Raw genomic sequence first — 57,671 nt, forward strand, 5'->3', positions numbered from 1 at the left:
TCATGAAAATAATCAAACGAAGGCACACCACCGACCATCACACCTTCAAACCCAAGGCGCAGGATCGGCAAAATCGAAATAATAAATACCGGCACCACCAACCAAATCAGCAACCGGTCCGAAGACCGGTTGCCATTTGGTTTGGCGATTATGCCAGGCAGAACGCCGCGAAGGCGACCTGTAGCCTGCATTATTCAGCCCCGAACATGTCTGCGAATTTCTGTTTGTTGGCTTCGGCCTGTTCCAGCGCGATGGCCGGATTGAAGTCCATCAACTTGATCTCGCTGCGTACCGGGAAACCGGCCGGAAGCGCCATGTCGTTGCGCGCCGGGATGTAGCCCATATCAAGCACCAGTTCCTGACCTTTTTCGGACAGAAGGAAATCAACGAACTTGTGCGCGGCATCAACGTTCTTGGCGTCTTTCATGATCGCGACCGGCTCGGTCACATAGGTCACACCCTCAGACGGGAAGACGAAATCAACCGGCGATCCATCGGCCTTGCCACGGATGGCAAGGAAGTCGACAACCACACCATAGGGCTTTTCGCCCGACGCAACGGCCTTGAAGGTGCCGCCGTTGCCACCCTTGGCGCGTGCTTCGTTGGCGGCCAGGGCCTGATAGTAATCCCAGCCAAGATCCTTGTTCTCGGTCAGGGTGGACAGGTGAATAAGGGCCGCACCGGAATAAAGCGGGCTTGGCATTGCAATCTGGTTTTTCACAGCCGGATCAGCAAGGTCTTTCCACGATGTCGGGGCTTTGACGGCGGTGTTGTAAACGATGCCGCTGGTGATCAGCTTGGTCGAATAGTAATAGCCTTCGCCGTCATAAAGACCGTCTTCATAGGCACTTGCCTCGCCCGATTTATAGGCCTGAAGCTGACCTTCCTGCTTGAGACCTTCAAGCGTTACGGTATCGGCAATCAGAAGAACATCCGGGCGCGGGTCGCCAGCAGCGATTTCCGCACGCAGTTTCGCCAGCAGTTTGGTGGTGCCGTCACGGACCCACTCAACTTCAATATCCGGATTGGCAGCCATAAAGGCATCAACAGTGGCCTGGGCATCCTTGTTCGGCTGACTGGTATAAAGAACCAGCTTTTCAGCAGCCTGCCCCACAACCGGCAGCATCATCGCGGCAGAGGCAACCGCAGCAAGAAGAACGTTACGCATGATCGGCATCCCTTAGATCGAAAAGAAGGTTTCGTTCGAAAATGTTTCGATCCGGAAGCTATCGGGATTTCGATTTCAGTTGTGTGACAACACCAAGAATTAAATGTTTCAACAGGAAAACCGGGCTATGCAGCGGCGTTTCGGCCTGTCTATACTCGGATCACAAGCGAAATAACAACTTTCGAACGAAAGAAAAGCCGTGACTAAAACGTCTGATGCAGTGCCCCTTGACCGCCGACGCGACCGCATCGTCGCCCTTGTGAAATCGACCGGCTTCATGGCAGTCGAGGAACTGGCACGCCGGTTTAACGTCTCGGTCCAGACCATCCGCACCGATCTGCGCGATCTGCATGAACAGGGGCGCGTATTTCGCCGTCATGGCCTTGCGGGCCCGGCCCCCGATCCGGATAACTCGGCCTATGAAAAGCGCGAAGTCTGGAACCGCACCGGCAAGATGGCAATTGCCGCCAAGGTGGCTGATCTGATCCCCGAAGGCTGCACGATTGCGATTGGCACTGGCACCACCGCCGAACTCGCCGCCCAGCATCTGGCATCGCATCGCAACTTAACGGTTCTCACAAACAATCTGCATGTGGTGATGGCGCTGCAAAATGCGCCGAATGTCACACTGCGCCTTGCCGGTGGCACCGTGCGCACGCGTGACTTGGATATCATTGGGGCGGACAGTGCGGACTTTTTCGGCAGCATGCGCGCCGATTACGGGATTGTCAGTGTTGGCGGGATGAGTGACGAAGGGGATTTGCTGGACTTCAACATGGATGAAGTCCGCGCCCGTCGCGCACTGGTATCATGCTGCGATCATGCGATCCTGATGATTGACGAGAAGAAAGTTGGCCGCAAGGCGCTCTGCCGTGACGGCCATGCCAGCGATTTTCAGACTGTGTTGCTCAACACAGCCCCAAGCGACGCGCTGCAACGCGCACTGGTCAAGGCGCGCAGTCAGATTGTTGTGGTGTCTTAATCAGCAAACAAGCGTTGCTTCCTCGCTGATGGTCAGATCACCTTCGACATGCAGGGTGTGGTTGGGCGCGACCGCCTTCCAGCTATCGCTTTCGGTATCAAGCGGCTCGGAGACGACAATCACGTGATCATCGCGTTTGCGCCAGTAAAGTGATGGCGGTTTGTCGTCGCTGGCATGACGGATGGCGCAGACGCTTTTGCCGTTTGACAGGCAGGCGGTGAAGCGGAACGGAGACGTCGCACCGCGCACCTTCATTTCATTTTCAACCACCTCGATCGTGCGGCGAATGGCGCGGTGCGGGTCATCACGCAAGCCGAGTGTCAGCATCAGGCAAAAGATCAGTTCACTATCGGTTGAGCCCTGTCGGCCTTCGTAAAACTCATCCTCAATCATCATTTCCAGGGATCGGCGCACCAGCGGGTAATCGCCAATCTGGCCGTTATGCATGAAAAGATACTGTCCGTTGGAAAACGGGTGGCAGTTGGTGCGGCTGGTGTGGGTGCCGGTGGATGCGCGGACATGGGCAAAGAACAGGCCGGACCGGATATGATGGGCAAGCGACCGCAGGTTCGGGTCATTCCAGGCCGGCAGGATTTCGCGATAAAGCCCCGGTGTCGGGCGTTCGTCATACCAGCCAAGGCCAAAGCCATCGCCATTGGTCGGTGTTTTGGCCTGTTCGGCATGCAGGCTTTGTTCGACCAGTGAATGGCGCGGCTCAAAGACCAGCTTTTCCAGATAAACCGGATCCCCGATATAGCTCAGCCAACGACACATGATTTGCCCCCGCACATGAAATTTGATCGCGCACATCTAAGCCGGATAATCACAGCATGGTCAATGTGATATTGTGTGTCTCTGTCCTGATTGCAGGGCATGGCTGAAAGTCCGGCACTTGTTGGCAAAAAGAACAACAAACCTCTTGCCAAGGCGGGTGATTGTCCGTATTTTCCGCGCCACAAAATGAATCGTGCTGGCGTAGCTCAGCTGGTAGAGCGGCGCATTCGTAATGCGTAGGTCGTAGGTTCAAATCCTATCGCCAGCACCATTTTGTAAAACAAAGACCCGCCAAGACGCAGCCTGCTGCATCTTTGGCGGGTTTTGTGTTTGCTGGGCTTGTTTGTGACTGTGCAATGTGGGATTGCAGTGCAATCTTTTCACATTCCCCCCACCCGATGCGTCTGTTTGCAAGGAACCGTTATAACTTCTTGCAGATCAGGGGCGGCATGATGGCGGCCCTTTTGAGTGTTGCAAGACACCATTGGGGAGTGCAGGCATGACCGATAGTGACGCGCCCAAACCAGCCAAGGCTTCGACCAAATCCAGCGACAATTCCGATAACGGGCAACCGTCTTCCGAGGCCGGTGCGGCAGACGCCGAAAACAATCTGCGCGAACCAACCGAAGCCCCGGACGCGATCAGCTCCGAACAGGCCGCCGTTGATATGATGGCAGCGCTTTGCCGTGACTTTGGCCTGCCGGGCTTTGAGCAAGCTGCATCAGGCAGTCAGGCTCAGCCATCACAGCAGTCACAGCCAATGGAAACCGCATTCCAGATCATTCAACGTTATCTGCTTGATGGCGGGACGTCTTCGCCAACCCCAATAACCGCAAGCGCGCCGACGGATGGCTATACCAGCCCGCTTGAAAACATGGACCCTTGGTACAGTACTGATAGTGGTTCGGCTGCCACCAATACCCCGGGCAACACCACGGACGCGCAATGGGGTGTGACCACGATCCATGCGGACGGCAGCACAACCGACATGACCGGCCCCGTCATCCGCGATGACATGTTCCGCACCGCCATGCCGACCCTTCAGGGCAAGGCAGACACCACCGCCGATACGCCCGACTGGGCGATCAGCATGGAACAGGGCTATCCACTGTCACCGACCAAGACCAGTGCGCAAACAGCGATTTCTGCGAAAATGCTGGCACCGGATGTGCCAAAATCCTTGTGCAAATGGTCCTTGCATGTCGGTGCATCAACAGATGCGCAGTCCGAACTTTCGGTTACGGCACCGAATGCGGCCCCGTCACAATTGCGCGCGCTTCTGTTTGATGCAATCGATGCCGATGGCGCCGCCCCCCAGATGTCCGAAGTGCCGATTTATGGCGGCGCACCGCATGCCATCCACCTCGAACAGACGGTTGGCGCGATGGGGAGTGAAGCAACCCCGGATGTGGCGTTGATCCGCCTGATCTTTGCTGATCGTGCGCCGGTGCCGATCCATCTGGAATATGTCGGTACCCTGCCAAGCCCCATCGTTGCGGGCAATGTGATGGTTGGCCCGAATTCCAGCATCCCGTTCTGGGTACAGATCACCCCGCCCAGCGAAGGCGACAAGGGGGCCGGACTTGTTGTTTTGGTGCGCTATGAGGCCGAGACCAGCTTTGATGTCACCGCCCAGCTGATGACCCAGGCCAGAACCAGCACCCCAACCGCGATCCTGAGCTGCAATGCCCAGCATGATCAGTCGGCCTGCCGGGCTGCCAGCATGATCTCTGATAGCAGAGGACGGCTTGAAACCGGGTTGACCGGCCTGCCAACCGATCCGGATGCCGCCGATCTTGAAAAATACGGCTTCATTCCACCGGCCTTTATGCTTGATGCAGCCCCAAGCGCACCAACACCAGCAGCGGCGTCGACAACAGCAACTGCGAAAGCTGCACCCACACCCACGCCGGCGAAATCCGGCGCAGCGGCAAAAACATCCGATCCGAGCGATGATGGTGACACCGACAACAGCGACAACAGCAAAACCAGCAGCAGCAGCAATGCCAAATCGTCATCGGGCTCAAGCAAAGGCAAGACCGGCAATAGTGACAACAGTGACAACTCTGGCAGCACTGGCAGCAGCAAAGGAGGCACCTGATGTCTGGGCAGGCGCAAAACGATGTAAGCACGGCAAGTGATCGCAAGGACGCGGTCCGGAAGGCGTTCAATCAGGAATATCTGGCAACCCAGCAGGCCATGGCGCAAGCCGCCGAACGGGCCCGTGCCCAGGTTCTTGATCAAAAACAGACCATTTCCAATCATGCCGAAAACGTGAAATCCGGCGCACAGGTCCCGCAGCCCGCAATCGGCAGCCAGCAAACAGGGCAAGCCACCCCACATCCTCAGGCGGCACAACAAGGGGCACCGCATATGGCATCGGATCCAAACATGCAGAACGGCCAGCAGGTCATGTTCGATATCGCAAATGAAATCCGCAACATCATCGCACGCGAGATTGACTTGCGCATGCAGGCCTTGTCCGAGAAGGTGGAAACCGCCCTTGCCGAAGCCTTCCCGCCAAGGGATCCGAAAAAGGAACAAGCCCCCCAATCTTCAGGTCCCGCGCCCCAGCAAAAGACATCCGGCAAAAAGACCTAGCTTGATGTCTGCAACCGGGCATCGCCCGGAACAGGAACGGCAATAACAAGCGCATCAAAGCGCGACGATCTGTCCCCAACCTATCCTCAGCCCGCATCGCGACGGCTGCGCCGTTGCGCACGAAAACACAACTATAGGATGTATAGAAACTTTTATTCACAATTCTTTTGCGGCTACGTCATAATGATTACCGCAAAACTTAATCAGCCTATGGTTGCATTCAATCAACCGGAGGGGTCCATAGTGCAGAACGAAAAGAACAGTCCGCAGGATGAGGCAACCCTGACAGAAGCCGAGATCAGCTTTGCCAAAAGTCTTGAACAAAGCCTGTCGCTGGCGTTGGGTGATGATGACAAGGTGACGTCAATCTGGTCCCGGTTAAAACCCGAGCAACGGGCCCGCATTGCCGAGGATTATCTGGCAAAGCTTGCCGCGGCCGACGACCCCGGCGATCAAGAAGCCGATCAAAAGGCCGGTCACGACAGATTGACGCCCCCGGCAAGTAGCGCCCTTGATGCACGCGCCATCATGCAATCGATGGCACCCGCTACAAAACCGGCAGACACCCGCCCCGCCGCAACCGCAAACCCCGGCACGGCAACAAACCAGGCCCAGCCACGATACAGCCCGCCGCCCGGTTACCCGGCAGACTTCAACCCGCTGGCAGGCTTCCCGGGTCTTGAACCATCGCGGAGCGGCCCGAGCCCCGAAGACATTATTGCCGGTGCGCTTGGCACGCCTGGCGCCACACCGACCGACCCGCTTGATATCTTGCGTGGTCTTGTGCCGGGGGCAGAAAGCCCGACATTGCGCCAACCGGTGCCACATGTGCCGGTCCCGCAAACACCGACGGCACCGGGGACACCAAATACCCCCGATGACGGGCAATATTCCCCCTCGCATTCCACGCCGCAAACCCATCCGCAAATGGATGCAGATTTGGGCCCGGCGGCACCGAATTTCTGGCCGCTGTGGATTGATCAGCAAGACACGCTTTTGAAGCAATGCCTGAAACTGATGTCGGGCAATATGGATGATGCGCAAGATGCGCTGTCCGAGGCCATGGTCAAGGCATCGACCAAATTCGAAGAATCCATGGATGAAATCCGCAACCATCGCGCCTGGCTGTCGCGCATTGTCCATAACGCCTGCATTGATTTGCACCGGCAAAACCGGCGCAAGGCGGAATATCGCGAAGAAACCCATGGGGCTGCCGACACACCGGCCTCCCCGATGACAGCCCCGATCACACCAAGCCCCGAGGAATCATATCTCGCCGGTGAAAAACTTGATCAGCTGGAAGCGGCCCTTCTTGAGATGCAGGAAAAACTGCGCAAGCCGCTTTTGATGCGCTGTGTTCAGGACCGCACCTATGACGAGATTGCAGCGGCCCTGGGCTTAAGCAACTGCGCGGTGCGCAAACGTGTTCAGCTGGCCCGCGAACACCTTAGGGCTTCGGGCATTCAATAAGAATACGTGCGTAAAAAAACGACCAACTCGCAAAAAAGACGCGTCACAACGATACACCACCAGCGTCGATAGACTGAAAACGGGACGGCGAAACCCCGACAGAAACACAACAGCAAGCAGCACACCGCAAAGCGTAACGAAGGAGACTTTACAATGGCGATTCCGACCCCGGTAAATGGTCAGATCACTGATGCAGTCACCCAGGCTAACGTGAAAGTTCTGGGCGACGCCCCGGCAATGGCAATGGGCTCAATCTTCCAGTCCCTCGCACATTCCACCGGCATTCTTTATGAAAACGCCGTCAGCGCACAGCAGCAGATCGGCATCACCTCGCAGGCCGCAACCAACCAGGGCGTCATCCAGATCTATTCGGTCGATACGATGGCAGACTCTGTTGCGACCTCCAAAATTGCCAAAAGCGACGTTCCCGACAACATGCTGTCGCTTCTTACCGCTCTTCAGGCAACCAAGGGCTGATTCTCAAAACATCTTTGGCCCCAAAGCCAGTTTCAAATCGGGCGGTCGCAGTCATCAGCGATCGCCCGATTTCATTTGATCAGGGCTTTGCAAAACAATCGGTTCTTTTGCAAAGCCCTGCGTCACAAGACGCCAAGCCCCCCGTCATCTGTCTGACCGCAACACACGCAAAGTGGCTGGTTTGGAACATCTCTTCCTTCCAGCATTTCCCTAGGCAAACAGGAGATAAACAGTGGCTGATAACACTCCGCTAAATGGTCAGATCACAGATGCCGTGACCCAGGCGAACGTGAAAGTTCTGGGCGACGCCCCGGCAATGGCGATGGGTTCGATCTTCCAGTCCCTCGCACATTCGACGGGCATCCTGTATCAGAACGCCGTCAGCGCCCAGCAGCAGAACGGCATCACCTCGCAGGCCGCGACCAACCAGGGCATCCTGCAGATCTATTCGGTCGACACGATGGCGGGGGCTGTCGGGACCGCCAAGATCGCCAAAAGCGATGTGCCCGACAACATGCTGACGCTTCTGACGACGCTTCAGGCAACCAGAAACTGATTTTGGTCAGGGTTCCGGCCCGTCCAGCCAATATCACACCGGGCGGTCGTATTGATCTGCGACCGCCCGTTTTCATTGTGGCGACGGTTCTGCAAGCAATCCAAGTTTTTGCCAGCCCATCGTCACAAGACACCAAGTCCCCCGTCATCTGTCTGACCGCAGGACATGCGGAAAGGGTCGGTTCGGGGCCTTACGTTCCTTCCGGCACTTCTTTAGGTAACCAGGAGATACACAATGGCTGATAACACTCCGGTCAATGGTATGATTACCGACGCCGTCACCCAAGCCAATGTCGAGGTCATGGGTGATGCGCCGGCAATGGCCATGGGCTCGCTTTACCAGTCGCTGGCGCATTCTCATGGCATTCTCTATGAGAACGCTGTCAGCAGCCAGCATCAGGTGGGCATTTCCTCTCAGGCGGCCACCAATCAGGGCGTCATCCAGGTCTACTCTGTCAACACCATGGCGGGGGCCGTTGCGACCTCGAAACTCGCCGCAAGCGACGTTCCCGACAATATGCTTTCGCTGTTGTCGGCTCTTAAGGCCACGACCGGTACGGCCGTGTCCTAAACATCCCCACTGGTTTCGCCGCCAACCCCGCCCGGCATGCATGCGCTTGCCGGGCTTTTTCTTTCACAAATGCCCGCGCTCGGCGTCAAACCGATACGTAGCACTTCCGCCAGCCCATTCCTCCAGACAAGGAGACGGACATGCCATCGGCACCACCTGAGCAAGACGGCAAGAAATCCCAGCACCACCCCGCCAGTCACCATGAAGATGATCATCAGTGCTCGGTTTCAGATCAGATCACTGACAGCGTTGCCCAGACCAATGTTGCTACGATGGGGGCCGGTCCGGGCTTCGCCGCGTTGCAATCCATGATGGGTCAGGCGCAATCGCAGAACATCCTGATGGCGAACATGGTCTCGGCCCAAAAGCAAAATGCCATGATCGGCATGACGACCATGACCCAGAGCATTCTGCAAATGATGAAACGTCGTAGTTAATAAGGATCACCCCAATGAGCAATCCGAGCGAAGTCGACGAACAAATTACAGACAGCGTCACCCAAACCAACACATCGGTCATTGCCAATGGCCCGGCGATGGGTGCGATGCAGACCTATCTGTCGCAGGCCCAGGCACAGGGGATCCTGTTTGCCAACATGGTCAATGAACAGCAGCAACAGGCGGTTGCCAGCCTTGCAACCACCATGGAATGCGCAAAGGCCACCCTGTCGGTCCAGGACCACAAGCCAAATTTTTTTACGACACAACAGACTGGGACGAAGGGGAAATAGCATCTTACGACGGCCTCGATGCGACAGGGGATTCGGATACCGTGTCCCTCGAAGACGCAGATTCACAAGAATCCGGCGATCAGAAAGGTGAAGGTCAAGATAACACCGAAACCAGTTCGTGGCTTGGCCAGGCCGACCCAATGTTTATGGGGGATGGATCGGACTACAAGGAAAAGTTTGACTACGCCGCCAGCGCCCAGGGCGAACAGACAAAGGACGTAACATGAGTGATATCGTAAACCCGCAAGTTACCGATGCTGTCACCCAGACCAACGTCAAAATTCTGGGTGAAAGTCCGGCACAGGCAGTTTCCATGGCCATGCAGTCGCATTCACATGCCACCGGCCTTGCCATGGAAAACGCAACCCTGACACAAGGCAACATGCAACAGGTTGCCAATACAGCAACGTCAAAGCTTGTTGCCCTGATCACCGCCCAGGCGGGCTAGGCGCAACAGACTCTAATTGATCACAATCACGTCCGTGCGACGTCTAGAGATGTGCGGTCAGACCGATCGCTTTTTCGGAGGATAACATGGCAATTCCAACCCCGGTGAATGGTCAGATTACAGACTCTGTGACCCAGAGTGCGGTCAGTGTTCTTGGTTCCGCGCCTGCGAATGCGATGGGTGCGATTTACCAAAGTGCGGCCCATTCAACATCGATCCTGTTCCAGAACGCGGTTCAGGCACAGCAACAGGCATCGATGTGTTCGCAAGCAGCCACCAATCAGGGCGTGATGCAGCTTTATTCCGTCAACACCATGGCGGGTGCGCAGGCAACAGCCAAACTCGGCCGGTCCGACAACAGCGATGCGCTTTTGACACTACTCGTAATTTTGGCAGCAACCCGCCGCTAGGCACATGATCCGTCTGGTCCTGCCCGGACCAAATACGGTCAAAACATGAGGGCGTGAAATGGCAGACAACACCCCTGTAAACTCACAAATCACCGATGCAGTGACCCAGAACAACGTCAAGGTTCTGGGCGAAGCACCGGCACATGCCATGGGGCTTGTGTATCAGACGATGGCACATTCCATCAGTCTGTCGATGCAAAACGCCATGCAGACCCAAGGCGGCCTGCAGCAGATCGGCAACGCCGTCACATCAAGCGCCTGCCGTATGATCCTGGAAAGTACTGGCGGTGGCATGGGCGGTGGCAAAAGCGGCGAATAACGCGCCCGCAGATTTTATGGCTCCTGGCCCGTCCCGACAGAGATAATCAAACCGGTCTTTTGACCCGTTGCATATGAGGTTTTCGATGGCAGACGACGACGCAAAACAGAACGAAGATCCGAAAGCTGGAAACAAAGATCAGGGCAATGAGCCGGACAAAGCCGCGTCCCCCGCCGACAAGGATGGTGACGGCGACAAAAATGCCGCAGACACCAAGGACGCGAAAGACGGTGGTGCTGCGAGCGGCGACGCAAACGGCGATAAAAAGGCCGATGACAAGGATGATGCAAACAAACCGGCATCCCCGTCTGATCCCGCAGCTCCGGACAATCCGCCGGGCACCCCGCCGCTCAGCACGGCATTGAACCCGCAGATCGTGCAGGCTGTCGGCACGACCAACCATGCGGTTCTGAACGGTGCGATCCCCGGTGCCAATGGTGTCGCCTATCAAAAGGTTGCCCAGGCAGCCGCCTATGCGGTGCAGGATTCCACGGATTATCTGCGCAATATCATGTCGATGGCATCCGCCACCACCGGTGTGGCCATGCAACAGATGCTGGCAACCAAGGAAGTCGACCCTTATTCCAAGATCATCAAGGCTGCGACCGATGCCGTCAGTGACGCCCAGACAACCTTTTCCAAGGTCGGCACGTCAGCCAGTTCGGTGGTGAAGGATTTTGACAGCCTCGCCTAAATAGGCTCAGGCGCTGCGCATCAGCTCGATACGGTGGCAGGTCTCCGAGAAATCCGGGGCAAACAGTTTAAGACTGACACCCGTCCCCTGAAGCTCGTACGCGCCCATTTCCTCTGTCGGGCAGGAAATGAACCGTGCCACGGTCGAACTGACCAGCACACGCCGACCAAGTTGCTTGGTAAGCTGTTCGATGCGGGCTGCTTCGTTTGCCGCCTGCCCGACCACGGTAAAATCAACACGTTCCGAGACACCGACATTGCCGTAAATCACTTCCCCGACATGCATGCCAAGGCCGTAATCGAATGGCAGTTTTCCGACTTCTTCGCGCCGCGCATTTAGCGCATCGATGTTCAACTGGGCCTCGGCCGCGGCATAAAGCGCTGCGTAACAGGCGGTTTCAAGATTGGTTTCGTCTTCATCAATCGGGAAAATCGCAAGCGTCGCATCCCCGATATAACGCAATACCTGCCCACCGTGCTTAAGCACGGCACCGGCTGTTGCGCCAAAGAAATCATTCATTTCGCCTAGGAACGCATCATCACCAACATGGGTCGCAACCGAGGTCGAGTTGCGCATATCCGAAAACCAGATCACTGCGCGGGTTTTGGTGCTGTCGCCCAACTTGATCTGACCATTGCGGACACGTTGCCCGGCATCAGTACCAAGATAGGTTTCCAGAATGGTGCGGGTTTCTTCATGGTTGATGCGCATTTTGCACGACACGGCAAAGCGGCGCTGAATACCAGACAGGATCGCCAAATCCTCGTCCGAGAAACCACTGGGACGCCGCGTCAGATAGGTCATGAAGATGCGGTTGCTATTGAGCGTGCTGTCGCTATCGGTCACGAACGGGGTCATCAGGGCGTAATAGTCCGTCCCCCGTTGGCGGCGGAAAGTTTCAAGGATCGGGAAATCGACAACCGCACTAGGGCCAATAAGATGACGGCGCATGAAGCTGACATCGCTATCAAGCATCCATTTCATCGGACTTTCGGCCCAATCGCGATCCTTTTCGTCATCGCCCATATGGGTGGTACGCACAACCTGGCCGTTTTCCTTGGTCCAGATATAGGAAACACCTTCATACAGCGGATGCAGGGTCTTGAACGCGACCATGACACGATCAATCGGAATTCCCGATGCGACCAGACGGCTGGCCATGCCTGACAGAAGTTCGCTGATGTCGGTATCATCAAGCGCACATTCCATCAGCCAGTCGTTAACAGAGCGCACAAAGCCACGCGCGGCTTGCGCGTTATTGGTTCCGGGAAGCGGGGTTACCACGCCGGATGAAGACTGGTTGTTGGTCATGGGCACGCTCCGTCCGTTCGTCTGCTTGATTGTCGCACTGCCGTTGGTTCAAATCCAGACCCTAAATAGAACAGCAATGCAATTTAGCAATTATTGATTTGGAAACAGTGAAATTCCAGCCCACAAATGACTATTGGTCACTTAAAACGCAAGGGCTATCTGTCAAAAAACTGTCGCACTTTTCCGGCACCGGAATTACGCAGTCTCAAAACGACTGAATTCAACGTTATTGCGGCTGTGCCGGTGGCAGGTAAATACGCGCCAAAAGCCCGCCTTTCTGGGATTCTTCAAGGTATATTTCGCCACCATGCGCCCGGACGGCGGTGCGTGCGATTGCCATCCCAAGACCAATACCGCCAGTATCACGATTGCGTGACGCTTCAATCCTGAAGAATGGCTCAAACACCTGTTCGCGTTGTTCGACCGGTATCCCCGGCCCGTCATCGGCAATTTCGATCCACAGGCCGCCATCATCGGCATCGCGCACCGCGACCTCGACCGTATCGCCGAAGTTAAGGGCATTGGACACCAGATTGCCAAAGGCGCGCTTGATCGAAAGCGGCCGGCACGGATAAACCCGGGTATCGACCTCGCCAATATATCTGATTGGGCGTCCGGTTTCTGCCAGATCCTCGACCGCGGATTCAACAAGGGCAGTCAGATCGATCTTGCGGGTTTCCTCATTCGCGGTTTCTTCGCGGGCAAAGGTCATTGCCGCTTCGACCATCTGTTCCATTTCATCAAGGGTTTCGATGATGCGCGCACGGTTTTCCGGATCATCGACAAATTCGGCGCGCAGGCGCAGCGACGTAATTGGCGTACGCAGATCATGCGAAATGGCGGCCAGCATCCTTGTGCGATCCTCGACAAAGCGTTTGAGGCGGGCAGTCATCCGGTTAAAGGCCCTTGTGGCGCGTCTGATTTCAATCGGACCGGTTTCAGGCACCGGTTCGGGATAATCCCCGCGCCCGACACGATCGGCTGCCTTTGTCAAAACGTCCCACGACCGGGAAATTCGGCGCGCCAGGAAAAAGGCAATCACGGCAATGACAAGCCCGGATGCCAGAACACGCAAAAGATTGTCGAACACAAACCACGGCGGCGAGACGACCCCGCCAATCATGGCTTCCAGCCAGACATCGGGCGCTGTGCCGGTTGGCTCCCCGTCCGGACCAAGGATCCTGATCGGCACAACAAGGCGCATCACCGGCGAGGTATCGCAATCAAACCGGTCAAGGTAGCGCAACGACCAAGGGGCTCGGCGATCATCATCACGGTCATCATCGCGATCATGATGATCATCGTCGTGGCCGGATCGCTCCATACGGTCACGTTCCAGAAACGCATCCTTTTCACGCCGGAGTGTTTTACGTTCCGTCCAGCATTCATCCTCGGACAGGATTTCAACCCGCGCCGGAACCCCGGTTTCAAGGTCCAGTGCCTCGTTCAAACGCTGGCTCAGCGTGTCCGAGGTAAATCCGTCACCGGAAACCACATCACTTTCCGGCACCAGCCGCAGGCGGTTTTGCGGTGATTGCGCCACGCGCAACACATCGGCCCAGTTATCACGCGGGGTTGTTGTCAGAATGCGCGAAATTGCCGCCACCCGTGACAGGGCATAACCGCGCCGCTCAGACGCCACCGCATCCCGGCGTTCTTCGGCCAGCATGACACCAAGGACGATGTGGGTCAGGATGATTGCGCCCAACAGCAGACAGACAAGCTGCGCGGTCAGACTTTGCGGCCAAAGGCGTTTGATCAGGCGGCGCTTGGTCATTTTTCGGTCACCTCGCAGGTGAACATGTATCCCCCGCCCCAGACGGTCTTGATCAGGGTCGGGTTCTTGGCATCATGTTCAATTTTCTTGCGCAGGCGGCTGACCTGATTATCGATGCTGCGATCAAACGGCACGGCTTCGCGCCCACGGGTTAGATCAAGCAACTGATCGCGGTTAAGCACCATGTTGGGATGTTCGACAAAGGCACAAAGCAGGCCATATTCCCCGGCACTGAGTGGCACGACCACATCATTGGCATCGCGCAATTCATGGCGGGTACGATCCAGCACCCAACGGTCAAAATGCACCTGCCCGCCCGGAAGCGGCCCCTTGCGCCCGACCGGAAGACTTTGCGCACGCCGCATCACGGCCTTGATCCGGGCCAGCAATTCGCGCGGATTAAACGGCTTGGCCAGATAATCATCCGCGCCCATCTCAAGACCGATGATGCGATCGGTTTCCTCGCCAAGGGCTGTCAGCATCACGACTGGCACATCATAGTTTTCACGCAGCCAGCGACACAAACTCAGCCCGTCTTCGCCCGGCATCATCAGATCGAGCACGATCAGGTCGGGTGCGATGTTATCCGCCATCAGCTTGCGCAACTCGCGCCCGTCAGATGCCAGTGTCACACGATATTCATGTTGACGCAGATACCGCCCCAAAAGGTCACGGATATCACGATGGTCATCGACAACAAGAATGTGGGGCTGGTCGCTCATATGCGGTCCTGAAATCAAAATCGTCTGTGAAGCCTAACCTAACGCGTCGTCAGTTCCGGCAGAAACGGCAATTTGTATCAGATTGTCGCAAAACGGCCTTTTGGCAAAGCTTGCGACCATTTTGCCCGTTCGCCGGGATCATTTCGCGACAATCATAGGCGATAACGGGCTTCAACACATTGATCCCCCACAAACCTGATGAGGTCCCCGATGAAACGCAAAACCACCCTTAAACTTGCCGCGGCCCTGATTGCCACCACCATGATCGCAACCCCGTTTGCGGCGACTTATGCATCGCCTGGCGAACGCGAACATAAAGGCGAATATATGCGCGGTGAACACGGTGAATACGGCGAACATGGCAAGTACGGCAAAGGCGGCATGTTCCATGGCGAAGGCCGCGCACGCGCCGTACCCTTGACCATTGATGAAGCCCGCACGCTGGTTGATGCGATGCTTTTGAAAATGGGTGAACCCAACCTTAAGACCGGTGATGCCAAGGCCTCCGAACAGGCTGGCAAGATTGATGTTGTCTTGCTGAATGTCAGTGGTGATGTGGTCGAGGTTCTGAAATTTGATGAAAAAACCGGCCGCATGGATCGCGGCTCCCGTCATGACCTGCGCAAACTGATCGGCAAACCGAACAAAGACAAGGCCGCACGTTTTGATCGCAAATTCACCGCCGATCAGATGACGCTTCTGGCCAATGCGATGGTGATCCGGTTTGGCAATGGTGAGCTTAAACTGGGTGACATCACCGAAACCCCGCGCGGTACCTATACCGCCACCGTCACCAACCAGGCCGGTGACATCGTCCGCGAAATGGAACTCAGCAGCGTGACCGGTCGCCCGATCAGCTGATCGGTCCGTCAAAACCCAACCTTCCCCGGTCCGGGGACTTCCCCCATCCCAACCGATACCCCGGACCCGCCTGCGCCCCCAAGGCTCCACTTGGGGGCGTTTTGCGTTTTGGCGTTTAACTTCATCGGCTTGTCACGCAATTGGGTTTGACGGCTTTGCGTAATCCAAGCATTGTTACGCGCTTCTGCAACGCGCCCCATGAAAGAAGCACCATGACGACCAACGCCCCAAAACCCGCCCCCAGAACAGCCACCCTTGATGATATCCCCGCATTAACAGCCCTTTGGCAGGAAACCGGGATTTATCGCCCGTATAATCCGCCAGAATGGGATGTGCGCTTCGCGCTTGAAAGCAGCGAAGCCACCCTTTTTATTTGGGAAGATAACAGCGATAACATTATCGGCTCCATCATGGCGGGTCATGATGGGCACCGTGGCTGGGTCTATTATATGGCCGTAACACCAAGTTTGCAGAAATCAGGGCTGGGTCGCCGCCTGATGGAGGTCGGGGAAAACTGGCTGCGCGATCAGGGTGTCTGGCGCATGCAATTGATGGTGCGCGCGGATAACCATGCGACACAGGATTTCTATCACCATCTTGGCTATCGCGCGTGCGACGTCACCGTGATGCAAAAGGACATCAATACCCCGCCTGCCGACCGTTAAGGCACCAGAACATTACATGGCATCGGCGATGGTCGATGCCGCGTTTTGTTCCGAGGGGGCTGGTTCCTGCTGATTTTTAATCGCGATGGTCGCATGGGCAATCCGGCGTGCGCGCTCATACAGGCGGTTGATGCGTTCGACCATCGCGACCTCAATCCTGTAACGGCGAATATCAAGATCGCGCGGGCCGATTTCATCGCTGACCTTGCGCAGGGTCGTATCAAGCTTGGTGGTGAACTCCGCCTTGCGATGAAGCACACGATTGGCGGCCTCCAGATCCTCGGCCGAAAAGGCGGTCATCGCCTGTTTCAGGCAATCTTCGGCAATCTCGTAAAGCTCTGCCATTTTCTGGCGGTTTTCGTCTGACGGCATGTGGCGAATATCAAGCCACTCGCCGACCAGCTTGACCATTTCCTCGCTGATCAGATCGCCAACAGCTTCAAGATGGTTGCTGACCGCAAGCTCGTTCTGCATGCGGTTGAGGTCAGCTGCCAGCAGTTCCGCACGCGGCAGTTTCGCCGCAAACAGCGCAATCGCGTCTTGCAGGCTATCGACCCCGTCATCCAATTCGCCAAGCTTTTTAAGCTTCGGGCGTGTCGGGTTGCGCAGGTTTTCACGCCCACGGCGCACGACATCAATCACCACATCGCCCATATGCATGACTTCATTACGCAACAAACTAAGGGCTGCTGCCGGGGCTATGGTCAGTTCGTGGATGACGTATTTCGGCTCCGGGCTGAGGCGCGGTTCGGTATCGATTTCGGCCGGGACCAGCTTTTCAATCAGGCGTGCTATTGCGGGGACAAAGCCGATCATCAGGATGACGTTGGCGACGTTGAAAATGGTGTGCGCGTTGGCAATTTCACGTGCAATATCGACGGTTTCGGCGGTGCGCCCGGTGGTGATGAACTCCACAAGCGTCACCAGATGATCAATAAATGGCAGCCAGATCAAAACCCCGACCACATTAAACAGGATATGGCCAAGGGCGGTTCGGAACGCATCGCGGTTCTTGCCAATCGTCACCAACAGGGCCGTAACACAGGTACCGATATTGGCCCCGAAAATAAGCGCGATCCCGCTATCAAGCGGCACCAACCCCTGCCCGGCCAGAACAATGACAATCCCCATGGTCGCCGCACTTGATTGCACCAGCGCAGTGAACGCCGCCGCAACCAGCATGGCGAGAAACGGATTGCGCATCTGGCCCATCACATCGATGAACGGGCCATAGGTCCGAAGCGGTTCCATGGCATCACTCATCATGCCCATGCCAAAGAACAGCATCCCCATGCCCAGCACTGCCTTGCCGATCAGCGTAAACCGCTTGCGATCGGCCAACATTGTCATGGCAAAGCCAATCGCGATGACAAGCGGCGCAATGGCATCAATCCGAAAGGCGATGATTTGCGCGGTCAGGGTACTGCCGACATTGGCGCCCATGATCACGGCAATCGATTGCGCAAACGGCATCAGTCCGGCCGATACAAACCCGACCACCAGCACGGTCGTAACACTTGAAGATTGTACCAACCCGGTAATGACCGCACCCGAAACTGCCGCCCAAATGCGATTGCGCGTCATGCCAGACAAAACGCGGCGTAGCCTTGCCCCGGCAAGGGTTTTAAGCGCGCCGGCAAGGTGATCCATCCCGTATAAAAACAGGGCCAACCCGCCAACCAAACCGATGGCCATCGACCAGGTATCAAGCGAAGGCGCGTCGTCCGCCGCCCATGCCGCCGAGTTGGTCAGAAGGAGCAAGAGCGCGCTTGCAAGGATGGATTTCAGGATGGGTGGCATTGGGCACCGGTCGAGGTAATCGGTTGAAAACAAACCGACCATAGCGCAGTTTGGGGACTAAACCCAATCGGATGTTTAGCCCCTTGCCAAACTGTCAGGTGGCAGACATTCCACCAGCCCAGCCTAGCCCACCGCCGCGCCCGACAAACGATCCGGTGATCACGCCCAACAGTTTGCGGGCAATCATTGAATTATTCGGCGGCAACCGATTTATGATCTGGTTTTTCCTGTGCCAGACGTTCGCGCAGGACCGCAACCTGATCGCCTGACAACCGCAGACCAAGCTTCGAGCGACGCCAGATCAGGTCATCAAGATCACGCACCCATTCGTTTTCGATCAGGTAGCGGACTTCGGCCTCATACAGGTCATGACCATAACATTTGCCAAGATCACCAACACTTTTGGCATCACCAACAATCTGGTCGATCCTTGTGCCATAGGCGCGCAGCAAACGTTTGAGCATCACCGCATTCATCCAGTCATAGCGCGCGGCATAATCGGCAAAGGCCGCCTCATAGGATGCATTTGGGAAATCCCCGCCCGGCAGCACGGCATTTGCCGTCCATGGGGTATCCTTGGTGCCCAGTTCCTTTGAGATGATCTGAAGCGCGTGTTCGGCAAGCTTGCGATAGGTGGTGATTTTGCCACCGAACACATGCAGTGCCGGCGCCTGATCACCGTTGGCTTCCAGTTTAAGGGTGTAGTCACGCGATACCTTGGAGGCGTTTGCTTCCGCGCCTTCACCGGCATAAAGCGGCCGCACCCCGGAATAGGTCCAGACGACATCGTCAGATGCGATCGGCTTTTTGAAATAGCCTCTGGCAAGCTTGCAAAGGTAATCGATCTCGTCCTGATCAATCTTGACCTTGGCCGGATCGCCCTTGAAATCGACATCGGTGGTACCGATCAGGGTGAAGTCATCCTGATAGGGAATGGCAAACACAATTCGGCCATCGCCGTTCTGGAAGATATAGCAGAAATCATGGTCAAACATCTTGGGCACGACAATATGGCTGCCCTTGACCAGACGGATGTTGGCCTTGGTATCGGACTTAACCACACCGTTTTCCGGATTGATCAGATCGGCACACCACGGACCAGCGGCATTGATCAACATGCGGCCTGACACCGAACGGTTTTCGCCGGTTTCCTGATCGCGCAGCGTCACGTTCCACCCATCGCCTGCGCGATTTGCCCCGACACATTCGGTGCGGGTCAAAATCTCTGCCCCCATGTCCTTTGCGTCCATCGCATTGAGGACCACAAGCCGCGCATCATCGACCCAGCAATCGGAATAGGCAAAGCCCTTTGTCATTTCATCACGCAGCGGCGCACCCGATACGTGTTTGGCAAATGAAATGCCCTCGGACGCCGGAAGCTTTTTACGCCCGCCAAGATGGTCATACAGGAATAATCCAAGACGGATCATCCAGGCCGGACGCAGATCATTGCGATGTGGCAGCACGAAACGCAGCGGCCAGATGATATGCGGCGCATTATCCAGCAATACTTCGCGTTCGGTCAGCGCTTCGCGCACCAGACGGAACTCGTAATGCTCCAGATAGCGCAATCCGCCATGGATCAGCTTGGTACTGGCCGACGAGGTGGCACTGGCCAGATCATCTTTTTCACACAGCAACACGCGAAGGCCCCGGCCCGCCGCATCGCGTGCGATCCCGGCACCGTTAATGCCGCCGCCAATAATGATCAGGTCATAGTTTGAAGTGCCAGCCATCGGGGCCTCTCATCACAGAAGGAAAACTCGTTAAGCTTCAAAATAGTTCATTTTCGAAAATTTTCAAGTTTCGAATTGTGACATTTATTCGACACAGCCATGCGCCTCTTGCACGCAGACACTTCAGTTATGCCTGATAAACCCGAATCAACCACAGGAAAGAAAACGTTCATTCGTGAACGAAAATGAAAAACCCCGCCTGAGGTTCAGACGGGGCTCAAAGAATGCGTAAAACGCAAGATGTAAGGGGAAGACGTTAGACTAAATCAGGCCAGCCAGCGTTTCTGCCAATCAGACAGCATCGCAATCGTCCAAAGCTGATGGCCCCAATTGCGCTTGCCCGACATATGCTCGGACCGGAGTTTTTCGATCTGGCGGCGATCCAGACCAAAATCGGTATAAAGCGCTTCATTGGCCAGATGGTCGCCCATCCATTCATGAAGCGGCCCGCGCAGCCACTGGGCCAACGGCACGCCAAAGCCGGTTTTCGGCCGGTCAATCATTTCGCGCGGGACATATTTATACAGGATCTGGCGCAGGGCATATTTGCCGACCGATCCGTTCATCTTAAGCCGGGCGGGCAAACGCCAGCCAAACTCGATCACGCGGTGATCAATGAACGGCACGCGCACTTCAAGCGAATTGGCCATCGATGCCCGGTCGACCTTGGTCAGAACATCATCGACCATATACATCATCGTATCCATGGCCTGCATGGAGGACACATAATCGAGATGACGGTTGCGACAGAACTTCTCGCCCGGCACCCGGAATTTCTTGCTCGATGCATGCTTGCCGCGCAACTTGTCAGGGTCAAACAGCGAAATCAGCGCATGATAACGATCAATATCATCACGGATCGCCAGAAGTGGCGCGGCCTTGTGGATTTTATCGCCAATCGCACTGGTCGACTTCTTGCCCGGAATCAGCCCGACAAGCTTGTCCCAATGATCGGGCGAAAGCATGGTAAGGCCGCGCGACACAAGCCCGCTGCCAAATGGAATGCTACCAGCCGCGGCGCTTAATTGCTTGGCCCACAAATAGCGGTTATAGCCGCCAAAAGTCTCATCCCCACCATCGCCCGAAAGGGCCACGGTAACGTGTTTGCGGGTCAGGGCAGAGATCAGATAGGTCGGAATGGCCGAGCTGTCAAAGAACGGCTCGTCATAGGTTTCCGAAAGCTTCGGCACCAAATCAAGCGCATCTTTTGGCGTGACATAAAGTTCGGTATGGTCGGTTTTTAGGTGCTTGGCGACTTCACCGGCGAAGGCGGCCTCGTTAAAGGCCTCGTCCTCGAACCCGACAGAGAATGTCTTGACCGGCCGGTCTGAAACCGACTGCATCAGGGCAACGACGGTTGAGGAATCAATCCCGCCCGACAAAAATGCCCCCAACGGCACATCGGCCACCATGCGGCGTTGCACCGCATCGCGCAGCAAATCTTCAAGCGCATCAATCGCACTTTGATCATCGCCGCTCCAGGCATGCGTCTGACCGTTAAGCACCGCATCTTCGACCGACCAATAGGCATTTTCGGTCGCCTGATCATGCGATGAAATTTCAAGGATGTGACCGGGCTTGAGCATCTTGGCATGGGCATAGATCGAAAGCCCGGAAGGCACATAGCCAAAGCGCAGATACGCATCAAGGCCGGTCTGATTGACCTCGCGCGAGATGGCGTCACCTGCCAGCAATCCTTTGACTTCGGACGCGAAACCGATATGGCCATCATAGCGCGACCAGTAAAGCGGCTTGATGCCCAGCCGATCACGCACAAGGAACAGTTTTTTCTTCTGCCGGTCCCAAAGCGCGATGGCGAACATGCCAATCAGGCGCTTGATGGTATCGCGTAGGCCCCAATGGGCAATGCATTCAAGGATGACTTCGGTATCTGAATGGCCGCGCCACGTGATGTTGGCCGAGGCCAGCTTTTCACGCAGTTCCGGGGCGTTATAGATCTCGCCATTATAGACCATGACATAACGGCCATTGGAGGAATGCATCGGCTGTTTGCCGGCATCGGATAGATCAATGATGGCAAGGCGGCGCTGCCCAAGGGCAATACCCTCTTGCTCATCAAGCCAGACATCGCCGCCATCCGGGCCACGGTGATACAGCGCATCATTCATGCGCGACACACGATCGCCCAAGCGCGTTGCATCAGCTTGTTCAGACAGCCATAAACCGGCAATTCCACACATGAAAATATCCTGTAAAGCCCTGCCGTTACTTAAAACAATAACGGTGTGCCCTACAATGAAAACATTCGCAAAAGCCGGGTAATTCGACGATTTTTAACGCCGATTGATCCCAAGCCGGGCCATCCGGCGATAAAGCGTGTTGCGCCCGATGCCCAGCGCCTTGGCGGTGTTGCTGATGTGCCATTGCTGATCATCAAGGACTTGGCGCAGGGCATCGGCCTCGGCCCGTGCGATGGTCTGGCCCGGCGATGGCGGCGCTGTATCCTGCATTGCAACGAAATCATCGGGCAGATGATGGGGTTCAATCACCCCGTCTTCGGCAAAGACCGCGGCATATTGCAAAACATTGATCAGTTCGCGCACATTGCCCGGCCAGCGGTGAGCCGTCAAAAGTGCCAGAACATCATCACTGCATGCGACATAGTCGTCCGACAACGCTGCCAAAAGCCGCCCGATCAGATCCGCCAGATCACTGCGTTCACGCAACGGCGGCACCGCAAGGCGCGCCCCCTTGATGCGATAAAGCAGGTCTTCGCGGAATTTTCCCTCGGCCGCCGCCGCATTCAGATCGACATTGCTGGCACAGATCAGGCGGAAATCGACCGGCACGGACTTCGTACTGCCAAGCGGCTCGACCGTGCGGCTTTCAAGCACACGCAGCAATCGGCCTTGGGCGGCCAGCGGCATATCGCCGATTTCATCGAGAAACAGCGTGCCACCATTGGCTTCTCGGATGCGGCCGCCAAAACCATCGCGTGCCGCGCCGGTAAAGGCACCACCGGCATGACCAAACAGTTCGTTTTCAATCAGTCCTTCGGGAAGGGCGGCACAGTTGATCGCAACAAAGGCCTTTGATTTGCCAAGGGTGGCATCATGAATGTGGCGGGCCAGATATTCCTTGCCGCTGCCGGTTTCCCCCGACATCAGAACATTGATATCGCGCGCATGAAGCCGCGTGCCGATTTCAAAAATGCGCCGCAACGCGGCGTCCTTGTCCGGGATATCAGTCGTGCGTCGGGCTGGCAGGGATGACGCCTTGCGCGCCACCGGTGTTGAACGCCCGACATAACGGCGGCGCATACGTTGCGGTATGGTGACACTGCCAAACAAAACACCACCGCCCGCGATATTAAGCGGGGTTGCCGATGGTCCCTGCCCGTCCGGGCTTGCCAGTTTGGCAATCAGATTGTCGACATCCATCTCGAACATATCGGCGATATCGGCGGAATTATCACATGCCGCCAGAATGCGCCGCGCAGTCGATGTCGCCCCGCTGATCGAACCATCTGGCGCAATCGAAATCATCGCATCGCGGGTTGATCCGACATGACGGGCATCGGGATGCAGATGGACAATCACATCACCGGCGCGTTCATCAAAAAACAGGATACGTTCAAGCGCATCGGCATAATCGGCCACCATGCCGCGCACGCGCAGGCAATCGGGGCGTTTGATGTCTTCGCGGACAGCCGATACATCCAGGACCGAGCATACCTTGCCATCGGGATCAAACACCGGTGCAGCAGTACAGGTCAGAACCGAATGCTGGGCCAGGAAATGTTCATCCTTGTGGATGGTGATCGGGCGGCCTTCGACGATGCAGGTGCCAATGCCATTGGTACCTTCGCGTTCCTCGCTCCAGACCGCACCGGGCAGAAGGCCGTTGGTGCGAAACGATGGCAAAAGCGAATGGGCCGCAACACTATCAAGGATCACACCGCTATTGTCGGTCAGAAACACCGCATAGCCGGATGCATCAATCTTGCGATACAGCGTGCGCACAAGGTCATGGGCATGGTGATAAAGCCGCCCGTTGCGATCACGCAATTGCCGGGTCTGGCTTTCAGATATGACTTCGGGACGGCGCAGGGTGTCATGAGCCAGACCAAAGCGTTGTTCACACCGTTGCCAGCTTTCAAGCACCGCACGATTTTGCGCCCCGCCGCTGAGCTGCAGGGCTGCTTCTATCCGTCCGCCGGGAATGTTTCCTGACATAGACGCTATCTCCCTTGTGTCGGTGTTTTTGCCATTGTTTTGGCCCGGATTTTTCCGGTGCGTGACTTTTGCCACAGCCGATCACAGGCCAAATCGTAACACATTTGACGTCCCCCACGCCAAACAGTTTCGCCCGCCAAATCCGGCAAAACCGTGAGTGTTCCATTTTTGGAGCAATTTGTGCCAATCGCCCTGTTCCAGTCATGCCGATGGCACAAAACCCGCGGGTCAACAGGGAACGCTCAACCATCTGAAAAACAGGTTCTTTCTGACAAACCGCCATCGAATTCGGCAAGTGGCACGACCTTTGCGGGTAACGGATCGTCATAATCAAAAATGCGGGCGGCAAATCGCCCGTTATCTCGGAGGAACCCAAATGATCTACAAGAATCCAAATGACTCTGGCAGCAAGGTCAGCTTCAAAACCCGCTATGAAAACTTCATTGGCGGTGAATGGGTGGCCCCTGCAAAGGGTCAGTATTTTGAAAATGTCTCGCCGGTAAATGGCAAACCGTTCTGCGAAGTCGCACGTTCCAGCTCTGCAGACATTGAAAAGGCCCTTGATGCCGCACATGCCGCCTTCCCGGCATGGGGCAAGACCTCGGTCACGGAACGGGCCAACATGCTCAACAAGATTGCTGATCGTATGGAAGCCAATCTTGAAATGCTGGCCGTCGCCGAAACCTGGGACAATGGCAAGGCGGTGCGTGAAACGCTGGCAGCCGACATTCCACTCGCCATTGACCATTTCCGCTATTTCGCAGGCGCCATTCGTGCGCAGGAAGGCTCGCTTGGCGAGATTGACGACAACACGGTTGCCTATCATTTCCACGAACCGCTTGGCGTGGTCGGTCAGATCATTCCATGGAACTTCCCGATCCTGATGGCGGTCTGGAAACTGGCCCCGGCCCTTGCCGCGGGGAACTGCGTGGTTCTGAAACCGGCCGAACAGACCCCGGCATCGATCTGTGTGCTGCTGGAACTGATTTCCGATCTGATCCCGGCGGGTGTGGTCAACGTTGTTCAGGGCTTTGGCGTGGAAGCCGGCAAGCCGCTGGCACAAAGCAACCGTGTGGCCAAGGTCGCCTTTACCGGTGAAACCACCACGGGCCGCCTGATCATGCAGTATGCATCGGAAAACATCATTCCGGTGACCTTGGAACTTGGTGGCAAGTCGCCCAACATCTTCTTTGAAGACATCATGGCGGCGGACGATGATTTCCGCCAGAAAGCCGCCGAAGGCATGGCAATGTTTGCCCTGAACCAGGGTGAAGTTTGCACCTGTCCGTCACGCGCGATCATTCAGGAAAGCATCTATGACAAGTTCATGGACAGCGTTCTGTCGCGTATTGCCAACATCAAACAGGGCAACCCGCTTGATACCGACACCATGATGGGTGCTCAGGCATCGACCGAACAGATGGAAAAAATCATGTCCTATCTGGATATCGGCAAACAGGAAGGTGCCGAAGTCCTGTGTGGCGGTGACAAGGCCGATCTGGGTGGCGATCTTTCGGATGGTTTCTATATCCAGCCGACCATCTTCAAGGGCCATAACCGCATGCGGATTTTCCAGGAGGAAATCTTTGGCCCGGTCGTATCGGCAACCACGTTCAAGGACGATGCCGAGGCGCTTCATATTGCCAATGATACGCTGTATGGCCTTGGGGCTGGTGTCTGGACGCGTGATGCCAACCGTTCATACCGCTTTGGTCGTGATATCAAGGCCGGTCGTGTGTGGACCAACTGCTATCACCTCTATCCAGCGCATGCGGCCTTTGGCGGTTACAAGCAGTCGGGCATCGGGCGTGAAAACCACAAGATGATGCTGAACCACTATCAGCAGACCAAGAACCTTCTGGTTTCCTACGATCCGAAACCGATGGGCTTCTTCTGATCCGATCCTCTTCACAGCCGGACGCGAGACTAACCTTGCGTCCGGTCGCCTTTCGCAAAGAAGGAGGTGACATTGACTGGATCAGAAAACGCGCCTGACAGGGTGGTTGCGACAGATGCCGCAATTGAACTGATCAGGAAGCTCAAGGATATCCACGGGCCGGTGATGTTTCATCAGTCCGGGGGCTGTTGCGATGGCAGTGCGCCGATGTGCTTTCCCGACGGGGAATTCAAAACCGGTGATCAGGACGTGTTGCTGGGCGAGATTGAAGGCAGTCCATTTTATATCGGGCGCGCACAGTTCGAATATTGGCGTCATACCCAACTGATCATTGATGTGGTCGACGGGCGTGGCGGCATGTTTTCGCTGGAAGGGCCGGAAGGCAAACGCTTCCTGACCCGATCGCGCATCTTTAGCGACGATGAATGGAACGCGCTTAAGGCGCATGAAGAAAAGGCACCAATCACGGATTAGCAAAGCCAACGCGTTGCGATCCCGGATCTACCCGGGCGTTTCGTTTCCGACATCTCCTCCCACGGTGTCCACCCCAGCGAAACGCCATAAGAAGCTGCCAGCTTATCCGGCGCATGTGCGGCTTCTTCCTCCTTGCCCGCTGCTTCCCCCCTTTTATGGCAGCGGGCATTTTTTATGCCAGCACCACAAGCACCAATCCCGAAAGGGCACAGAGAAACATCAGCGACAACAGGGCCGCCATCACCACCCGCCCGCCAACATGCAGGACATTGCGGATATCGACACTCAACCCAAGGGCCGCCATGGCAAGGATGGTCAGGAAGGACGAGGTCGTTTTGATCGGCGCGCGGGCAATATCGGGGATCAGGTCAAACGAACAGGCCCCCATCATGGCGATAAAGCCGATAATGAACCACGGCACGACCTGGGCAATCGGAAGCTTCGTTTCACGTGCCCGACCGCCAATCACGGCCAGCGCAAAGATCACCGGCCCCAGCATTAGAACCCGGATCAGTTTGACCAGGGTTCCGACCTGAACCGCAAGGGTGCCGGCCGGGGCGGTTGCCGCCAGAACCTGCGGCACGGCGTAAACCGTGAGGCCCGAAAAAATCCCATATTGGGTTGCCGACAATCCCAACCCGGCATGAAGCATCGGCAGGACAAAGACAAACAGCACACCGAGAACGGCGGTAAAGGAGATCGAGGCGGCCACATCATCTGATTGCGCCTCAATCACTGGCGCGGTTGCCGCAATTGCCGAATTGCCACAGATCGAATTGCCGCACGCCACCAGCATCGAAAGATGGTTGGAAAGACCAAGCGCGCGCCCGATGTGATAGCTGACAAACAGGCTAATACAGACGACCGCGATGATGGCCGCAACCAACCCGCCCCCGGCCGACCCGATGGCCTGCGCGCTGATCGATGCGCCCAGCAACACAATGGCGATTTCGAGCACCGTCTTGGCGCAAAACCGCACCCCGGCGATATAGCGCGGGGCCAGACCAAACACGGATCGCATCACCACCCCGATCAGAATGGCAAAGACCAAACTTTCCACCCAGCCACGCCCGAACAACATACGCTCCGCATGTTCGGCCAGCTTGGCGGCAAGTGCGACCAAGATGGTCACGGCAAGCCCGGGCAGGATCGGTTTGAGGTGGCTGTTAAAAAACATGATTTTCCTGTGTTTTGATCACATCCGGAAAATCTCATGCCCAACCATTTACTTCCATCGAATAAAAATTCATATTTCATTCGATTAAATTGAAGGGTCGAGCATAACCATGATGACACTCGAACAGCTTCAGATCTTTGTCGCGGTTGCCGAACGCGAACATCTGACCCGCGCGGCCGAGGCCATTGGCCTGACGCCATCGGCCGTCAGTTCCTCGATCAAGAACCTTGAAGGCTTTTATGGTGTGGCGCTGTTTAACCGGGTGGGACGGCGGATTGAACTGACACAGACAGGGCGATTGTTCCTTGATGAAGCCAAATCAACACTGGCCCGTGCGCGGGCGGCAGAACTGACGCTGGCTGAACTGGGCGGCATGCAGCGCGGGGAGCTTAATGTTTATGCCAGTCAGACGATTGCCAGTTACTGGTTGCCGCCCTTCCTGATGAAATTCCATGATCAGTATCCCGGCATCGAAATCCGCCTGACGATTGGCAACACCAAAACCGTTTCGGACGCCGTGCGTGGCGGGGCGGCTGATATCGGCTTTATCGAAGGCGACATTGATGAACCGGCATTGGCCAAACGCGAAGTCGCCGAAGACGCCCTGGTGATTGTTGTGTCGCCCAAACACCCATGGGCCAATGGCCGGGCGCTGAGCCCGCAGGCGCTTGTCACCCAGACCAACTGGATCCTGCGCGAAGCCGGTTCAGGCACCAGATCGGAATTTGAAACCGCCTTGCGCGACCTAGGTGTTGATCCCGCGCGCCTGCGCACCGCACTCGTCCTACCCAGCAACGAGGCCGTCATTACCGCCGTTGAAAACGGCATCGCCGCCACCGCCGTTTCGCAATTCGCGGTCAGCTCGCTGATCGCCCAGGGCCGCCTTGCGCGTGCAAACTTCCCGATCCCGCCGCGCAAATTCATGGTGCTGCGCCACAAGGAACGCCAGCAAACGCAAAGTTCGCTGGCACTTGAAAAACTGTGCCTTTCGCCCCCGAAAACCTAAATCGCAACAATCGAATTTAAAAATATTCCAAGTGTAAATTGCGCATTCGCAATGCAGCATTTTGGGGGCGGTTCTAATGGTCGGTCTGACAGGGCAACCTGTGCATGCGCCACCCGAAACCGACACATGCATCCGTCAAAGGGCACTTCCGATCGCGGAAGATGCAGAGTTGTCCCGAGGCTTCGCCACCTTAGAGGACCCTGCCAATGCTTGATGCAGAACTATTGGCGCGCATACAGTTTGCCTTTACCGTCTCGTTCCACATTATCTTCCCGTCCTTTACCATCGGGCTTGCAAGCTTCCTGTTCGTGCTCGAAGCCCTGTGGCTGCGCACCAGGGATGAGACCTATCTTTCGCTTTACAAATTCTGGATGAAAATCTTTGCTCTGGCCTTTGGCATGGGCGTCGTATCCGGGATTGTCATGTCCTATCAGTTCGGCACGAACTGGGGACCGTTTTCCGAATTTACCGGCGGTGTGATCGGCCCGCTTCTGGCCTATGAGGTACTGAGCGCCTTCTTCCTTGAGGCCGGGTTCCTTGGCATCATGCTGTTTGGCCTGAACCGTGTCGGACCGAAGCTGCACTTTACGGCCACCACTATGGTTGCGATTGGCACGCTTTTCTCGGCCTTCTGGATTTTGTCGGCCAATAGCTGGATGCAAACGCCTGACGGCTATGTGATCGAAAATGGCCGGGCGGTGGTGTCAAGCTGGATCGATGCGATTTTCAATCCGAGCTTCCCGTATCGGCTGGTGCATATGGTGCTGGCGGCTTACCTGACCACCGCCCTTGTGGTTGGTGCGGTTGGCGCATGGCATCTGATGCGTGATCGCGAAAACCGGGCGGCGAAAATCATGTTTTCCATGGCAATGTGGATGGCGGCCATCCTTGGCCCGATCCAGATCTTTGCCGGTGATTTGCACGGGCTTAATACCCTTGAACATCAGCCCGCCAAAGTGGCCGCGATGGAGGGGCATTTTGAAACCCGCGAAGGCGCGCCCCTGATCCTGTTTGGCATGCCCGACATGGAAGAAGAGGAAACCAAATATGCACTCGAAATTCCCAAGCTGGGGTCGATGATCCTGACCCATGAATGGGACGGCAAGATCACCGGTCTTAAGGACTTCGCACCCGAAGACCGCCCGAACGCGGCAATTGTTTTCTGGACGTTTCGTATCATGGTCGGGCTGGGTGTTTTGATGGCACTTCTGGGCATGGCCAGCGTCATCGCACGTCTGCGCAAGAAGCTTTATAGCTGTGGCTCTTTGCATCGCTTTGCCCTTCTGATGGGACCAAGTGGCTTTGTTGCCATTCTGGCCGGCTGGTTTACCACCGAAGTCGGGCGGCAGCCCTGGGTGGTCTATGGCCTGATGCGGACATCCGAGGCCGGGTCGCCCGTCGCCCCGACCGCCATTGCCGGATCGCTGATCGCCTTTGTGGTGGTTTATGCCATCGTGTTCGGGGTCGGCACGGCCTATATCCTGCGCGCCATGGTCAAGGACCCGCGTAGCGCCCACATCCCTGAAGAAACTGAAATCTTGCGGGCCGGTGGTCGCCAATCGACCGCCGCACATCCGCCCGTGGCAGGAGAATGATCATGGATTATCAACTGATCTGGGTTCTGCTGATTGCTGTTGCCGTCTTTGCCTATGTCACGCTGGATGGCTTTGACCTTGGCATCGGCATCCTGTTTCCGTTCATCAAAAGCCCGAAAAATCGCGGCCGGATGATGAATACCGTGGCCCCGGTGTGGGACGGCAATGAAACCTGGCTGATCCTCGGCGGGGGTGGACTTTATGCCGCCTTCCCGCAGGCCTATTCATTGCTGATGACGGCCTTTTACATTCCGGTCTTTGCCATGTTGCTCGCGCTCGTTTTCCGTGGTGTGGCGTTTGAGTTTCGGTTCAAAAGCAAGAACCACCAGAAACACTGGGACTTTGCCTTTTCGGCCGGATCGATCATTGCCGCCGCCATGCAAGGTGCGATGCTGGGCGGCTTTATCGAAGGCATTGCCGTTGAAAACGGACGTTTTGTGGGCGGTGCGTTTGATTGGTTGAGCCCGTTTTCGGTGTTCTGTGCCACGGCGGTTGTCGTCGGCTATGCCCTGCTCGGTACCGGCTGGCTGATCATGAAGATGGAAGGCGATTTTCAGGGCAACCTTCGCCGCCTTGCCAAACCAGCCGTGATCTGGATGGCGGCCAATCTTGGCGTGGTGTCGCTGATGACGACCTATGTCAACCCGGCCTACGCCCAGCGCTGGTTTGAATTGCCAAACATACTGTATCTCGCCCCCATTCCGCTTGTGACGGTCGGTTTGCTCTATTGGCTGTGGCATGCGGTCAAGAAGCGTGAAAAGACGGTGTTTGGCATCACGCTTGGCATTTTCTTCCTCAGTTATCTTGGCTTCGGGATCACGCTTTATCCCAATATCGTGCCGCCGATGATCACCTTCCGCGATGCAGCCGCACCGGAAAACAGCCTTGCATTCATGCTGGTGGGGGCTGTGGTTCTGCTGCCGATCATTCTGGGCTATACGGCCTATGCCTATTGGGTATTTCGCGGCAAGACCGGAGATGAGGGGTATCACTGATGGCCAGCATCAAATCACCTCTCAAATCCCCAAAAGCCCGCAGATGGCTATGGTTTGTCGGCCTTTATGTCGGCGGGGTTGTCGTGCTTGGTGCCGCATCACTTTTGCTGCGCGCCCTGATGGGGCAGGCATGACCATGACCATGCACATGCCCTGACGAATGCATACTCCCGTGACCTGCTTCATACCCCCGACAGCAGGTCTCTACCCGGCAGCACTCCCCACCCGCTGCCGGGTTCTTTTTTGCTTACTGGTTGTCCTTGCGCCGGATCAGCAGGGCCAAACGTTCAATCCCGTCGCGGATACGTTCGTTGCTTTCGGTGGCAAAGCTCAGGCGCGCGGTATTGATCCCGCTTTGGTCACAGAAGAATGCCTGACCGGGGACAAAGGCAACCTTGGCATCCTCCATCGCATCGATCAGAAGTTCGCGGCTGTTGATGTTTTCGGGCAATGTTAACCAGACAAACATGCCCCCTTGCGGGCGCGACCAACTGACACCTTCGGGCATGAAGTCCGCAAGCGCGCTTAGCATCACATCACGTTTGGCGCGATAGGCACCCTGCAGGGTTTCCAGATGGCTTGGAAACAGTTTCGATGCGGCACGCAGTGCAATTTCCTGATTGATGGTTGATACATGCAGATCCCCTGCCTGCTTCATCAGGACAAGCTGACGGATCACCGGGCGCGGTGCCGTGATCCAGCCGATACGAAGGGCCGGTGCCAGCGTTTTGGAAAAAGTACCAAGCTGAATAACCGTTCCGGCATCCGGATCGCCATGGGCGTCATCAAGTGCCAAAAGCGACGGCAGGCTCTCACCTTCATAGGCAAGCTTGCAATAGGCCGCGTCTTCAAGGATCACCGCGCCATATTTGCGGGCAGTCTCCAGCACTGCCAAACGGCGATCAAGCGAATAGGATCGCCCGGTCGGGTTCTGGAAATCCGGCGACAGATAGGCTATCCGGGCCCCCTTGGCAAAGGCGGCATCAAGTTCGGCAATCACCGGGCCGTCATCATCCATGGCAATGCCGACATAGCTTGGCCGACGCATGGAAAAGGCCTGCATCGCGCCAAGATAGCTTGGCTTTTCCAGAACGATCTCGCGCCCCGGCTCCAGCAACAGGCGGGCGAGCATATCCAGCCCCTGCTGCGCGCCACAGGTAATCAGGATGTTATCAATATCGCGCACAGCCCCCGTCGCCGCCAGATCGTCCGCAATCCATTGCCGCAGCCCGGGCAGGCCTTCACTGATGGAATATTGCAGACTGCGACGCCCGGCCTGCTCATCGCCGGTCAGATCGCCATAAACATCATTAAAGGTCGCAAGCGGGAAAAGCTTGGGATCGGGCACACCACCGGCAAATGAAATAATCTCTGGCCTTTCGGCCACTTTCAGCAGGTCACGAATTTCGGACGCCCGCAGGGCACGGGCATCGGCGACGATCATTTCATTCCATTGAACAGACATGGCAGCACTCTTTAGGTCAGCAACATTGCCGTTATTTGGCAAGCAACACTGACCTAAATCAAGTTTATTTTATCGAACCATCTAAATTTGAAATAAAATTACAACACACTCCGTCGCCAAGCTTGTTACAGCCCCATGCGGTTTTGCGCAGTGCCCTCTACTTTACCCGCAGCGAGGCCCGACAAAAGATCAGAGAAATCAGCACAATCGCGAAACAACCGATCAATGCGGAGAATGCCGCACTGACGATCAGAAATGCCGGATCGGCGGGGATGCCGATGGCAACCAGTATCGCCACCACCTGTCCCATGACTGGTAATACCAAGGCTGAGAGAATGGGCAGGAACAGAACCACCGCCAAGAGTCGCACAAACAGATAGAAGAAGCATCGCCGTCCGACGGCCAAAACATCGCCAAACCTAGCCTGCCCCGCCTGAACGATCATCGCACCCCATGCGCCCAACAGCACAAACAGGACAAAGACCAGAAATGCCACCACAGCCCCCGCACCAAGGCGCAACGCCGCCGACGCATCAACGCGGCCTGTACTCATCAATAGAAGGTCGGACACGAACACAAGCTGATAGAGCGTGCCCAAAACCGCCACCACCAATGCAGCAGCCATCATGCCCCGCGCAAAATACAGCACCCCGGCCAAACCGTTTGATAGCATGGCCGCAAACCCGACCTCGCCCCTCAGGACAGCGATGTGGCTGACATAGGCAACAGGGATCAGCGGAATGGCATAAATCGCAAACCAGATGACTTGCCAGATGGCGGCCATCAGGTTGGTCGACCCTTCAGCGTCCAGCAATGCCGGGCCGGGCATGACAGAGCCAAGCCCGCTGATCAGAACTGTCAGCAGCACCGAAATGGCAACAATGCCCCGCCCCTGCCACATCAGGGCCATACCATCCTGAATAATCCAAGTCTTGAATGGCTGTGCGTTTCCGTTCATCGCCCCCCACATATCGCCGCCGCAATTGCGTGCGATTGATATGGCGATGAATGGGGTATCTGGTCAATGCATCTGGCTTGGAAGGTAAAATTGAGGCCTTCCTCCCCGAACAGAGGCCCTGCGATGCAAATAAACTTGCCCTGCCACGCCTTTCGAATTAAACACCATTAAAGGTGTTGATGATCATTCGACTACAAAATTTTGTGTAAAAATAGAAATCACACTTGCGTTGCGGGGCGTTCCATATTACCCATCAAAGCTAAGTGAAATACTTTTATAAACACTAAATTATGTGTTGATTGCCACAGTTATGATTGATCGGCAGGAAAGAGAATGCAGCCTAATCTGACCCATCTCCGCCAGCTTGAGGCAGAGAGTATCCACATCATCCGCGAGGTGGCGGCATCGTTCGAGCGGCCGGTGATGCTTTATTCCATCGGCAAGGATTCATCAGTTCTGCTGCATCTGGCGCGCAAGGCGTTTTACCCGGCCCCGCCGCCCTTTCCATTGATGCATGTCGACACCACCTGGAAATTCCGCGAAATGATCGAATTTCGCGACCGGATGGCAGCTGAATACGGCTTTGATCTGATTGTCCATATCAATCAGGACGGTGTGGAGCGCGGCATTGGCCCGTTCACCCATGGATCGAGCCTGCATACCGATGTCATGAAGACGGAATCGCTTAAACAGGCGCTGAACAAATACAAGTTCGATGCGGCCTTTGGCGGTGCGCGACGTGACGAGGAAAAGGCACGTGCCAAGGAACGCGTGTTTTCCTTCCGGACCGAAACCCACCGCTGGGATCCGAAAAACCAGCGCCCGGAATTGTGGGATATCTATAACGCCCGGATCAACAAGGGTGAAAGCATCCGTGCTTTCCCGATCTCCAACTGGACCGAGCTTGATATCTGGCAATACATCTATCTCGAACAGATCCCGATTGTGCCGCTGTATTATTCCGCCAAACGCCCGGTGGTCGAACGCGACGGCATGCTGATCATGGTCGATGACGACCGCATGCCGCTGAACCCGGGCGAGACCCCGCAAATGAAATCGGTGCGTTTCAGGACCCTTGGCTGTTACCCGCTGACGGGGGCGGTTGAGTCCGAGGCAGCCACCTTGCCCGACATTATCCAGGAAATGCTTTTGACCCGTTCAAGCGAACGTCAGGGCCGCATGATTGACCACGACCAGGCCGGGTCGATGGAGAAGAAGAAGCAGGAAGGCTATTTCTGATGTCACACAAGTCTGATTTGATCGCCGATGATATTCTCGGCTACCTCAAGGCTCAGGAAGAAAAAAGCCTTCTGCGTTTCATCACCTGCGGCAGCGTGGATGATGGCAAATCGACCCTGATCGGGCGTCTGCTTTGGGATTCCAAACTGATCTTTGAAGATCAGCTGGCCGCCCTTGAGTCTGACAGCCGCAAGGTTGGCACGCAAGGCGGCGAGATTGATTTCGCCCTGCTGCTTGATGGTTTGCAGGCCGAACGCGAACAGGGCATCACCATTGATGTCGCCTATCGCTTCTTCTCGACCGACAAGCGCAAATTCATCGTCGCCGATACCCCCGGCCACGAACAATATACCCGCAACATGGCAACCGGTGCCTCGACCGCCGATGTTGCTGTCATCCTGATTGACGCGCGTAAGGGCATCCTGACCCAGACCCGCCGTCACAGCTTCATCACATCGCTTCTGGGCATCAAGCATGTGGTGCTGGCCGTTAACAAGATGGACCTGATCGACTATGACCAGTCGAAGTTTGATCAGATCGTTGCCGAGTATCTGAAATTCGCCGAACAGCTGAACTATGGCTCGATCACCGCGATCCCGCTTTCAGCCCTTCGTGGCGACAATATGATCGAGCCGAGCGCGAATACGCCTTGGTATTCCGGCCCGACGCTGCTTGCCCATCTTGAAGATGTGCAGGTCGAACAGGATGCGATTGAAAAGCCGTTCCGTTTGCCGGTGCAGTGGGTCAACCGCCCGAACCTTGATTTTCGGGGCTTTTCCGGCACCATTTCATCAGGCCGCGTCAAACCGGGTGACGAGGTTATCGTTACCGCATCGGGCCAGACCAGCAAGGTCAAAGACATCGTCACCTTTGATGGTAACCTAGATGTTGCCATTGCCGGTCAGGCGATTACCCTCACCCTTGAAGATGAAATCGACATTTCGCGTGGTGACGTTTTGGCACACGCAGATGCCAAGCCCGACTTTGCCGATCAGTTCGAAGCCCGCATCATCTGGATGCACGAAGATCATCTTCTACCCGGCCGTCCCTATCTGATCAAGATGGGCGCACAGGTTGCCAATGCGCAGATCAGCGACCTTAAATACAAGGTCAATGTGAACACGCTTGAACATGTCGCGGGCAAAACGCTTGAGCTAAATGAAGTCGGGATTGCCAATATCTCGGCCGACAAGGCGTTGGCCTTTGATCCCTATGATCAGAACCGTCATTCGGGCCGCTTCATCATTATTGACCGCTTTACCAACGCCACTGTTGGGGCGGGTATGGTCAACCATTCCCTGCGTCGTGCGACCAACATCAAATGGCAGGAAATGGACATCAACAAGGGCGCACGTGCCTATCAGAAAGGCCAGAAATCGGTCATTCTGTGGTTCACCGGCCTGTCGGGTGCAGGTAAATCGACGGTTGCCAACCTGGTTGAGAAGAAGCTTCATGCCCTTGGCAAACATACCTACACCCTTGATGGCGACAATGTCCGTCATGGCCTGAACAAGGATCTTGGCTTTACCGATGCCGACCGGGTGGAAAACATCCGCCGGGTTGGTGAAACCGCCAAGCTGTTTGTTGATGCGGGCGTGATCACGCTGGTATCCTTCATCTCGCCGTTCAAAAGCGAACGCCAACTGGCGCGCAGCCTTGTTGAAAAAGACGAATTCATCGAGGTGTTTATCGACACCCCGCTTGAAGTCTGCGAACAGCGCGATGTGAAAGGCCTTTATAAAAAGGCCCGTGCTGGCGAGATCGCCAACTTCACCGGGATCGACAGCCCCTATGAACGGCCAGAAAATGCCGAGATCACGGTCAACACATCCGATCAGACCGCCGAAGAAGCAGCAGAGGCGATTGTCTCCAAGCTTGAAGAATTCGGTGTTCTCGGGGCCTGGTTCCCGGAAATCTGATCTGCACTCAGACATGCATTCAGGAAAACCCGGCATTTGCGAATGCCGGGTTTTCTTTTGCTTCAACCACATATTCCCCGATCCTGAAAAACCCGATTGGATACGCCTTGACTCCTGTTCCGCTTTGACCACATAAAATAGAACGAAACAGGAACAATAAAATGTCAGACAGACGCATTCATCAGGCACGCGCGGCACTGGCGCGGGCCGAGCAACAATGGAAAGTTCAGGTTTCCTGTCTGTCCGGTGGGCCAGATCGGGCAGACGGGGTGATTGCGCATGCCTTTGGCGGCACGTTCCTGCGCGATCATATCAGCATCGGCGGCCTTGCCCCGACTGGCCTGCATGAAGTGTTGTGCGGCCATGATGATTGCGCGGCGTCCCTTTTGGCGTGGTATCTGGCGACATTGTCTGTGGAGGCGTCCTCTGATGCCTCTAATCACCCATCTGCCCCGCCACCCGGCAAGGGCATTTTCTGGATCCGGCAGCGTCGCGCGCTGGATCAGGGCGGGTTTTATGCCTTGTCCCTGCCGATGGCGGCCCTTGAACCAGAACCGTTGATGATGACGGTGGATCAACAGGCCACCGCCCTTTGGACCTGTGAGGAAGTGGCAAAATCCGGTCAGGTCCGTGCGGTGATCATTGAAACCACCGACTATGACCTGACCACGGCAAGGCGCCTACAACTGGCCTGTGAAAGTGGTGGCACACGCATCATTGTTTTGCGCCCGCTTGCCAGAAACGGGCGCATTCCGACCTCAAGCGCCTGGACACGCTGGCAAATCACACCTGTAAACGCCTTGGAACCAACAGAACGACCAACAGGAAACGATCATCATCTCAGCCTGATCGGGGGACGCGGGGTCCGACCGGGAAGCTGGAAAGTCAAAACCGATGCAACAACGTTTTCTTTATCTGTGGCTGACCCACTGGAAAACCAACTGTCAGAAGCCTCAACACAAGACAGGCACGCCCACGCCTGATCAGCCCCGTGATGCTGACAGTCCGAAAACTGCCCCACAGGCCTCAAAGGCACAAGCCACCCCGCACGTGATCACGCGCAGTGACCACAAGGGCGTGCTCGTCTGTGGCCTGAATGCAGCTGCACAAAAGGCAGGATTGCATGGTGGCATGCGTTTGTCGGATGCGCGCAGCATCCTGCCCGATCTTCAGGATAGCCCTGAAGAGCCAGAACTCTGCGATGGCAAGTTTGCCCGACTGGTGCGCTTCATGGACCGCTATAGCCCATGGATTGCGCCGGATCGGGACTTGCATGCGCATGGGCTTAATGGGGATGCAGGCCTATGGCTTGAAATCACTGGCGGCAGTCATTTGTTTGGCGGCGAAAGTGCCATGATCACCCAAATCCTGTGCGATATGAAAGCCCAGGGCATTGCTGCCCGCGCCGCCATTGCCGATACCGCTGGTGCCGCATGGGCCGCGGCCCGTTGCCATACAGGGGGCCATCCGGGCGCATCACATGAACGCATTTTGTCCCTGCCACGCGATCACGGAATTGCGGCCGGGTTTCCGGTATCGTGTCTGCGACTGTCTGATGACATCATCGCGGTTCTGTCGCGGCTTGGCCTGAAACAACTGGGCGATATCACACCCCTGCCGCGCGCGAATATCACCACCCGCCTTGGGCCGGATGTGTTGCATCGCCTTGATCAGTTTTATGGCCGTCTGCCCGAACATCTGAATTTCGAGCTGCCTGATGCCCCATGGTTGATCAAACAAAGTTTTGGCGAACCATTGGGGAGTGCTGACACGCTGGCGCATGCGATTGAAAGCATGGTGGCGGACCTTTGCGCCAAACTGCGCGATGAAAACCTTGGTCTTAGGCGTCTGATCGTCCGGTCCATTCGCGTCGATGGCCATGCCCATACCATCACGACCACGACGGGCACCCCCTGCCAGTCCGAAAGCCATATCTTGCGATTGTTCGCGGAAAAGATGCCCGGTGTTGATACCGGGTTTGGCATTGAACAGGTGATTGTCTATGCCCCTTGGGTCGAACATGTTGCCTTTCGCCAAGTCCGCCTTGATCGCAAACAGGATGACAGCAGCGATCATATCGCCCTTGCCCAACTGCTCGATCGCATAGCCCATCATCTGGGGCCCAAGGATATCCTGTTTCGCCCGGCCCACCATGCCAGCCACCTGCCTGAACGGGCCGCCATCCGGCAATCGCCCACCGGGGCTGCCAAACCGGCACGTCTTGCGGATGCGCCCCTGCCCAAACGCCCGGTCCGTCTGATTGATCCACCCGAACCGGTTGATGTCATGGAACGCAGTGCCAACGGCGCACCAACAAAACTGCGTTGGCGCAAGATGATGATTGATGTGTTGCGGGCCGACGGGCCAGAGCGCATCTGCCCGGAATGGTGGAGCCATCTGGACCGGGATCATTACGCCCTGTCGCAGATGACACGCGATTATTTCCGCATCTGCGATCAGAAAGGCCGGTTGATCTGGCTGTTTCGCAGTGGCCATGCCGGGCAGGATATCTGGTCGGTACATGGATTGTTTGCCGGATGATGCCATGACCAAACAAACCAACAGTACAGCCGATCCGGCCTATGCCGAACTGCATGTCAGCAGCAATTTTTCCTTTCTGCAAGGCGCATCCCATGCCGAGGAACTGGTCCTGACCGCCGCCACCAAGAGCCTGCATGCGATTGCGATTACCGATCACAACACGCTGGCCGGGGTGGTGCGCGGCCATACGGCACACCGCAATTATGCCGACCGGTTGAATTACATTGTCGGCTGTCGGCTCGATCCGATGGATGGTCCATCCTTGCTGTGTTATCCGACCGACCGGGCATCTTATGCCCGGCTGTGTCGGTTGCTGACCCTTGGCAAGCGCCGCGCGCCCAAGGGATCGTGCGAAATTTATCTCGCCGATATCGTCACGCACAGCGAAGGGTTGCTGTTTATCGCCGTGCCGCCACAGGTGCCGGATGATGCCTTTCGCGACGAACTGATCAGTTTGAAGTCGCATTTCGAAGATCGCCTTTGGCTGGCGGTCGGGCGGTTCATGGACGGGTTTGACAGCGAACGTTTGGAGTTTACAGAGGCGGTCGAGGCCGATCTTGGCATTCCGGCCGTGGTGACCAATGACGTGCATATGCATTTACGATCACGCAAACCATTGCAGGATGTCCTGACCTGCATTCGCCATCACTGTACGATTGAGGATGCGGGATACCGCCTGTTTCCCAATGGCGAACGCCATATCAAATCACCGCGTGAAATGGCCCGTCTGTTTCCGGGGCACCCGCACTGGATCGCACGCACCACCGAGATTGCCGATCAATGCACCTTCAGCCTTGATGAGCTGCGCTATGAATATCCCGATGAAAATGACGGATCGGGCGAAGGCCCCCAGGAACGGTTGATCCGGCTGACCTGGGAAGGCGCGCATAAACGCTACCCCGAAGGTGTGCCCGACAAGGTCAAAAACCTGATCGAGACAGAGCTTAAGCTGATCGATGAGTTGGGCTATGCCCCCTATTTCCTGACCGTGCATGACATTGTTGCCTTTGCCCGGTCCCGTGGCATTTTGTGTCAAGGGCGCGGATCAGCGGCCAATTCATCGGTGTGTTTTTGTTTGCATGTCACCTCGGTCGATCCCAACAAGGTGGAATTGCTGTTTTCACGCTTCATCAGCAATGCGCGCAATGAACCGCCCGATATTGATGTCGATTTTGAACATGAACGCCGCGAAGAGGTTATTCAGTTCATCTATGAACGCTATGGCCGCGACCGGGCCGGATTGACCGCCACGGTGATTTCATACCGATCCCGCAGTGCCATTCGCGATGTCGGCAAGGTGTTTGGCCTGTCGGAAGACACCATCGTCAAACTGACCAAAACCATCTGGGGATCCAGCAGCAAGGGCGCCCATGACAATATGATGCGCCAATCTGGCATTCATCCCGATGAACCGCGCCTGAAGGCCGTTCTCGATATCGCGGGCGAGTTGACGGGCTTCCCGCGCCATTTGTCGCAACATGTTGGTGGTTTTGTCATCACGCGCGGGCCGCTTTGCGAACTCTCGCCGATTGCCAATGCCGCCATGGCGGACCGCACCACCATTGAATGGGACAAGGATGACATTGATGCGCTGGGTATCCTGAAGGTCGATATCTTGGCCCTTGGCATGCTGACCTGCATCCGAAAGGCCTTGGATGAGCTGCGCACGCACAAGAACATTGATTACGATCTGGCCACCCTGCCCAAGGAAGATCGGGCGACCTATCGCATGCTGGAAAAGGCCGACAGTATCGGCACCTTTCAGGTGGAATCGCGCGCGCAAATGAGCATGCTGCCCCGCCTTAAACCGCGAAGCATTTATGACCTGACCATTCAGGTCGCCATCGTCCGCCCCGGCCCGATCCAGGGCGGCATGGTCCACCCGTTTTTGCAGCGGCGCATGGGCCGCGAAAAGGTCGACTACCCGTCCCCGGAACTCGAAGCCGTATTGAAACGCACCTGCGGTGTGCCGCTGTTTCAGGAACAGGCGATGCAGATCGCCATTGTCGCCGCCGGCTATTCTGGCGGAGAAGCCGACAACCTGCGTCGTGCCATGGCAACGTTCAAGCGCACCGGCACCATTGGCGAACACCGGACCAAGTTCATCAATGGCATGCTGGGTAACGGCTATGACATGGAATTTGCCGAACGCTGCTTCAAACAGATCGAAGGCTTTGCCGATTATGGCTTCCCCGAAAGCCATGCCGCGAGTTTTGCCATTCTGGCCTATGCGTCTTCCTGGCTTAAATGCCATCACCCGGATGTGTTTTTATGCGCACTTTTGAATTCGCAACCGATGGGGTTTTATGCCCCGGCACAGTTGGTCAATGATGCGCGCAATCACGGGGTGCGCGTGCTTGAAATCGATATCAATCACAGCTTCTGGGACAATCAGCTGGAACGCGAACTGGGCCGAACGGCGGGATATCATTCCGTGCGGCTTGGCTTTCGCCAGATCAAGGGGTTTGGTGAGCTTGATGCCCTTGCCCTGATTTCCAATCGGCCCCAAGGCGGGTTTCAGGATGTCTATCTGATGGCGCGTCAGACGGGCTTATCGCCAGCAGCCCTTGAAAAACTGGCCGAGGCCGATGCGTTCGGATCGCTGGGCCTGTCACGGCGCGAAGCCCTTTGGGCTGTGCGGCGCTTTGGCAAGGGGCGCAAGGCACCAGCAAGCCTGCCCCTGTTTGAAGCAGCCCAGAACTTTAACCACAATATGGGTGTCTCGGCCGAGTTTGGCGCCGAGGCCCCGGTGGATTTGCCGATCATGGGCCCGGGCGAAGAGATCATCGAAGATTACGCCAGCCTGCGCCTGTCGCTTAAGGGTCATCCGATGGCGATGCTGCGTGATGCATTGGGTGCCGCCGGGGTCTGTACCGCCAGTGATCTGCCCAATGTACGAAATGGGGATCGTTTGACCCATGCCGGCTTGGCGATTGTTCGCCAGCGTCCCGGCACGGCATCCGGGGTTGTTTTCATCACGTTAGAGGATGAAACCGGCATCACCAACCTTATGGTCTGGAGCAAGGTGATGGAACAACACCGTCGCGAAGTCATGACCGCCACGGTCCTTGGGGTGACCGGCAAATTGCAACGTGAAGACGGGGTGACGCACATCATTGCCGACAAGCTGGTCGATCTGAGCCATATGCTGCAATCGATGAGCGAGAACACCAAAATTGCGCGCGATGCCAACAACCATCCACGCAACCTGCGCTGGGCCAGCCCGCGCACCGCCCTGCCAACCGGGGAAGCCGCCTCCCCCACAGTATCGCGGCCCGCCCCTAAACCGGAGGCTGATCTGGATCAGCTGGGCTCAAAACCGGAAACACCCACCGCCAGTCACAAGCGCCTTAAGATCGACAGCCATGATTTCCACTGATCTGACCGTTTGACCCAAACAGGTATCGGCCAATCCAACTCACGGAGTCTGTCTTTTTGCCCTTGGACCGGCACATCACGCATCCAACACCGGGCCTAAGAGCCACAACAAGTCGCCTATAACTATTTTTATTAAAAACAGCAAACTAGCAGATCGCGGAAAAGGGTCTGACACGTCCGAAAGTGCAGAAAATACGATTTGAACTTCAAAAAAAGACAAAACGTTGACAAAACGTCAGATAAATGATGATGATTGTGTATAAATTATAAATCGCTCAACCGCGATCAGGGTTGCTGAACTCTATTATCTGGAAAAAGGTACGTGCTGCCGGTGCAGCAAACATCGGGATCATCGCCCCCCACGGCGTCCCAACACCACCTTTATCAGATGCCAACCATCCACAGCAATTCCGGTCCCGGTCTGCACGGTACGCGCCACCCCGCGTTCCGACACTTGATAGTCGAGGATAATCGCGTGACTGAACATGCCCCGATTCTGCGTATTGAGGATCTGTCTGTCGAGTTTGGCGCATCGCGCGTCATTGAAAACCTGAATCTTTCCGTTTCACCGGGCAAAACGACAGCCATTGTCGGAGAGTCCGGATCAGGCAAGTCAGTGACCTCTCTTTCGGTGATGCGTCTGGCAGAAATGATGGGGGCAACGTACCCGTCCGGGAAAATCATCTTTGAAGGAACGACGGGCAAAACGGATTTGCTCGCCCTGCCGCAAAAAAAGATGCGTGCGATCCGTGGCAAGGACATTGCCATGATCTTCCAGGAACCGATGACGTCGCTGAACCCGGTTTTCACCATCGGTGATCAAATTGCAGAATCGCTGATCCTGCATGAAGGCATGTCCAAGAAAGACGCTCTGAAAGAAGGGCTGCGGCTTCTTGAAATGGTGCGCCTGCCAGATGCAGCACAACTTCTGAACCGCTATCCCCACCAACTTTCCGGCGGCATGCGACAGCGCGTAATGATCGCCATGGCCCTTGCCTGTCGGCCCAAAGTGCTGATTGCTGACGAACCGACCACCGCCCTTGATGTCACCATTCAGGCCCAGATCCTGACCATCATCCGTGATCTTCAGGCCGAACTCGGCATGGCGGTTATTTTCATCACCCACGATATGGGCGTGGTGGCCGAAGTTGCCGACGACGTCGTGGTGATGTGGAAAGGTAAAAAGGTCGAGGAAGGCCCGGTCAAAGACCTGTTTGCCAACCCAAAGCACCCCTACACCAAAACACTTCTTTCGGCGGTTCCGCGTCTTGGTGCCATGGCGGGGGAGAAATTCCCCAAACGGTTCCCGGTTGCCGTCATGGATGGCGACACCCCGCGTATCGTAGGCAGTGAGCACATCCAGAACACGGCAAAATACGATGCGCAACCACTTTTGCAGGTGCGCGATCTTGTCACCCGGTTTGACATCAAAAAGGGGATTTTTGGCGGCGTCACCCATCGTGTGCATGCGGTCGAAAATGTAAGCTTCGACATTTACCGCGGCGAGACCCTTGCCCTAGTCGGAGAGTCCGGATCAGGCAAATCGACGATCGGGCGCACCATTCAGCAATTGCAAAAAGCCACCAGCGGTAACATCACATTCGATGGCCGTCCCTTTGCCAGCATGGGCAAAGCTGATCAGCAACGTCTGCGTCAGGAAATTCAATATATATTCCAGGACCCGTTTGCATCGCTTGATCCGCGCAAAAAGGTCGGGTTTTCAATTGCCGAGCCGATCCATACCCATCATCTGATGGATGGTACCAAACAGATCAAAATGCGTGTTGACCAGTTGCTTGAACGTGTCGGCCTGACATCGGCACATGCGGACCGCTATCCGCACGAATTTTCCGGCGGTCAGCGCCAGCGCATCTGTATTGCCCGTGCACTTGCCTCGAACCCGAAACTGATCATCGCGGACGAAGCCCTTTCGGCCCTTGATGTGTCGATTCAGGCACAGATCATCAACCTGTTCATGGAATTGCAGGAAGAACACGGCCTGGCCTACTTGTTCATAAGCCACGATATGGCCGTCGTCGAAAAGATGAGCCACCGGGTCGCCGTGCTGTATCTGGGCCAGGTCGCCGAACTTGGTTCACGCCAGCAGGTTCTTGAAAACCCGTCACACCCTTATACGCAGCGCTTGCTCAGCGCCGTACCAGTGGTCGACCCGACACGCGACGTTAATCGCACCATGCTTGACGGTGAAATTCCAAGCCCGGTGCGTCGTGTCGGGGATGAACCGGCCCTTGTCAGCTATCAGGAAATCGCACCCGGCCATCTTGTGGCCAACGCGGTCTGATCGGGCTTTCGGGACGTCACCCAAAAAAACACCAGAAAATCAAAAACCGGTGTTTTCCGTGATGCTCCAAAAGCCAGCCACCAACCAAAGGAGAAAACTTGATGATTAAACAGGGAATGCGTACCGCCCTTATGGCGCTGGCTCTTGCCGGTGGCATGATGGCGTCTGCGCCGGCACACGCCGAAGGCACACTCACCGTTTCCTCGCCGCAGGATCCGGGCAGTTGGGATCCGGTCGATACCTTTCTGGTTAACTGGGCCTCGGTTGCAACCAACATTTATGATGGTCTGACCTATCGCGGGCCGGACACCAAACTGGTACCGGGTCTGGCAACCTCGTGGGAGGTTCTTGATGACGGTTTGCGTATCCGCTTTGCGCTGCGTGAAGGCGTTACCTTCCATAATGGCGAACCGTTCAACGCCGATGCTGTAAAATTCACCTTTGATCGCCTGATGGGCGAAGAAGGTAAAAAAGGCCCGCAGCGTTCGAACTATGCCGCGATTGATCATGTCGAAGTCATCGACGATTACACGGTCGACATGCACCTCACCCAGCCTGATCCGGTTCTGCTGACCAAGCTTGCCGGCTATGGCGCGATGATCGTGCCGCCGAAATATATCGCTGAGAATGGCGAAGACTATTTCAATGCACACCCGGTCGGCACCGGCCCGTTCAAATTCGTATCCTATGAACCGAAGGTCGGCATCAAACTGGAAGCTTATGACGGGTTCTGGGGCGATCAGGCCAAGATTTCCAATCTTGAATACCGCTTCATCAGCGAGCCGTCGACGGCTGTTGCCGAATTGCAGGCTGGTCGCGTTGACCTGGTGATCCCGCCGACCATTCCGATCGGCATGATCCCGACCATCGAAGAAGACCCGAATATTCAGGTCGTCACCACCGCAAGCCCGACGGTCTATGCCCTGCGTTTTAACACCGCGAACGGCATTACCAAGGATGAGCGCGTGCGCAAGGCCATGATTTATGGCGTTGATCGCAAGGCGATCATTGATGCGGTTCTGGGTGGTCAGGCATCCGAGATCGTCAGCTTCCAGGGTGAATTGTCGTTTGGATATGATCCCTCCCTGGAGCCGCTTCCTTATGATCCGAACAAAGCCAAGGAACTTCTGGCCGAAGCGGGCGTCGCACCGGGCGCCAATGTTCAGATCAATATTCGCGGCAATGATTCAACCTTTAACGAAGTGGCGCAGGCTGTTGCCAGCTACCTTCAGATCATTGGCCTGAATGCAACGATCAAGCCTTACGAAACCAACGTTCTGCTAAACGACATTATCCCGCAGGGTAAAACCGGCGAGATGTTCCAGCAGTCCTGGGGTGGCTGGACGCTTGATTTCGATAACACGGCTTATTTCATGTATCACACGGGTGAAAAATGGAACCCGTATGACAGCGACCCCAAAATGGACGAGCTGCTTGAAAGCCAGCGCGCCATCACCGATCAGGTCAAGCGTGAGGAAATCCTGCGCGAGATTGCCAATTACGCAGCTGATCGTGCGCTGGAAATGCCACTTTACAACCTCAATGCGATCTTTGGCCTATCCAACCGGGTTAAAAACTTCATCCCGGTTCCCGATAGCCGCCTGCGTCTGAACGAAGTTTCAGTCGACTGATCCTTTACGGGATGCCGCCTGCCCCGCATTACGGGCGGCATCCCACCTTCTGTTTGCTTAAGGAATTAAGACCTTGGCCGGATTTCTGATTAAACGCATTTTGCAGGCCGCCTTTGTGATTGTCGCCGTCACACTGGTCGTCGCCTTTGCCGTTCGCCTGACCGGTGACCCGGCACTCATGCTTTCGCAGGGTGCAGGCAGCATCACCGAAGAGGACCTTGCCCGTATTCGTGAGGCACTGGGCGTCAACAAGCCATTTCTGGTGCAATATACCGATTTCTTCCTGGGAATTTTCACCCTTGATTTCGGCCGCTCTTTCCTTGGCGGAACACCGGTGATCGATCTGATTGGCAATGCCCTGCCGGCAACGTTGATGCTGGCCTTTGCCTCGATGTTTGTTTCCATCGCGGTATCAATCCCGCTTGGCATCAAGGCCGCCGTTTCACGCGGCAAATGGGCAGATCAGTTTATCCGGATCATTTCGCTGATCGGGCTGTCATTCCCGAACTTCTGGTTGGCCATCATGCTTGTTCTGCTGTTTTCCATCACCCTGCAATGGCTGCCGCCAAGCGGGATGGACGGATTTGCAAGCTTCCTGATGCCCGCCATTACAATGGGCATCATCCTGACTGCGACCAATGTACGTCTTGTGCGAACCTCGATGCTCGAAACCATGCAGTCGCAATACATCATGGTCGCCCGGGCCAAGGGGCTTTCCGAAAGCACGGTGCTGTACAAACATGCGCTGCGCAATTGTGCCATCCCGCTGATTACCTATTTCGGTCTTCAGTTTGGCGGGCTTCTGGGGGGCATCGTCGTGGTTGAGCGCGTTTTCAACTGGCCTGGTCTTGGTACCCTTGCCTTTGATGCTGTGGGGGCGCGTGATTACCCCGTGCTTCAGGCGGTGATTACAGTTCTTTCCATGCTGATTGTTGGCGTGAACCTTTTGGTCGACATTGCCTATGGCCTGATCGATCCGCGGATCAGAACGGAGTAATTCCATGACAGCCATTGCCAAATCCGCCCGTTTCAAGCGGTATAAAAATCTGGAATTCATTCTTGGCGTGCTTCTGACCGGCGGAATCTGCCTTGCGGTTCTGTTTTCCAACCTGCTGTTTCCGGACGGCGGTGACAAGATCAACCTGATGGCCCGTTTGACAGCGCCCTTCACCGACACGGCCCACATACTGGGCACCGACCCGCTGGGCCGTGATGTGCTGGCCCGCGTCGTCATGGGGGGCAAAATCTCGCTTCAGGTTGGCATTCTTTCAGTTGCCGGTGCGGTTGTGATCGGCGTGATCATGGGGCTTGTATCGGGCTATTATCGCGGCTTCTGGGACATGATTGTCATGCGCTTTGCCGATGTACAGCTTGCCCTGCCCTTCATCCTGCTGGCGATCACCTTTATTGCCATTGTCGGCGGCGGTTTGACCAATATGATCATTTTGCTGATCGTCTCGCAATGGGTGCAATATGCCCGTCTGGTGCGCGGTTCGGTCCTGTCGCTGCGCGATCGGGAATTCATCCAGTCGGCACAGGCGATTGGCGTACGCGATATTCACATTTTGCTCCGTCACCTTTTGCCCAACCTGATCGGCCCGGTCATTGTTCTGATGACGTTGAATGTCGCCAATAACATCCTGCTCGAAAGCAGTCTGACCTTCCTTGGCCTCGGCGTTGATCCGCTGATCCCAAGCTGGGGTGGCATGCTGGCAGATGGCCGTACCTATTTGCAGAATGCCTGGTGGGTTTCGGTCTTCCCCGGACTTGCCATTCTTTTGACCGTGCTTGGCCTGAACCTTCTTGGTGACTGGCTTCGCGACAGCCTTGACCCCACAGGTAGGACTTCACGATGACCCGTATTTTCGCCACCACCCTTCCACGGACCATCGACACCCTGATCAGGGATTTCGCAACACCGGCACACAAAGGTCAGGTGATCGAGGCATGGCTGTTTGACGATGCCCCGTCCCGCCGTGCGGCAGAGGCCGCCTTTGCCAAGCACGGTATCACCGCCACGATTAGAAGTTCCTATAAGCCGCTGCTGCATTTCTTCCTGGAAGAAATTGATCTTGCTGCGCAGCCTTATTCTGACATCCGCGTAACCTATCCGCGCCACGAAGCCGCAAACGATAACCGGTTCCTACTTGAAACCTATCCATTAGGCGCACTTGTCGGTGATGCGCGAATCAGTTTTCACGCAGGGCCCCGGACCGACGGGATTTATGAAGTTGTTCTGACCGACCGGAACGGTGCAACGACCAGTCATGAAGTCTTTGCCCCGAACCGCGTTCATCGCGATACGGTCAATGAAACGCATCTGTCACCGACCGGCTGGCTGCGGATTTCTGATGCCGATGGCACAGTCATTGGCGACGCCCAACTCGATACAGATTACGAAACCCTGTTTCATCAAACCATGGCGGCCATTGCCGCCCATGACTGGGGCAATCAGGAACCGTATTTCAATGAACTGAACATCACGGTCGAGCTGCCCGGTCAGGATCACCCGATCGCACACGGGCATGAAGCAATCAGCCTGCATGAAGCCCTGCACGAAGATTTCTATTTCTCGCTGCTTGAACTGTTTCAGGTCAAATCCGGTCGACCGTTGGGTGATCGTGGCCTGCAACCCGGGCAGATCGTCCCGGAAATTAAGGCTGGCACCGACAAACTGACCGTGACGGTCGAAAGCCGCGCACTTTCAACGACGGAAATCACCGGACCGGCACAGGACCTTGATACCGCGAACAATCCGCTCACCAGTGCCCAGATCGCCGACGAGCTGGGTAAAATTGACGGGGACGTCTTTACAGCGCAATCGCGTTCCGGACGGACAATCAACGCGCGTTATCACAGCGGAACCGATATTCCTGTGATGATCAGTGGCGGGCAGCATCCAAACGAAATCACCGGTCCGTCCGGTGCGCTACGCGCGGCCAAGGCACTGGCCAAACGCGATGGTGCGCATTTCACCATTTCGCCACTGGAAAACCCCGATGGCTATGCCCTGCATCAACGGCTCATTATCGACAATCCGTGTCATATGCATCATGCGGCACGCTATACGGCACTGGGGGATGATCTTGAATATCGTACTGGCGCCAACCTGCTGGAAAAGGAAATCCGCAAGAAGGCCCAAGATATCAGCAAGGCGCAATTGCATGTAAACTTGCATGGTTATCCATCCCACGAATGGACGCGGCCGTTATCAGGATATGTTCCGCGCGGGTTTGATATGTGGACCCTGCCCAAGGGGTTTTTCCTGATCATGCGTCATCACGATGACTGGACCGATCATGCCAATGCCTTCATTGATCTGGTCACCAAGCACCTGGCAACCATTCCGGGCCTCCTTGATTTCAACAATGCCCAGATCGAACTGTATTGCACCCATGCGGGCGACACCGGCTTTGACATCATCAATGGGTTCCCGTGTATGATTTCCATCGATGATCGCCATGATGTTCCGCTGACTCTGATCACTGAATATCCTGACGAAACAATCTATGGCGCGGAATTCATTGCGGGTCACACAGCACAGATGGAAACCGTGATCGCGGCCTACGACGCCCATCAAAAACTGATGGCGCAAAAGGGATAGTCACGACCCTTCATATTACCGACAAACACAAACTCCCTTTCAAGCCTCCTGCCCCCGCATTACCCGATGCGGGGGTTTTATATTGGCACCATCACATTTGTAAAACTGGCACTGGAACAGAGGACCAATTCCAACCATCCTGCTGATCAGAAACCACACTTTATCAGACCAACAGGAACCACCATGACCACGCCCCACAAAGACATCTTTGGCAAACCCATCGGCCATCCGGTTGAAAACTGGACCGGGTGCGCATTGCCACCGCGCAACGACATGATCGGCAGCCACGTCATCGTAAGTCCGCTTGATGTTGCCCGCGATGCCACGCAACTGTTTGATGCCAACAGCGAGGTGCCCGATGGGTCGCGCTTCGTATACCTTCCGACTGGCCCGTTTGCCGATTTCACCGCCTACAAGGCGTGGCTCGACGGCATGAACGCCAATAACGACCCGATGCTCCATACCATCATCGACAAGGCATCCAACATGGCCGTCGGCGTTGCCGCCTTCATGCGGATGGATCCCAACAATGGCGTGATCGAAATCGGCAATATCAATTATGCCCCGGCCCTTTCAAAAACCATCGGCGGGACAGAGGCGATGTATCTGATGATGAAGCGCGCCTTTGATGAGCTGGGCTATCGCCGCTACGAATGGAAATGCGACGATCAAAATGCGCCGTCGCGTGCCGCTGCCACACGCTATGGCTTCACCTATGAAGGCACGTTTCGCAATCACATGGTTTACAAAGGGCGCAACCGCGACACCGCATGGTTTTCCGTCATCGTTGAAGAATGGCCTGCCGTCAAGGCCGCGTTCGAGGCGTGGCTGGCACCAGATAACTTTGACGAGACTGGAAAACAGCGCAAACGTCTTGAAGATTTTCGCCGTTAAACCCCAAAGCATGGTAGCATTCTGATCCTGCACCGATGTCAGGTCAGATCAGCGAGGCACACCATGCTTAAACGTGTCCTGATACGCACATTTTCCGTTCTGGCGGTTGTCGCCTTTGGGATGGCCGCGGGCCTCCTTCCCGCTGCACGGGCGGATATCCTTCTGCCGACGCCCGACCAAAGCGACGTTATCCGCATTGAACTGAATGGCTATGAACAGCTTGAAAAGCTGTTTGAGGATCTTGGCTATACCGCAGAACGCTGGAACGCGGGGGAACGCATCGTTCCCCGGCTTTTCCTGCAAACCATCCCGACAAGATGGCGCGACGAACTTGCCGATCAACTGACAGTCACGGCCAAGAAACGCACATTTTTCCGGACACTCGGCCCGTTGACCCTGCTTGCGAACGAGGAAATCGCCCTGCAAAGCAGTGTCCTTCGCGATGCGATCCGTACCAACGATCTTTCGATCATTGCCGAGCTGGCCGAACAATACCGTGTTGAAACAGCCCCCGAAGACCCGGCAACCATCGCGGAACTTGAAAAACGCATTGCACCGGTTCCCCCGTCGCTTGCCATGGCGCAAATGGCCATCGAAAGCGGCTGGGGCACATCGCGCTTTGCCGCCCTTGGCAACGCATTGTTTGGTCAATGGACCTATGGCGGCGAAGGCATCACGCCCGAAGAACAGCGAAAGCATCTTGGTGATTACAAGATCGCGGCTTTCAAAACACCGTTCGGTTCGGTCCGGGCCTATATGATGAACCTCAATACCGGGTCGGCTTACACGGAATTTCGCGATTTGCGCGCCAGAATGATCGCCGATCAGGAACCCCTTTCGGGATCTGTTCTGGCCGAAACACTGACCCGATATTCCGAACGCGGCAATGTCTATATCGAAGAAATCCAGGCCGTCATTCGACAAAACAAACTTAGCCCCGTCGATGACGCCGTGCTTGAAGAAAGCCCCTATTACCAACTGATCCCGTCGGGTGAATAGCCATCTCACCCGCAATCAACAAACTGGTGATTTTCATTCCATCGAACTTGCGCTTATAGTCGCTGTTTCAACGAGATAACCGGAAACACCAGATGTTTGATGCCCGCCTGCGCCCGCTGATTGATATGCCGTTGAATGCGATTGCGCGTACGCTTTCGGGCACGGGCATTACGCCCAACTTCATCACCGGCGTTGGCTTTTTCCTTGGCCTGCTGGCGGCAGGCTGTCTTGTGCTGAAACTTGATTACGCAGCACTTGTTTTGATCCTTGGATCACGGTTCATGGACGGGCTTGATGGCGCGGTTGCGCGCCATGCCGCCCCACGGTCGCGCCATCCCAATGCAAAAAGCCAGGAAAGCGATCTTGGCGGTTACTACGATATCGTGTCCGACTTTCTGTTTTATTCGGGCATCATTCTGGCCTTTGCCATCGGTCGTCCGGAGCATGCCCTGATGGCGGCGTTTCTGATTTTCTGTTTTGTCGGCACCGGGTCGAGTTTTCTGGCCTATGCGATCATTGCCGCCAAGCAGGGCCGCACGGATGGCTATGCCCAAGGCAAGAAAAGCTTTTTCTATCTGACAGGCATCACCGAAGGCAGCGAGACCATACTGGTCTTATGTCTTATTTGTATCTTCCCAGCCTCGTTTAACATGATCGCCGCCATTTTCGGTGCCTTGTGCCTGATGACCACAATGGGACGGGTGCTTCAGGCCAGACGCGACTTTGGCTAGGACTTGGGTTAGGGTTGGTGCGGCAAATATCGCAATATCAACCGCTTGAAACGCATTCGGGGAACTGCCATATCGGATTTGTCGCCTTGTCGCTGACGATTATGACAGGATAAGGCAATAACAAAGGGCCAGCCTATCGGGCCGATCAAGAAAAACTGCAAGGAATAAAATGCGGTCCATCAGGTTTCTGTGCTCTGTCTTTGTCGGATGCTTCTTGCTGGTTGCCTGTGACCAATCAGGCCCGATCAAAATCGGTTTCATTGCCGGCCTGTCCGGCCCCGGATCGGATGCCGGAACGGATGCGCTTGATGCGTTGAAACTGGCCGCCCAACAGGTGAATACCGATGGCGGCATCAATGGTCGCATGGTGGAAATCATTCCGCGTGATGATCTGAAAACCCCGGAAGTCGCCCAAAATCACGTTCGCGAGCTCAAGCGCCTTGGCGTTGATGCCATTGTCGGCCCGATCATCAGCTCGATCGGCATGGCGATGCTGCCGGTGATCAATGAATTGGGTGTCGTGACCATTTCGCCGACGGTCTCGGCCGCCGACTTTGCCGGTTTTCGTGATAACCTGTTTCGCATGAACACCACGACGCGTGAAAATGCGCGCGCCTATGCCCGTCGCTATATCGATCAGGGCTATGAACGGGTCGCCCTTGCCCTTGATGGCCAGAACCAGGCATTTACCGACAGCTGGTATCGCGAGTTCCTTTTGGAACTTGATGCCCTTGACGGGCGGGTCATCTCCAAAATCTGGATCAATACCGACAATATCACCCACGCCGAAGCAGCAAGCCAGTTGTTGGCCGACGATCCCGATGCGATCGTTCTGATCACCAACAGCACAGACAGTGCGATGATGGCGCAGGAAATCCGCAAGCTGTCATCAAGCGTTCCACTTGCGGTCTCAGAATGGGCAGGCTCACAGGCCCTGATCGAGGTCGGTGGCGAGGCGGTCGAGGGCGTGGAACTCGCACAGGCCTATGACCGCTATGACACCAATCCGCGCTTCCAGAAATTTGTCGCGGCGTTCAACGAAATGTTTGGTCGTCAGCCCGGCTATACCGCGGTTCTGGGCTATGACGCGGCGACCGTCCTGTTTGCCGCACTCCGCACCAAGCACCCGGATCAATCGCTTGCCGATGCGCTGACCAATCTGCCACCACAACAGGGGCTGCATCAGGAACTGGTGTTTGATGCCTTTGGCGATGGCAACCGCAACATCTATTTCGTGGCCATCCAGGACGGAAAATTCATCCGGATCGACTAAACAACGCCCATCATTCCCAAAACAAAAGCCCTGCACATGCAGGGCTTTTTCGTATCAGGTTGGTATCGCGATCAACCGATCCTAGTGATCGCTTTCTTCCAGGAAATGATCGCCAAGCCCGGTATCATATTCCATGCCTTCTTTGGTCAGAATGATGCTGGCCGGATAGCCTTCCTTGACCAGCCCCTTGCGGGCAAGTGCGACCCAGACAGCCGGGTTATCGAACCCGCTGGCATCGCGGGCGGCCACGGTAAACTTGCCAACATGAACGTGGTCGCCATGGGCATGGGGGACACGCAAAAGCGTTGCTTCGCCGGTGGCCTCGTCAATCTTGCCCGAATTCGGGTCCTTGGCAATCACCTGTGCCAGCACAAGGGTGCGCAGCTGCAGATTGTTGAGTTTCAGTGGATTTTTGCGAACGAATGCCATGATCGATGGTACCCCGGTTTAAATGCGTTTGTTGCAAGGACATATCTGTCACTTGGCGCGATGATGCAAGCCCTGATTTGTGTCCAAATCAATCAGCCTATCCACCTGCCAGCATCTTACGCAGCTTGCGATCGCGTTTAAGATGCCATTCCCGGCTCATCGCCTGCCCGAAGGTGCGGAACCGTTCGACATAAACCAGCTCCCACTGCCGCCCGCGCGTCGTCTTGGCCCCCTTGCCGCTATTATGCGTGGCAAGCCTGGCGTCGACATCGGTCGACCAGCCAACATAGGTCCGCGGCAAAGTGGCCTTGCCCTGCCCCGGTCTGAAATCACATTCGCGCAGCACATAAACAAAGGTGAATGACGCCATGCTAGCACCACCCTTTGCGTTGGGTACTTGGTGATATGTTGGATTTCGTCACAGGGCGTGTCGAAAATGCCTGTTTGCGAGAACCAGCGCGCAGCGTACTTGACGTACGTGAGCACCGGAAGCGCAGCAAATGGGTGTTTGCAGACCGTCCTGTGACGAAAGGCGACATATCAGCCCATGGTGGAGTTGAAGGCACCACCATCAAGCAAGATGTTTTGCCCGACCATAAATTTCGCATGCTCGCTGCACATGAAGGCACAGGTCGCCCCGAAATCAAGCGGATCACCAAAACGTCCTGTGGGAAGACCCGCCTGGGTTTTCGTGCGTGCTTCTTCCAGCGAAATACCTTCGGCCTTGGACTTGTTGGTCATCAGTGCATTGATACGGTCCGTATCGTGCTGGCCCGGCAGGAGGTTGTTCATGATCACACCATCCTTGGCCACCTGACGCGAAGTCCCGGCGACAAAGCCGGTCAGACCGGCACGCGCACCGTTCGAAAGGCCCAGATGCGGGATCGGGGACTTAACCGAGCCCGACGTGATATTCACAATCCGGCCCCACTGGCGCGAAATCATGCCCGGCAGAACCGCGGTCGCCAGCAGGATCGGGGTCAGCATGTTCGACTGAACAGCGGCCTCCCATTCCTTCTGACCCCAGTCGGACCACACACCCGGGGGCGGGCCACCGGCGTTATTGACCAGAATGTCCGGCGCATCGACAGCGGCCAGAACCTTGTTACGGCCTTCTTCGGTGGTGATGTCGCAGGCGACCGTTGTGACATTCACGCCATAGGTATCACGGATATATTCCGCGGTTTCGTTCAGCGGCCCTTCGGAACGCGCATTAAGCACAAGATCAACACCGGCTTCGGCCAGCTTGATCGCACAGCCGCGTCCAAGCCCCTTGGATGACGCACAAACGATGGCCTTGCGGCCCTTAATTCCAAGATCCAATGGATCCTCCCATGTTCAGGAATTCAGACAATGGCAGGAATTTAGCCCGCACGCCCCCAAGGGTCAAACGCACTTCCACGATTTGGAATTATTTCAAAACCGAATGTTCCGGAACGGGCCCTTCAGCCAAACACAGCATCATGCGCGCTGACATAGGCAATCGCCGCCTGTGTGACATCACCCGCCGTCATGCCGGGCTTGTAGATGCCCGAACCAAGGCCAAAGCCATCACAGCCCGCCTTGGCATAGACGCTAAAATCATCCTGTCCAACGCCACCAACGGCATAAACCGGCATATCTTTTGGCAAGACCGCGCGCATTGCCTTGATGCCCTCAGCGCCGATGATGCTGGCCGGGAAAATCTTAAGCCCGTCGGCCCCGGCCTTGATCGCGGCAAAGCATTCGGTGGGCGTCAAAACACCGGGCCAGGAGGCCATACCGAGTTCCTTGGTTTTGGCGATCACATCGATATCGCAGTTGGGCGATACGACGAATTCACCGTTCGCCGCCTTCACATTGGCAACGTCATCGGTTGTCAAAACCGTGCCCGCCCCGATCATCGCGGCATCCCCGACCGCCTCTTTCATCGCAGAAATGCTTTTAAGCGGTTCGGGGGAATTGAGCGGCACCTCGATCATCGTGATCCCGGCATCGACCAGTGCGCGCGCCATATCAACGGCCTCGTGGGGCTGCACGCCGCGCAGGATCGCGATCAGTTTGCGATGCCCGGCGCCTGAGACGCTATCGGTGATCTGATCATTGACGGATGTCGGATAAGCCATAACTGTCTTCCTGTTTGTTAAGCCCGCTTGCATGTCATGCATCCGGGGCCCGAATAGATCGGCATTTAACCTGTCACAACGTCATGAGCACGCGACAGCCCGGCAAGCGTAATCGCAGCCCCGTCCTGCGGCGTTGCCTTGTGGTTATGAACCGCCAAGGCCGCCTGATAAAGCGATGCCAGCTTGCCCGCCCCGATCAGGGCAATGTCATCCCCCGGCGCAAGGCGACTTAAAACATCGGCAATCTCGGCCCCGATAACCGTGCCTGATAAAACCGCCGCCCCCGGCGCAACAGATGCATCCCCCTTGGCCACCAACGCCCCGGCCCGCACGGTAAACAGACTGTGCAGGAAGGCGGTTGGCTGTTCGGATGCCTTGCGCACCGCATCGGCAAAGGCAGCATTGTCCCATGCATCATCGACCGAATGACGCAGAATGGATTGCTGCGAAAGCAACGCAAATACCTCGCCACTCATATAGGTGCGAAACGCCTTGATCACGCCATCACCAACCTGTGCCCATTTCGAATGGGTACCGGGCAAACAGACCCAGCCGGAAAAGTCCGGGTTCTGCGCCATTAAGCCAACAAGCTGGGTTTCCTCACCGCGCATGACATCAGGGTCACCGCGCTGACAAAGCCCCGGCAGGATAAAAACAGAAATGCGAGGATCGCTCACATTTGGTGTTGCTGCGCCCTTGGCCAGATCGGATGGCCGTGCCGGCACATCGCAGTAAGGCGCTTCAAGCCAGCCCTGCTTGGCCCCGGCCATGCCGCAAATCACCACCGGCAGC

54 protein-coding genes and 1 tRNA gene (2 of these 55 cut by a window edge) are annotated in these 57,671 nt (G+C 56.1%); 37 read left to right on the plus strand and 18 right to left on the minus strand.

The genetic code is table 11. From position 1 onward, the window contains the following. Together TH4_RS14460 and TH4_RS14465 are read right to left on the minus strand one after the other, a co-directional pair. Positions 1–191, minus strand: partial view of an ABC transporter permease gene (locus tag TH4_RS14460; RefSeq protein WP_064781660.1) — the 5' portion only. 1,546 nt of this gene lie to the left of the window's left edge; 191 of the gene's 1,737 nt are visible here — the first part of the coding sequence; the start codon lies at positions 189–191; the stop codon falls past the left edge of the window. Beyond that, positions 191–1,168, minus strand: a complete 978-nt coding sequence (locus TH4_RS14465; protein ID WP_209272280.1) for an ABC transporter substrate-binding protein — start codon at positions 1,166–1,168, stop codon at positions 191–193. The genes TH4_RS14460 and TH4_RS14465 overlap by 1 nt, the downstream gene beginning before the upstream one ends. 199 nt (positions 1,169–1,367) lie before the next feature. Here TH4_RS14465 and TH4_RS14470 point away from each other — a divergent pair, with 199 nt between their 5' ends. Further along, on the plus strand, positions 1,368–2,150 hold the full coding sequence (locus TH4_RS14470; RefSeq protein WP_083997113.1) for a DeoR/GlpR family DNA-binding transcription regulator: 783 nt from the start codon (positions 1,368–1,370) through the stop codon (positions 2,148–2,150). Here the strand turns inward: TH4_RS14470 and TH4_RS14475 are convergent, their stop codons facing one another. After that, positions 2,151–2,924, minus strand: coding sequence for a class II glutamine amidotransferase (locus tag TH4_RS14475; protein WP_064781706.1), 774 nt, complete (start codon positions 2,922–2,924; stop codon positions 2,151–2,153). It abuts the gene before it with no gap. A 195-nt stretch (positions 2,925–3,119) separates the two neighbouring features. Between TH4_RS14475 and TH4_RS14480 the strand changes: the two genes are divergently transcribed. The 14 genes from TH4_RS14480 to TH4_RS20510 all read left to right on the plus strand — a co-directional run bounded on the left by TH4_RS14480 (position 3,120) and on the right by TH4_RS20510 (position 11,199). After that, a tRNA-Thr gene (locus TH4_RS14480) sits at positions 3,120–3,195 on the plus strand. Positions 3,196–3,423: 228 nt separating this feature from the next. Beyond that, positions 3,424–5,025: a hypothetical protein gene (locus TH4_RS14485; protein ID WP_064781662.1), complete on the plus strand. Its 1,602-nt coding sequence runs from the start codon at positions 3,424–3,426 to the stop codon at positions 5,023–5,025. Beyond that, positions 5,025–5,525, plus strand: a complete 501-nt coding sequence (locus TH4_RS14490) for a hypothetical protein (RefSeq protein ID WP_064781663.1) — start codon at positions 5,025–5,027, stop codon at positions 5,523–5,525. Before TH4_RS14485 ends, TH4_RS14490 begins: the two co-directional genes overlap by 1 nt. Before the next feature lie 243 nt (positions 5,526–5,768). Continuing rightward, positions 5,769–6,995 (plus strand): RNA polymerase sigma factor, encoded by a 1,227-nt coding sequence (locus TH4_RS14495; protein WP_167351222.1) that lies wholly within the window; start codon positions 5,769–5,771, stop codon positions 6,993–6,995. Between the two features lie 153 nt (positions 6,996–7,148). After that, entirely contained in the window at positions 7,149–7,472 is a 324-nt protein-coding gene (locus tag TH4_RS14500) for a RebB family R body protein (protein ID WP_008890488.1), read from the plus strand. A 232-nt stretch (positions 7,473–7,704) separates the two neighbouring features. Next, a complete protein-coding gene (locus TH4_RS14505; protein WP_064781665.1) occupies positions 7,705–8,028 on the plus strand; it encodes a RebB family R body protein in 324 nt (107 codons plus the stop codon). Positions 8,029–8,262: 234 nt separating this feature from the next. Beyond that, on the plus strand, positions 8,263–8,598 hold the full coding sequence (locus TH4_RS14510) for a RebB family R body protein (RefSeq protein ID WP_008890486.1): 336 nt from the start codon (positions 8,263–8,265) through the stop codon (positions 8,596–8,598). Between the two features lie 140 nt (positions 8,599–8,738). Continuing rightward, positions 8,739–9,035 carry a RebB family R body protein gene (locus TH4_RS14515; protein WP_008890485.1) on the plus strand — a complete coding sequence of 99 codons (297 nt, stop codon included), beginning with the start codon at positions 8,739–8,741 and terminating at the stop codon, positions 9,033–9,035. A 14-nt stretch (positions 9,036–9,049) separates the two neighbouring features. Continuing rightward, positions 9,050–9,328, plus strand: a complete 279-nt coding sequence (locus TH4_RS14520) for a RebB family R body protein (RefSeq protein WP_064781666.1) — start codon at positions 9,050–9,052, stop codon at positions 9,326–9,328. Between the two features lie 41 nt (positions 9,329–9,369). After that, the gene (locus TH4_RS14525; protein WP_063088406.1) at positions 9,370–9,555 is read left to right on the plus strand and encodes a hypothetical protein; all 186 of its coding nucleotides are present in this window, start codon (positions 9,370–9,372) and stop codon (positions 9,553–9,555) included. Then, positions 9,552–9,776 (plus strand): RebB family R body protein, encoded by a 225-nt coding sequence (locus tag TH4_RS14530; protein ID WP_008890482.1) that lies wholly within the window; start codon positions 9,552–9,554, stop codon positions 9,774–9,776. The genes TH4_RS14525 and TH4_RS14530 overlap by 4 nt, the downstream gene beginning before the upstream one ends. Positions 9,777–9,862: 86 nt before the next feature. After that, positions 9,863–10,186 carry a RebB family R body protein gene (locus TH4_RS14535; protein ID WP_008890481.1) on the plus strand — a complete coding sequence of 108 codons (324 nt, stop codon included), beginning with the start codon at positions 9,863–9,865 and terminating at the stop codon, positions 10,184–10,186. A 58-nt stretch (positions 10,187–10,244) separates the two neighbouring features. Then, positions 10,245–10,505: a RebB family R body protein gene (locus TH4_RS14540; RefSeq protein ID WP_008890480.1), complete on the plus strand. Its 261-nt coding sequence runs from the start codon at positions 10,245–10,247 to the stop codon at positions 10,503–10,505. An 85-nt stretch (positions 10,506–10,590) separates the two neighbouring features. Then, the gene (locus TH4_RS20510; protein ID WP_083997115.1) at positions 10,591–11,199 is read left to right on the plus strand and encodes a hypothetical protein; all 609 of its coding nucleotides are present in this window, start codon (positions 10,591–10,593) and stop codon (positions 11,197–11,199) included. A 6-nt stretch (positions 11,200–11,205) separates the two neighbouring features. Here the strand turns inward: TH4_RS20510 and TH4_RS14550 are convergent, their stop codons facing one another. The 3 genes from TH4_RS14550 to TH4_RS14560 form a co-directional block, all read right to left on the minus strand. Beyond that, positions 11,206–12,510, minus strand: a complete 1,305-nt coding sequence (locus TH4_RS14550; protein WP_008890478.1) for an adenylate/guanylate cyclase domain-containing protein — start codon at positions 12,508–12,510, stop codon at positions 11,206–11,208. 226 nt (positions 12,511–12,736) lie between these two features. Beyond that, positions 12,737–14,287, minus strand: coding sequence for an ATP-binding protein (locus TH4_RS14555; RefSeq protein WP_064781667.1), 1,551 nt, complete (start codon positions 14,285–14,287; stop codon positions 12,737–12,739). Further along, positions 14,284–15,009 carry a response regulator gene (locus tag TH4_RS14560; RefSeq protein WP_063088408.1) on the minus strand — a complete coding sequence of 242 codons (726 nt, stop codon included), beginning with the start codon at positions 15,007–15,009 and terminating at the stop codon, positions 14,284–14,286. Before TH4_RS14560 ends, TH4_RS14555 begins: the two co-directional genes overlap by 4 nt. A gap of 210 nt (positions 15,010–15,219) precedes the next feature. On the opposite strand from TH4_RS14560, the gene TH4_RS14565 reads away from it, so the two are divergent. Further along, the gene (locus TH4_RS14565; RefSeq protein ID WP_064781668.1) at positions 15,220–15,870 is read left to right on the plus strand and encodes a hypothetical protein; all 651 of its coding nucleotides are present in this window, start codon (positions 15,220–15,222) and stop codon (positions 15,868–15,870) included. A 212-nt stretch (positions 15,871–16,082) separates the two neighbouring features. Next, the gene (locus tag TH4_RS14575) at positions 16,083–16,535 is read left to right on the plus strand and encodes a GNAT family acetyltransferase (RefSeq protein WP_083997116.1); all 453 of its coding nucleotides are present in this window, start codon (positions 16,083–16,085) and stop codon (positions 16,533–16,535) included. Positions 16,536–16,547: 12 nt separating this feature from the next. Here the strand turns inward: TH4_RS14575 and TH4_RS14580 are convergent, their stop codons facing one another. The 4 genes from TH4_RS14580 to TH4_RS14595 form a co-directional block, all read right to left on the minus strand. Further along, positions 16,548–18,335, minus strand: coding sequence for a Na/Pi cotransporter family protein (locus tag TH4_RS14580; RefSeq protein ID WP_064781709.1), 1,788 nt, complete (start codon positions 18,333–18,335; stop codon positions 16,548–16,550). Between the two features lie 191 nt (positions 18,336–18,526). Then, positions 18,527–20,071: a glycerol-3-phosphate dehydrogenase gene (gene glpD, locus TH4_RS14585; protein ID WP_064781670.1), complete on the minus strand. Its 1,545-nt coding sequence runs from the start codon at positions 20,069–20,071 to the stop codon at positions 18,527–18,529. A gap of 266 nt (positions 20,072–20,337) precedes the next feature. After that, the gene (asnB, locus tag TH4_RS14590) at positions 20,338–22,272 is read right to left on the minus strand and encodes an asparagine synthase (glutamine-hydrolyzing) (protein WP_064781671.1); all 1,935 of its coding nucleotides are present in this window, start codon (positions 22,270–22,272) and stop codon (positions 20,338–20,340) included. Between the two features lie 93 nt (positions 22,273–22,365). Further along, on the minus strand, positions 22,366–24,267 hold the full coding sequence (locus tag TH4_RS14595) for a sigma-54-dependent Fis family transcriptional regulator (protein WP_064781672.1): 1,902 nt from the start codon (positions 24,265–24,267) through the stop codon (positions 22,366–22,368). 376 nt (positions 24,268–24,643) lie between these two features. Here TH4_RS14595 and adh point away from each other — a divergent pair, with 376 nt between their 5' ends. Beyond that, positions 24,644–26,164 carry an aldehyde dehydrogenase gene (gene adh, locus TH4_RS14600; protein ID WP_064781673.1) on the plus strand — a complete coding sequence of 507 codons (1,521 nt, stop codon included), beginning with the start codon at positions 24,644–24,646 and terminating at the stop codon, positions 26,162–26,164. A gap of 72 nt (positions 26,165–26,236) precedes the next feature. After that, positions 26,237–26,638, plus strand: a complete 402-nt coding sequence (locus tag TH4_RS14605) for a DUF779 domain-containing protein (protein ID WP_063088417.1) — start codon at positions 26,237–26,239, stop codon at positions 26,636–26,638. 172 nt (positions 26,639–26,810) lie between these two features. Here TH4_RS14605 and TH4_RS14610 read toward each other — a convergent pair whose 3' ends face one another. Then, positions 26,811–27,815 (minus strand): YeiH family protein, encoded by a 1,005-nt coding sequence (locus tag TH4_RS14610; RefSeq protein ID WP_064781674.1) that lies wholly within the window; start codon positions 27,813–27,815, stop codon positions 26,811–26,813. 109 nt (positions 27,816–27,924) lie between these two features. Here TH4_RS14610 and TH4_RS14615 point away from each other — a divergent pair, with 109 nt between their 5' ends. From TH4_RS14615 to TH4_RS20515, 4 genes are all read left to right on the plus strand, one after another. Then, positions 27,925–28,821 (plus strand): LysR family transcriptional regulator, encoded by an 897-nt coding sequence (locus tag TH4_RS14615; RefSeq protein WP_342418097.1) that lies wholly within the window; start codon positions 27,925–27,927, stop codon positions 28,819–28,821. 206 nt (positions 28,822–29,027) lie between these two features. Then, positions 29,028–30,416, plus strand: a complete 1,389-nt coding sequence (locus tag TH4_RS14620; RefSeq protein ID WP_064781675.1) for a cytochrome ubiquinol oxidase subunit I — start codon at positions 29,028–29,030, stop codon at positions 30,414–30,416. Between the two features lie 2 nt (positions 30,417–30,418). Further along, the gene (cydB, locus tag TH4_RS14625) at positions 30,419–31,411 is read left to right on the plus strand and encodes a cytochrome d ubiquinol oxidase subunit II (protein WP_425337459.1); all 993 of its coding nucleotides are present in this window, start codon (positions 30,419–30,421) and stop codon (positions 31,409–31,411) included. Next, positions 31,411–31,545: a DUF2474 family protein gene (locus TH4_RS20515; protein WP_083997117.1), complete on the plus strand. Its 135-nt coding sequence runs from the start codon at positions 31,411–31,413 to the stop codon at positions 31,543–31,545. Before cydB ends, TH4_RS20515 begins: the two co-directional genes overlap by 1 nt. A 113-nt stretch (positions 31,546–31,658) precedes the next feature. Here TH4_RS20515 and TH4_RS14630 read toward each other — a convergent pair whose 3' ends face one another. Together TH4_RS14630 and TH4_RS14635 are read right to left on the minus strand one after the other, a co-directional pair. Beyond that, complete coding sequence (locus TH4_RS14630; protein WP_083997118.1) at positions 31,659–32,876, minus strand: aminotransferase-like domain-containing protein; 1,218 nt, start codon at positions 32,874–32,876, stop codon at positions 31,659–31,661. Between the two features lie 157 nt (positions 32,877–33,033). Further along, positions 33,034–33,834, minus strand: coding sequence for a hypothetical protein (locus tag TH4_RS14635; RefSeq protein ID WP_064781677.1), 801 nt, complete (start codon positions 33,832–33,834; stop codon positions 33,034–33,036). A gap of 345 nt (positions 33,835–34,179) precedes the next feature. Here TH4_RS14635 and cysD point away from each other — a divergent pair, with 345 nt between their 5' ends. The 14 genes from cysD to TH4_RS14705 all read left to right on the plus strand — a co-directional run bounded on the left by cysD (position 34,180) and on the right by TH4_RS14705 (position 54,345). Continuing rightward, a complete protein-coding gene (gene cysD / locus TH4_RS14640; protein ID WP_245227912.1) occupies positions 34,180–35,073 on the plus strand; it encodes a sulfate adenylyltransferase subunit CysD in 894 nt (297 codons plus the stop codon). After that, the gene (gene cysN, locus TH4_RS14645) at positions 35,073–36,992 is read left to right on the plus strand and encodes a sulfate adenylyltransferase subunit CysN (protein ID WP_064781679.1); all 1,920 of its coding nucleotides are present in this window, start codon (positions 35,073–35,075) and stop codon (positions 36,990–36,992) included. The genes cysD and cysN overlap by 1 nt, the downstream gene beginning before the upstream one ends. Before the next feature lie 161 nt (positions 36,993–37,153). Then, the gene (locus TH4_RS14650; RefSeq protein ID WP_064781680.1) at positions 37,154–37,975 is read left to right on the plus strand and encodes an ImuA family protein; all 822 of its coding nucleotides are present in this window, start codon (positions 37,154–37,156) and stop codon (positions 37,973–37,975) included. Beyond that, positions 37,887–39,533, plus strand: a complete 1,647-nt coding sequence (locus tag TH4_RS14655; RefSeq protein WP_245227906.1) for a Y-family DNA polymerase — start codon at positions 37,887–37,889, stop codon at positions 39,531–39,533. Before TH4_RS14650 ends, TH4_RS14655 begins: the two co-directional genes overlap by 89 nt. A gap of 4 nt (positions 39,534–39,537) precedes the next feature. Next, the gene (locus tag TH4_RS14660) at positions 39,538–42,912 is read left to right on the plus strand and encodes an error-prone DNA polymerase (RefSeq protein WP_064781712.1); all 3,375 of its coding nucleotides are present in this window, start codon (positions 39,538–39,540) and stop codon (positions 42,910–42,912) included. 474 nt (positions 42,913–43,386) lie between these two features. Next, positions 43,387–45,213 (plus strand): ABC transporter ATP-binding protein, encoded by a 1,827-nt coding sequence (locus tag TH4_RS14665; RefSeq protein ID WP_064781713.1) that lies wholly within the window; start codon positions 43,387–43,389, stop codon positions 45,211–45,213. A 101-nt stretch (positions 45,214–45,314) separates the two neighbouring features. After that, a complete protein-coding gene (locus tag TH4_RS14670; protein WP_064781682.1) occupies positions 45,315–46,844 on the plus strand; it encodes an ABC transporter substrate-binding protein in 1,530 nt (509 codons plus the stop codon). Positions 46,845–46,917: 73 nt separating this feature from the next. Beyond that, positions 46,918–47,841 (plus strand): ABC transporter permease, encoded by a 924-nt coding sequence (locus TH4_RS14675; protein ID WP_008890453.1) that lies wholly within the window; start codon positions 46,918–46,920, stop codon positions 47,839–47,841. 4 nt (positions 47,842–47,845) lie between these two features. Beyond that, complete coding sequence (locus tag TH4_RS14680; protein WP_064781683.1) at positions 47,846–48,700, plus strand: ABC transporter permease; 855 nt, start codon at positions 47,846–47,848, stop codon at positions 48,698–48,700. Further along, positions 48,697–50,448: a M14 family metallopeptidase gene (locus tag TH4_RS14685; RefSeq protein ID WP_064781684.1), complete on the plus strand. Its 1,752-nt coding sequence runs from the start codon at positions 48,697–48,699 to the stop codon at positions 50,446–50,448. Before TH4_RS14680 ends, TH4_RS14685 begins: the two co-directional genes overlap by 4 nt. Before the next feature lie 183 nt (positions 50,449–50,631). Then, positions 50,632–51,342 (plus strand): GNAT family N-acetyltransferase, encoded by a 711-nt coding sequence (locus TH4_RS14690; protein ID WP_064781714.1) that lies wholly within the window; start codon positions 50,632–50,634, stop codon positions 51,340–51,342. Between the two features lie 63 nt (positions 51,343–51,405). Then, positions 51,406–52,341: a glucosaminidase domain-containing protein gene (locus tag TH4_RS14695; RefSeq protein ID WP_064781685.1), complete on the plus strand. Its 936-nt coding sequence runs from the start codon at positions 51,406–51,408 to the stop codon at positions 52,339–52,341. Positions 52,342–52,433: 92 nt separating this feature from the next. Further along, positions 52,434–53,072 carry a CDP-alcohol phosphatidyltransferase family protein gene (locus TH4_RS14700; protein ID WP_064781686.1) on the plus strand — a complete coding sequence of 213 codons (639 nt, stop codon included), beginning with the start codon at positions 52,434–52,436 and terminating at the stop codon, positions 53,070–53,072. A gap of 169 nt (positions 53,073–53,241) precedes the next feature. Then, a complete protein-coding gene (locus tag TH4_RS14705; RefSeq protein ID WP_064781687.1) occupies positions 53,242–54,345 on the plus strand; it encodes an ABC transporter substrate-binding protein in 1,104 nt (367 codons plus the stop codon). Positions 54,346–54,426: 81 nt separating this feature from the next. Here TH4_RS14705 and TH4_RS14710 read toward each other — a convergent pair whose 3' ends face one another. The 5 genes from TH4_RS14710 to TH4_RS14730 all read right to left on the minus strand — a co-directional run. Beyond that, positions 54,427–54,774 (minus strand): hypothetical protein, encoded by a 348-nt coding sequence (locus TH4_RS14710; RefSeq protein WP_064781688.1) that lies wholly within the window; start codon positions 54,772–54,774, stop codon positions 54,427–54,429. A gap of 97 nt (positions 54,775–54,871) precedes the next feature. Next, entirely contained in the window at positions 54,872–55,144 is a 273-nt protein-coding gene (locus TH4_RS14715; protein WP_064781689.1) for a GIY-YIG nuclease family protein, read from the minus strand. Positions 55,145–55,314: 170 nt separating this feature from the next. Beyond that, positions 55,315–56,097 (minus strand): SDR family oxidoreductase, encoded by a 783-nt coding sequence (locus TH4_RS14720; protein WP_064781690.1) that lies wholly within the window; start codon positions 56,095–56,097, stop codon positions 55,315–55,317. Between the two features lie 122 nt (positions 56,098–56,219). Continuing rightward, on the minus strand, positions 56,220–56,879 hold the full coding sequence (locus TH4_RS14725) for a 2-dehydro-3-deoxy-6-phosphogalactonate aldolase (protein ID WP_064781691.1): 660 nt from the start codon (positions 56,877–56,879) through the stop codon (positions 56,220–56,222). Positions 56,880–56,944: 65 nt separating this feature from the next. Then, positions 56,945–57,671, minus strand: the 3' portion of a protein-coding gene (locus TH4_RS14730) for a 2-dehydro-3-deoxygalactonokinase (protein ID WP_064781715.1). 206 nt of this gene lie beyond the right edge of the window; the window shows 727 of its 933 coding nt (coding positions 207–933); its start codon lies beyond the right edge, outside the window; it ends in the stop codon at positions 56,945–56,947.

It is taken from the genome of Thalassospira tepidiphila MCCC 1A03514 (genome assembly GCF_001662875.1).
Taxonomy (GTDB): Bacteria; Pseudomonadota; Alphaproteobacteria; order Rhodospirillales; family Thalassospiraceae; genus Thalassospira; species Thalassospira tepidiphila.

What these genes read in the sequence shown, in the direction of transcription:
- glpD (WP_064781670.1), bottom strand. Translation starts at nt 20,071, where the DNA reads ATGGCTGGCACTTCAAACTATGACCTGATCATTATTGGCGGCGGCATT.
- TH4_RS14715 (WP_064781689.1), bottom strand. Translation starts at nt 55,144, where the DNA reads ATGGCGTCATTCACCTTTGTTTATGTGCTGCGCGAATGTGATTTCAGA.
- cydB (WP_425337459.1), top strand. Translation starts at nt 30,419, where the DNA reads ATGGATTATCAACTGATCTGGGTTCTGCTGATTGCTGTTGCCGTCTTT.
- TH4_RS14710 (WP_064781688.1), bottom strand. Translation starts at nt 54,774, where the DNA reads ATGGCATTCGTTCGCAAAAATCCACTGAAACTCAACAATCTGCAGCTG.
- TH4_RS14705 (WP_064781687.1), top strand. Translation starts at nt 53,242, where the DNA reads ATGCGGTCCATCAGGTTTCTGTGCTCTGTCTTTGTCGGATGCTTCTTG.
- TH4_RS14535 (WP_008890481.1), top strand. Translation starts at nt 9,863, where the DNA reads ATGGCAATTCCAACCCCGGTGAATGGTCAGATTACAGACTCTGTGACC.
- TH4_RS14695 (WP_064781685.1), top strand. Translation starts at nt 51,406, where the DNA reads ATGCTTAAACGTGTCCTGATACGCACATTTTCCGTTCTGGCGGTTGTC.
- TH4_RS14650 (WP_064781680.1), top strand. Translation starts at nt 37,154, where the DNA reads ATGTCAGACAGACGCATTCATCAGGCACGCGCGGCACTGGCGCGGGCC.
- TH4_RS14620 (WP_064781675.1), top strand. Translation starts at nt 29,028, where the DNA reads ATGCTTGATGCAGAACTATTGGCGCGCATACAGTTTGCCTTTACCGTC.
- TH4_RS20515 (WP_083997117.1), top strand. Translation starts at nt 31,411, where the DNA reads ATGGCCAGCATCAAATCACCTCTCAAATCCCCAAAAGCCCGCAGATGG.
- TH4_RS14515 (WP_008890485.1), top strand. Translation starts at nt 8,739, where the DNA reads ATGCCATCGGCACCACCTGAGCAAGACGGCAAGAAATCCCAGCACCAC.
- TH4_RS14580 (WP_064781709.1), bottom strand. Translation starts at nt 18,335, where the DNA reads ATGCCACCCATCCTGAAATCCATCCTTGCAAGCGCGCTCTTGCTCCTT.
- cysN (WP_064781679.1), top strand. Translation starts at nt 35,073, where the DNA reads ATGTCACACAAGTCTGATTTGATCGCCGATGATATTCTCGGCTACCTC.
- TH4_RS14530 (WP_008890482.1), top strand. Translation starts at nt 9,552, where the DNA reads ATGAGTGATATCGTAAACCCGCAAGTTACCGATGCTGTCACCCAGACC.
- TH4_RS14660 (WP_064781712.1), top strand. Translation starts at nt 39,538, where the DNA reads ATGACCAAACAAACCAACAGTACAGCCGATCCGGCCTATGCCGAACTG.
- TH4_RS14465 (WP_209272280.1), bottom strand. Translation starts at nt 1,168, where the DNA reads ATGCGTAACGTTCTTCTTGCTGCGGTTGCCTCTGCCGCGATGATGCTG.
- TH4_RS14700 (WP_064781686.1), top strand. Translation starts at nt 52,434, where the DNA reads ATGTTTGATGCCCGCCTGCGCCCGCTGATTGATATGCCGTTGAATGCG.
- TH4_RS14610 (WP_064781674.1), bottom strand. Translation starts at nt 27,815, where the DNA reads ATGTTTTTTAACAGCCACCTCAAACCGATCCTGCCCGGGCTTGCCGTG.
- TH4_RS14680 (WP_064781683.1), top strand. Translation starts at nt 47,846, where the DNA reads ATGACAGCCATTGCCAAATCCGCCCGTTTCAAGCGGTATAAAAATCTG.
- TH4_RS14560 (WP_063088408.1), bottom strand. Translation starts at nt 15,009, where the DNA reads ATGAGCGACCAGCCCCACATTCTTGTTGTCGATGACCATCGTGATATC.
- TH4_RS14615 (WP_342418097.1), top strand. Translation starts at nt 27,925, where the DNA reads ATGATGACACTCGAACAGCTTCAGATCTTTGTCGCGGTTGCCGAACGC.
- TH4_RS14670 (WP_064781682.1), top strand. Translation starts at nt 45,315, where the DNA reads ATGATTAAACAGGGAATGCGTACCGCCCTTATGGCGCTGGCTCTTGCC.
- TH4_RS14550 (WP_008890478.1), bottom strand. Translation starts at nt 12,510, where the DNA reads ATGACCAACAACCAGTCTTCATCCGGCGTGGTAACCCCGCTTCCCGGA.
- TH4_RS14690 (WP_064781714.1), top strand. Translation starts at nt 50,632, where the DNA reads ATGACCACGCCCCACAAAGACATCTTTGGCAAACCCATCGGCCATCCG.
- TH4_RS14475 (WP_064781706.1), bottom strand. Translation starts at nt 2,924, where the DNA reads ATGTGTCGTTGGCTGAGCTATATCGGGGATCCGGTTTATCTGGAAAAG.
- TH4_RS14520 (WP_064781666.1), top strand. Translation starts at nt 9,050, where the DNA reads ATGAGCAATCCGAGCGAAGTCGACGAACAAATTACAGACAGCGTCACC.
- TH4_RS14500 (WP_008890488.1), top strand. Translation starts at nt 7,149, where the DNA reads ATGGCGATTCCGACCCCGGTAAATGGTCAGATCACTGATGCAGTCACC.
- TH4_RS14635 (WP_064781677.1), bottom strand. Translation starts at nt 33,834, where the DNA reads ATGAACGGAAACGCACAGCCATTCAAGACTTGGATTATTCAGGATGGT.
- TH4_RS20510 (WP_083997115.1), top strand. Translation starts at nt 10,591, where the DNA reads ATGGCAGACGACGACGCAAAACAGAACGAAGATCCGAAAGCTGGAAAC.
- TH4_RS14565 (WP_064781668.1), top strand. Translation starts at nt 15,220, where the DNA reads ATGAAACGCAAAACCACCCTTAAACTTGCCGCGGCCCTGATTGCCACC.
- TH4_RS14685 (WP_064781684.1), top strand. Translation starts at nt 48,697, where the DNA reads ATGACCCGTATTTTCGCCACCACCCTTCCACGGACCATCGACACCCTG.
- asnB (WP_064781671.1), bottom strand. Translation starts at nt 22,272, where the DNA reads ATGTGTGGAATTGCCGGTTTATGGCTGTCTGAACAAGCTGATGCAACG.
- TH4_RS14555 (WP_064781667.1), bottom strand. Translation starts at nt 14,287, where the DNA reads ATGACCAAGCGCCGCCTGATCAAACGCCTTTGGCCGCAAAGTCTGACC.
- TH4_RS14485 (WP_064781662.1), top strand. Translation starts at nt 3,424, where the DNA reads ATGACCGATAGTGACGCGCCCAAACCAGCCAAGGCTTCGACCAAATCC.
- TH4_RS14655 (WP_245227906.1), top strand. Translation starts at nt 37,887, where the DNA reads ATGCAACAACGTTTTCTTTATCTGTGGCTGACCCACTGGAAAACCAAC.
- TH4_RS14725 (WP_064781691.1), bottom strand. Translation starts at nt 56,879, where the DNA reads ATGGCTTATCCGACATCCGTCAATGATCAGATCACCGATAGCGTCTCA.
- TH4_RS14510 (WP_008890486.1), top strand. Translation starts at nt 8,263, where the DNA reads ATGGCTGATAACACTCCGGTCAATGGTATGATTACCGACGCCGTCACC.
- TH4_RS14540 (WP_008890480.1), top strand. Translation starts at nt 10,245, where the DNA reads ATGGCAGACAACACCCCTGTAAACTCACAAATCACCGATGCAGTGACC.
- TH4_RS14490 (WP_064781663.1), top strand. Translation starts at nt 5,025, where the DNA reads ATGTCTGGGCAGGCGCAAAACGATGTAAGCACGGCAAGTGATCGCAAG.
- TH4_RS14595 (WP_064781672.1), bottom strand. Translation starts at nt 24,267, where the DNA reads ATGTCAGGAAACATTCCCGGCGGACGGATAGAAGCAGCCCTGCAGCTC.
- adh (WP_064781673.1), top strand. Translation starts at nt 24,644, where the DNA reads ATGATCTACAAGAATCCAAATGACTCTGGCAGCAAGGTCAGCTTCAAA.
- TH4_RS14575 (WP_083997116.1), top strand. Translation starts at nt 16,083, where the DNA reads ATGACGACCAACGCCCCAAAACCCGCCCCCAGAACAGCCACCCTTGAT.
- TH4_RS14630 (WP_083997118.1), bottom strand. Translation starts at nt 32,876, where the DNA reads ATGTCTGTTCAATGGAATGAAATGATCGTCGCCGATGCCCGTGCCCTG.